55 protein-coding genes (2 of these 55 only partly in view) are annotated in these 55699 nt (G+C 67.2%); 17 read left to right on the plus strand and 38 right to left on the minus strand.

The window, feature by feature from the left end; genetic code table 11:
* The 5 genes from AC1M0F_RS03400 to rpsB all read right to left on the minus strand — a co-directional run.
* A protein-coding gene (locus tag AC1M0F_RS03400) for a phosphatidate cytidylyltransferase (protein ID WP_480236788.1) crosses the window boundary here: on the minus strand, positions 1-795 show its 5' portion. 213 nt of this gene lie to the left of the window's left edge; only the first 795 of its 1008 coding nucleotides appear in the window; its start codon is at positions 793-795; its stop codon lies off the left edge, out of view.
* 36 nt (positions 796-831) lie between these two features.
* On the minus strand, positions 832-1386 hold the full coding sequence (gene frr / locus AC1M0F_RS03405; protein ID WP_480236789.1) for a ribosome recycling factor: 555 nt from the start codon (positions 1384-1386) through the stop codon (positions 832-834).
* A gap of 75 nt (positions 1387-1461) precedes the next feature.
* Positions 1462-2178, minus strand: coding sequence for a UMP kinase (pyrH, locus tag AC1M0F_RS03410; protein ID WP_480236790.1), 717 nt, complete (start codon positions 2176-2178; stop codon positions 1462-1464).
* Between the two features lie 126 nt (positions 2179-2304).
* Positions 2305-3132, minus strand: a complete 828-nt coding sequence (gene tsf, locus AC1M0F_RS03415; protein ID WP_480236791.1) for a translation elongation factor Ts — start codon at positions 3130-3132, stop codon at positions 2305-2307.
* A gap of 24 nt (positions 3133-3156) precedes the next feature.
* Entirely contained in the window at positions 3157-4110 is a 954-nt protein-coding gene (gene rpsB / locus AC1M0F_RS03420) for a 30S ribosomal protein S2 (RefSeq protein WP_480236792.1), read from the minus strand.
* A 303-nt stretch (positions 4111-4413) separates the two neighbouring features.
* Here rpsB and AC1M0F_RS03425 point away from each other — a divergent pair, with 303 nt between their 5' ends.
* A complete protein-coding gene (locus AC1M0F_RS03425) occupies positions 4414-4947 on the plus strand; it encodes a M23 family metallopeptidase (RefSeq protein ID WP_480236793.1) in 534 nt (177 codons plus the stop codon).
* A 42-nt stretch (positions 4948-4989) separates the two neighbouring features.
* On the plus strand, positions 4990-6264 hold the full coding sequence (locus AC1M0F_RS03430; RefSeq protein WP_480236794.1) for a DUF2254 domain-containing protein: 1275 nt from the start codon (positions 4990-4992) through the stop codon (positions 6262-6264).
* A 35-nt stretch (positions 6265-6299) separates the two neighbouring features.
* Here the strand turns inward: AC1M0F_RS03430 and AC1M0F_RS03435 are convergent, their stop codons facing one another.
* Positions 6300-7211: a tyrosine recombinase XerC gene (locus AC1M0F_RS03435; RefSeq protein WP_480236795.1), complete on the minus strand. Its 912-nt coding sequence runs from the start codon at positions 7209-7211 to the stop codon at positions 6300-6302.
* Positions 7212-7320: 109 nt separating this feature from the next.
* Between AC1M0F_RS03435 and AC1M0F_RS03440 the strand changes: the two genes are divergently transcribed.
* A complete protein-coding gene (locus AC1M0F_RS03440) occupies positions 7321-7896 on the plus strand; it encodes a dihydrofolate reductase family protein (protein ID WP_480236796.1) in 576 nt (191 codons plus the stop codon).
* A gap of 6 nt (positions 7897-7902) precedes the next feature.
* On the opposite strand, the gene dprA is transcribed toward AC1M0F_RS03440, so the two are convergent.
* The 4 genes from dprA to AC1M0F_RS03460 form a co-directional block, all read right to left on the minus strand.
* On the minus strand, positions 7903-9144 hold the full coding sequence (gene dprA / locus AC1M0F_RS03445; RefSeq protein WP_480236797.1) for a DNA-processing protein DprA: 1242 nt from the start codon (positions 9142-9144) through the stop codon (positions 7903-7905).
* Position 9145: 1 nt separating this feature from the next.
* Entirely contained in the window at positions 9146-10675 is a 1530-nt protein-coding gene (locus AC1M0F_RS03450; protein ID WP_480236798.1) for a YifB family Mg chelatase-like AAA ATPase, read from the minus strand.
* The gene (locus AC1M0F_RS03455; RefSeq protein WP_480236799.1) at positions 10675-11031 is read right to left on the minus strand and encodes a YraN family protein; all 357 of its coding nucleotides are present in this window, start codon (positions 11029-11031) and stop codon (positions 10675-10677) included. The genes AC1M0F_RS03450 and AC1M0F_RS03455 overlap by 1 nt, the downstream gene beginning before the upstream one ends.
* 99 nt (positions 11032-11130) lie before the next feature.
* Entirely contained in the window at positions 11131-12408 is a 1278-nt protein-coding gene (locus tag AC1M0F_RS03460; protein WP_480236800.1) for a low temperature requirement protein A, read from the minus strand.
* A gap of 159 nt (positions 12409-12567) precedes the next feature.
* Between AC1M0F_RS03460 and AC1M0F_RS03465 the strand changes: the two genes are divergently transcribed.
* Positions 12568-15165, plus strand: a complete 2598-nt coding sequence (locus tag AC1M0F_RS03465) for an ATP-binding protein (RefSeq protein WP_480236801.1) — start codon at positions 12568-12570, stop codon at positions 15163-15165.
* Positions 15166-15188: 23 nt separating this feature from the next.
* Here AC1M0F_RS03465 and AC1M0F_RS03470 read toward each other — a convergent pair whose 3' ends face one another.
* From AC1M0F_RS03470 to nirD, 8 genes are all read right to left on the minus strand, one after another.
* Complete coding sequence (locus AC1M0F_RS03470; RefSeq protein WP_196834316.1) at positions 15189-15512, minus strand: DUF2469 domain-containing protein; 324 nt, start codon at positions 15510-15512, stop codon at positions 15189-15191.
* A 12-nt stretch (positions 15513-15524) separates the two neighbouring features.
* Complete coding sequence (locus AC1M0F_RS03475) at positions 15525-16169, minus strand: ribonuclease HII (RefSeq protein ID WP_480237354.1); 645 nt, start codon at positions 16167-16169, stop codon at positions 15525-15527.
* A complete protein-coding gene (gene lepB / locus AC1M0F_RS03480) occupies positions 16169-16921 on the minus strand; it encodes a signal peptidase I (RefSeq protein WP_480236802.1) in 753 nt (250 codons plus the stop codon). Before lepB ends, AC1M0F_RS03475 begins: the two co-directional genes overlap by 1 nt.
* A gap of 75 nt (positions 16922-16996) precedes the next feature.
* Entirely contained in the window at positions 16997-17344 is a 348-nt protein-coding gene (gene rplS, locus AC1M0F_RS03485) for a 50S ribosomal protein L19 (protein ID WP_480236803.1), read from the minus strand.
* A 174-nt stretch (positions 17345-17518) separates the two neighbouring features.
* Positions 17519-18013 carry a hypothetical protein gene (locus AC1M0F_RS03490; protein WP_480236804.1) on the minus strand — a complete coding sequence of 165 codons (495 nt, stop codon included), beginning with the start codon at positions 18011-18013 and terminating at the stop codon, positions 17519-17521.
* A 16-nt stretch (positions 18014-18029) separates the two neighbouring features.
* Complete coding sequence (gene trmD, locus AC1M0F_RS03495) at positions 18030-18758, minus strand: tRNA (guanosine(37)-N1)-methyltransferase TrmD (protein ID WP_480236805.1); 729 nt, start codon at positions 18756-18758, stop codon at positions 18030-18032.
* Positions 18759-18820: 62 nt separating this feature from the next.
* Entirely contained in the window at positions 18821-19567 is a 747-nt protein-coding gene (locus AC1M0F_RS03500; protein ID WP_480236806.1) for a sirohydrochlorin chelatase, read from the minus strand.
* Positions 19564-19932 (minus strand): nitrite reductase small subunit NirD, encoded by a 369-nt coding sequence (nirD, locus tag AC1M0F_RS03505; protein WP_480236807.1) that lies wholly within the window; start codon positions 19930-19932, stop codon positions 19564-19566. Before nirD ends, AC1M0F_RS03500 begins: the two co-directional genes overlap by 4 nt.
* 242 nt (positions 19933-20174) lie before the next feature.
* Between nirD and nirB the strand changes: the two genes are divergently transcribed.
* Genes nirB through AC1M0F_RS03525 form a run of 4 tightly spaced genes read left to right on the plus strand, consistent with a single transcriptional unit; the run spans position 20175 to position 25822 of the window.
* Complete coding sequence (gene nirB, locus AC1M0F_RS03510) at positions 20175-22784, plus strand: nitrite reductase large subunit NirB (protein WP_480236808.1); 2610 nt, start codon at positions 20175-20177, stop codon at positions 22782-22784.
* On the plus strand, positions 22784-23563 hold the full coding sequence (cobA, locus tag AC1M0F_RS03515; protein WP_480236809.1) for a uroporphyrinogen-III C-methyltransferase: 780 nt from the start codon (positions 22784-22786) through the stop codon (positions 23561-23563). Before nirB ends, cobA begins: the two co-directional genes overlap by 1 nt.
* Positions 23560-24696 carry a uroporphyrinogen-III synthase gene (locus tag AC1M0F_RS03520; protein ID WP_480236810.1) on the plus strand — a complete coding sequence of 379 codons (1137 nt, stop codon included), beginning with the start codon at positions 23560-23562 and terminating at the stop codon, positions 24694-24696. Before cobA ends, AC1M0F_RS03520 begins: the two co-directional genes overlap by 4 nt.
* Before the next feature lie 7 nt (positions 24697-24703).
* Positions 24704-25822: a ThiF family adenylyltransferase gene (locus AC1M0F_RS03525; RefSeq protein ID WP_480236811.1), complete on the plus strand. Its 1119-nt coding sequence runs from the start codon at positions 24704-24706 to the stop codon at positions 25820-25822.
* Here the strand turns inward: AC1M0F_RS03525 and AC1M0F_RS03530 are convergent.
* Positions 25786-26052, minus strand: coding sequence for a MoaD/ThiS family protein (locus AC1M0F_RS03530; RefSeq protein ID WP_480236812.1), 267 nt, complete (start codon positions 26050-26052; stop codon positions 25786-25788). The two genes, AC1M0F_RS03525 and AC1M0F_RS03530, sit on opposite strands and share 37 nt — an antisense overlap.
* Positions 26053-26056: 4 nt before the next feature.
* Positions 26057-27148: a GTP 3',8-cyclase MoaA gene (moaA, locus tag AC1M0F_RS03535; RefSeq protein WP_480236813.1), complete on the minus strand. Its 1092-nt coding sequence runs from the start codon at positions 27146-27148 to the stop codon at positions 26057-26059.
* Between the two features lie 187 nt (positions 27149-27335).
* On the opposite strand from moaA, the gene AC1M0F_RS03540 reads away from it, so the two are divergent.
* From AC1M0F_RS03540 to AC1M0F_RS03555, 4 genes are all read left to right on the plus strand, one after another.
* On the plus strand, positions 27336-27800 hold the full coding sequence (locus AC1M0F_RS03540) for a molybdenum cofactor biosynthesis protein MoaE (protein WP_480236814.1): 465 nt from the start codon (positions 27336-27338) through the stop codon (positions 27798-27800).
* A 200-nt stretch (positions 27801-28000) separates the two neighbouring features.
* Positions 28001-29404 (plus strand): MFS transporter, encoded by a 1404-nt coding sequence (locus tag AC1M0F_RS03545; RefSeq protein ID WP_480236815.1) that lies wholly within the window; start codon positions 28001-28003, stop codon positions 29402-29404.
* A 26-nt stretch (positions 29405-29430) separates the two neighbouring features.
* Positions 29431-31560 carry a molybdopterin oxidoreductase family protein gene (locus tag AC1M0F_RS03550; protein ID WP_480236816.1) on the plus strand — a complete coding sequence of 710 codons (2130 nt, stop codon included), beginning with the start codon at positions 29431-29433 and terminating at the stop codon, positions 31558-31560.
* Positions 31560-33206, plus strand: coding sequence for an FAD-dependent oxidoreductase (locus AC1M0F_RS03555; protein ID WP_480236817.1), 1647 nt, complete (start codon positions 31560-31562; stop codon positions 33204-33206). Before AC1M0F_RS03550 ends, AC1M0F_RS03555 begins: the two co-directional genes overlap by 1 nt.
* A 10-nt stretch (positions 33207-33216) precedes the next feature.
* Here the strand turns inward: AC1M0F_RS03555 and AC1M0F_RS03560 are convergent, their stop codons facing one another.
* The 7 genes from AC1M0F_RS03560 to AC1M0F_RS03590 form a co-directional block, all read right to left on the minus strand.
* Entirely contained in the window at positions 33217-34425 is a 1209-nt protein-coding gene (locus AC1M0F_RS03560) for a molybdopterin molybdotransferase MoeA (protein ID WP_480236818.1), read from the minus strand.
* The gene (locus AC1M0F_RS03565; protein WP_480236819.1) at positions 34422-34676 is read right to left on the minus strand and encodes a DUF6457 domain-containing protein; all 255 of its coding nucleotides are present in this window, start codon (positions 34674-34676) and stop codon (positions 34422-34424) included. Before AC1M0F_RS03565 ends, AC1M0F_RS03560 begins: the two co-directional genes overlap by 4 nt.
* Positions 34673-35320: a molybdenum cofactor guanylyltransferase gene (mobA, locus tag AC1M0F_RS03570; RefSeq protein WP_480236820.1), complete on the minus strand. Its 648-nt coding sequence runs from the start codon at positions 35318-35320 to the stop codon at positions 34673-34675. Before mobA ends, AC1M0F_RS03565 begins: the two co-directional genes overlap by 4 nt.
* 95 nt (positions 35321-35415) lie before the next feature.
* Positions 35416-36135, minus strand: a complete 720-nt coding sequence (gene rimM, locus AC1M0F_RS03575) for a ribosome maturation factor RimM (protein ID WP_480236821.1) — start codon at positions 36133-36135, stop codon at positions 35416-35418.
* Positions 36092-36328 (minus strand): RNA-binding protein, encoded by a 237-nt coding sequence (locus AC1M0F_RS03580; RefSeq protein WP_090709355.1) that lies wholly within the window; start codon positions 36326-36328, stop codon positions 36092-36094. Before AC1M0F_RS03580 ends, rimM begins: the two co-directional genes overlap by 44 nt.
* 3 nt (positions 36329-36331) lie before the next feature.
* Positions 36332-36754, minus strand: a complete 423-nt coding sequence (gene rpsP / locus AC1M0F_RS03585; protein WP_480236822.1) for a 30S ribosomal protein S16 — start codon at positions 36752-36754, stop codon at positions 36332-36334.
* A gap of 176 nt (positions 36755-36930) precedes the next feature.
* Entirely contained in the window at positions 36931-37719 is a 789-nt protein-coding gene (locus AC1M0F_RS03590) for an LLM class F420-dependent oxidoreductase (protein WP_480236823.1), read from the minus strand.
* 73 nt (positions 37720-37792) lie between these two features.
* Between AC1M0F_RS03590 and AC1M0F_RS03595 the strand changes: the two genes are divergently transcribed.
* The gene (locus AC1M0F_RS03595) at positions 37793-38941 is read left to right on the plus strand and encodes a glutamate--cysteine ligase (protein WP_480237355.1); all 1149 of its coding nucleotides are present in this window, start codon (positions 37793-37795) and stop codon (positions 38939-38941) included.
* Here AC1M0F_RS03595 and ffh read toward each other — a convergent pair.
* Positions 38938-40509 carry a signal recognition particle protein gene (ffh, locus tag AC1M0F_RS03600; protein WP_480236824.1) on the minus strand — a complete coding sequence of 524 codons (1572 nt, stop codon included), beginning with the start codon at positions 40507-40509 and terminating at the stop codon, positions 38938-38940. The two genes, AC1M0F_RS03595 and ffh, sit on opposite strands and share 4 nt — an antisense overlap.
* Positions 40510-40612: 103 nt before the next feature.
* On the opposite strand from ffh, the gene lipB reads away from it, so the two are divergent.
* Positions 40613-41266, plus strand: a complete 654-nt coding sequence (lipB, locus tag AC1M0F_RS03605) for a lipoyl(octanoyl) transferase LipB (RefSeq protein WP_480236825.1) — start codon at positions 40613-40615, stop codon at positions 41264-41266.
* Positions 41263-42291, plus strand: coding sequence for a lipoyl synthase (gene lipA / locus AC1M0F_RS03610; protein ID WP_480236826.1), 1029 nt, complete (start codon positions 41263-41265; stop codon positions 42289-42291). The genes lipB and lipA overlap by 4 nt, the downstream gene beginning before the upstream one ends.
* On the opposite strand, the gene AC1M0F_RS03615 is transcribed toward lipA, so the two are convergent.
* The 3 genes from AC1M0F_RS03615 to smc are packed head-to-tail and all read right to left on the minus strand — an operon-like array spanning position 42284 to position 47280.
* Positions 42284-42781, minus strand: coding sequence for a DUF2004 domain-containing protein (locus tag AC1M0F_RS03615; protein ID WP_480236827.1), 498 nt, complete (start codon positions 42779-42781; stop codon positions 42284-42286). The two genes, lipA and AC1M0F_RS03615, sit on opposite strands and share 8 nt — an antisense overlap.
* Positions 42781-43656, minus strand: coding sequence for a signal recognition particle-docking protein FtsY (gene ftsY / locus AC1M0F_RS03620; protein ID WP_480236828.1), 876 nt, complete (start codon positions 43654-43656; stop codon positions 42781-42783). Before ftsY ends, AC1M0F_RS03615 begins: the two co-directional genes overlap by 1 nt.
* A gap of 36 nt (positions 43657-43692) precedes the next feature.
* Positions 43693-47280, minus strand: a complete 3588-nt coding sequence (smc, locus tag AC1M0F_RS03625; protein ID WP_480236829.1) for a chromosome segregation protein SMC — start codon at positions 47278-47280, stop codon at positions 43693-43695.
* A gap of 146 nt (positions 47281-47426) precedes the next feature.
* Here smc and AC1M0F_RS03630 point away from each other — a divergent pair, with 146 nt between their 5' ends.
* Both AC1M0F_RS03630 and AC1M0F_RS03635 read left to right on the plus strand, forming a co-directional pair.
* A complete protein-coding gene (locus AC1M0F_RS03630; protein WP_480236830.1) occupies positions 47427-47843 on the plus strand; it encodes a VOC family protein in 417 nt (138 codons plus the stop codon).
* 86 nt (positions 47844-47929) lie between these two features.
* On the plus strand, positions 47930-49018 hold the full coding sequence (locus AC1M0F_RS03635) for an N-acetyltransferase family protein (protein WP_480236831.1): 1089 nt from the start codon (positions 47930-47932) through the stop codon (positions 49016-49018).
* A gap of 137 nt (positions 49019-49155) precedes the next feature.
* Here the strand turns inward: AC1M0F_RS03635 and mutM are convergent, their stop codons facing one another.
* From mutM to AC1M0F_RS03670, 7 genes are all read right to left on the minus strand, one after another.
* Complete coding sequence (gene mutM / locus AC1M0F_RS03640; protein WP_480236832.1) at positions 49156-50052, minus strand: bifunctional DNA-formamidopyrimidine glycosylase/DNA-(apurinic or apyrimidinic site) lyase; 897 nt, start codon at positions 50050-50052, stop codon at positions 49156-49158.
* Complete coding sequence (rnc, locus tag AC1M0F_RS03645) at positions 50036-50734, minus strand: ribonuclease III (protein ID WP_480236833.1); 699 nt, start codon at positions 50732-50734, stop codon at positions 50036-50038. The genes mutM and rnc overlap by 17 nt, the downstream gene beginning before the upstream one ends.
* Positions 50735-50766: 32 nt before the next feature.
* Positions 50767-50970 (minus strand): 50S ribosomal protein L32, encoded by a 204-nt coding sequence (gene rpmF, locus AC1M0F_RS03650; RefSeq protein ID WP_108391343.1) that lies wholly within the window; start codon positions 50968-50970, stop codon positions 50767-50769.
* Positions 50971-50973: 3 nt separating this feature from the next.
* Positions 50974-51498: a YceD family protein gene (locus tag AC1M0F_RS03655; RefSeq protein ID WP_480237356.1), complete on the minus strand. Its 525-nt coding sequence runs from the start codon at positions 51496-51498 to the stop codon at positions 50974-50976.
* Between the two features lie 95 nt (positions 51499-51593).
* Positions 51594-53903 carry a transglutaminase TgpA family protein gene (locus AC1M0F_RS03660; RefSeq protein ID WP_480236834.1) on the minus strand — a complete coding sequence of 770 codons (2310 nt, stop codon included), beginning with the start codon at positions 53901-53903 and terminating at the stop codon, positions 51594-51596.
* The gene (locus AC1M0F_RS03665; RefSeq protein ID WP_480236835.1) at positions 53890-55155 is read right to left on the minus strand and encodes a DUF58 domain-containing protein; all 1266 of its coding nucleotides are present in this window, start codon (positions 55153-55155) and stop codon (positions 53890-53892) included. Before AC1M0F_RS03665 ends, AC1M0F_RS03660 begins: the two co-directional genes overlap by 14 nt.
* A 74-nt stretch (positions 55156-55229) precedes the next feature.
* On the minus strand, positions 55230-55699 hold the 3' portion of the coding sequence (locus AC1M0F_RS03670) for an AAA family ATPase (RefSeq protein WP_480236836.1). Its footprint extends 568 nt past the window's final position; the window shows 470 of its 1038 coding nt (coding positions 569-1038); the start codon falls outside the window, past its right edge; it ends in the stop codon at positions 55230-55232.

A 55699-nucleotide genomic window follows, 5' to 3' on the forward strand; every position in this document is an offset into this window, starting at 1 on the left:
CCACCAGGTGCTGTGCAGCATGAAGATCGCGAGCAGGACACCGGCGACGACAGCGGTGAGTGCCGCTCCTGCGAAGCCTTCCCAGGTCTTCTTCGGGCTGATCAGCGGCGCCATCGGGTGCTTCCCGAAGTTCAGGCCGCTGACGTATGCGCCGATGTCGACGGCGATGACGATGATGAGGAACGCGAGAACCCACCATTGCCCTTCCGGCTGGCGAAGGAGGATGATCGCGAAGCTGGCGAGCACGGACACGTACACCTGTACGAAGACTGCAGAGCACAGGTCGCGGATGACGTCGAGGGTACGGCGGTGAGCGTGGTGCGCCATCTGCGCGATCAGACGCCACGCCAGAATGAAGACGACGACGCCGACGAGTACGGCCCAGCGGGCAGCGGGGTCGAGGAAGTAGCCGGATCCGACGATGGCGAGGCTGCCGAGAATCGCAGGCCACACGTCGACCGCTCGGCCGGCCTGGCGGAACGCGTGAACGAGCTCGAACACGGTGAACGCGACGATCGCGCCGGTGAAGAGAACGAAGAGTTCCTTCACGACGATCAGGCTGAACAGCATCCCGAGACCGAGGCCGAGGCCGATCACGGTCGCGAGAACGAGGTTCCGTCCGGCACGCGCCTCGATCCGGGCGTTCGCTTCATCGAGCTGGGCGCGCTTGGCACGCACCTGGCGTTCGATGTCATCGCGCCGCGACTTCAGCTGCGCGGAGATGTCATCGCGCCCGCCCCGTCGCAGACGGAAGCGGCGACCGGGTGCACCGGTACCATCGTCGGGGTCAGTCACTGCCGCACCCAGGTCTTCCGTTCACAGGGTTCGGTCCTAGATCTCGAGAAGCTCGGACTCTTTGCGTTTCAGGGCGTCGTCGATGGCGTCGATGTGGCTCTTCGTGAGCTGTTCGAGCTCTTTCTCGCCGCGGGCGACATCGTCATCTCCGACCTCGCTCTTGAGCGCGTCGAGGTCGTCCTTGGCCTTGCGACGGATGTTGCGGACGGACACCTTGGCGTCCTCGCCCTTGTTCCGCACGATCTTGACGTATTCCTTGCGGCGCTCAGCCGTCAGCTCGGGCAGGGTGACCCGAACGATCGTGCCGTCGTTGGTCGGGTTCGCACCGAGGTTGGGAACGTCGCGGATGGCCTGCTCGATGTCCTTGAGCGCGGTCTTGTCGTACGGGCTGACGATGATGGTGCGCGCTTCGTTGTTCTGGAGCGAGGCCAGCTGGTCGAGCGGGGTCGGCGTCCCGTAGTAGTTCACCAGGATCTTCTGGAACATCTGGGGGTTGGCCCGGCCGGTGCGCACGGTGGCGAAGTCTTCCTTGGCCACATCGACTGCTTTGCCCATGCGGGTTCCAGCGTCGGTCAAAACATCCGCGATCACGGCGACTCCTTCTTGTTGCGTGGTGTACCCCACCCATTCTAGATGGGCGGGTGGCGCTGGCCTCTGCTCGAGGCCCTAGTTGCTGACGAGGGTGCCGATGCTCGCGCCGAGGATGGCCTTGGTCACATTGCCCGCCGGTTCCATTCCGAAGACCTGCATCGGCATGGCATTGTCCATGCACAGGCTGAATGCGGTCGAGTCGACGACCTTGAGGCCCGTCTGCAGGGCTTCCTGGTAGGTGATCGTGTCGATCCGGGTCGCGGTGGCGTCGAGTTTCGGGTCGGCCGTGTAGACACCGTCGACGCCGTTCTTGGCGAGGAGGACGATCTCGGCGTCGATTTCGAGGGCACGCTGGGCGGCGACGGTATCGGTGGAGAAGTAAGGCAGGCCTGCGCCGGCACCGAAGATGACCACGCGGCCCTTCTCGAGGTGGCGCTCCGCGCGGCGCGGAATGTACGGCTCAGCGACCTGGGTCATGGAGATGGCCGACTGGACTCGGGTCTCAGCGCCGGCCTGCTCGAGGAAGTCCTGGAGCGCGAGGGCGTTCATCACGGTGCCGAGCATGCCCATGTAGTCGGCACGACCGCGGTCCATTCCACGCTGGGAGAGTTCGGCTCCGCGGAAGAAGTTGCCTCCGCCGACGACGATCGCCACTTCAACGGTTGCGGATGCTTCCGCGATTTCACGCGCGATCTGGCTGACGACATCCGGGTTCACACCGAGTGAACCGGCGCCGAAGGACTCTCCTGACAGTTTGAGCAGAACCCTGCGCTTCTTCGTGGCTGATGACATCCGTTTATCGTCCTTTCGTGGACCCCTGACAAAACTACTGTGTGCCGGCTCGCGGTTCTATGAAACACGTCGCGCACATGAAAAAGGAGTCCGGATCACAATGTGATCCGGACTCCCGAGGCGAACCTACGCGCCGACCTTGAAGCGGGCGAAGCCCGTCACGTCGAGCTTGGCATCGGCCAGAACCTTCTTGACCTGGACCTTGCTGTCGCGTGCGTAGTCCTGTTCGAGCAGGGCGACCTGCTTGAAGAACCCGGTCAGGCGACCTTCGACGATCTTGGGCAGTGCAGCCTCAGGCTTGCCCTCGTTCTTCGAGATCTCGGTGACGATCTCGCGCTCCTTGTCGACGATCTCGGCCGGTACGTCCTCACGGGTGAGGTACTGCGGGTCGAACATCGCGATGTGCTGCGCGACGGCGCGAGCCGTCTCAGCGTCATCTCCCGAGTAGCTGACGACGACGCCGATCTGCGGGGGCAGGTCCTTCGACGTCTTGTGCAGGTACGTGGCGAACTTCTCGCCGGAGACGAGAGCGACGCGGCGGAGCTCGACCTTCTCGCCGAGGATCGCTGCTTCATCGTCGATGAGCTGGGCGACGGTCTTGTCGCCTGCTGGAGCGGCAAGCGCTTCCTCGATCGATGCGGCGCCCGAAGCTGCGACAGCGTCGAGAACCTTCTCAGCGAGGGCGACGAACTTGTCGTTCTTCGCGACGAAGTCGGTCTCGCAGGCGAGCTCGATCAGCGTGGTGGTCGCACCGTTGTCCTTGGCAGCGACGAGGCCTTCGCTCGTGGAGCGGTCGGCACGCTTCGCGTTGCCTTTCGCACCCTTGAGACGCAGGATCTCTGTGGCCTTCTCCAGGTCGCCATCGGCTTCGACGAGGGCGTTCTTGGTGTCGACCATTCCGGTGCCAAGCTGCTCGCGAAGAGCCTTGACGTCAGCAAGATTGAAATTTGCCATGGTTTGTTGCACTCCTCGTTCGGGTTAGTTGTTGTCGGCGGCCGGCTGCTTCTCAGCGTCGGTCGCTTCAGCTTCGAGGCGCTCTTCGGTCTTCTCGTCGCTCTCGACGGCGACGACCTCGACGGGTGCGTCTTCTGCGATGGCGGCGTTCTTCTCGGCAACCTCAGCGTCGGCGTCGTTCTGCTCGACCGGTGCTTCGGTGGCTTCGGTGCCGGCTTCGGCGCCGAGGAGCTCTGCTTCCCAGGCCGCGAGCGGCTCGACGGGGGCTGAACCCTCTTCAGGCTTCTGGTGGCGCTGGATCAGGCCTTCGGCAGCAGCGTCCGCGATGATGCGGGTGAGCAGGCCGACGGAACGGATCGCGTCGTCGTTACCCGGGATCGGGTAGGTGACCTCGTCCGGGTCGCAGTTGGTGTCGAGGATGCCGATGACGGGGATGCCGAGCTTCTTGGCCTCGTCGATCGCGAGGTGTTCCTTCTTGGTGTCGACAACCCACAGCGCCGACGGCGTCTTGGTGAGGTTGCGGATTCCGCCGAGCGACTTGTGAAGCTTGTCGAGCTCGCGCTTCTTGATGAGGAGTTCTTTCTTGGTGAAGCCGGACTTCGAGGTGTCCTCGAAGTCGAGCTCCTCGAGCTCCTTCATGCGCGCGAGGCGCTTCGACACCGTCTGGAAGTTGGTGAGGAGGCCACCGAGCCAGCGCTGGTTGACGTAGGGCTGGCCGACGCGGGTCGCCTGTTCGGCGATCGCTTCCTGTGCCTGCTTCTTCGTTCCGACGAAGAGGATGGTTCCACCGTGGGCCACGGTCTCCTTGACGAAGTCGTATGCCTTGTCGATGAAGCCCAGCGACTGCTGGAGGTCGATGATGTAGATGCCGGAACGCTCGGTGAAGATGAAGCGCTTCATCTTCGGGTTCCAACGGCGGGTCTGGTGCCCGAAGTGCACGCCGCTGTCGAGCAGCTGGCGGATGGTTACGACGGCCATGAGCCGTTCTCCTGTTCTGACGCGCCCATACCGGGCAGGCGTCGATCGGTTGATTCGAAGCGGCCGACTGGCCACTTGTCCTGGTGCCCGGCGCACGTCCGCCGATCTCCGGAGAGAAAGGACCGAGTGGATGTGTTGGCCGAATGGGCACGCGTAGTCACCCCGACATGCGGGATGCTTCCCCAATCATAACAGGAAGCCGCCGGTGTCCGGGTCCTTCACTCCCCCTGCCGGTCGGCGCGATTCTCCACCGTTCGAGGACGATCACGCTTCGGTGTGGACCGGTGCGGGAGGCTTGCCCGGATGAGAACCCTGTCACGCAACCGGAGGCATCCGATCGTCCTGATCCTGGCGGTCGCAGGTGTGCTCGCGCTGGTCGTGTTCGGGCCGGCACCCGCTGCCGCCGCAGGGCCGTCCGGGTCGACCGGGGTGTGGGAATGGCCGGCTGCTCCACCGCGTCAGCTGCTGAGGCCGTTCGAGGCTCCTCCGACACCGTACGCTGCTGGGCACCGGGGTGTCGACGTGGCAGCATCGACCGGATCGACGGTGTTCGCAGCCGCTGACGGCGTGGTTTCGTTCGCCGGTGTCGTGGTTGACAGGCCCGTTCTGTCGATACGGCATGCCGGTGGGTTCCTCTCCAGCATCGAACCGGTGGCGGCCGGCGTGGCGGCCGGAGACGCGGTCGGGGCAGGCCAGGCCATCGGGGTCGTGGCATCCGGCGGCCACTGCGATGCCCGTTGCGTGCACTTCGGCGTGCGGCTGCACGGAGAGTACGTGAACCCGCTCGGGCTTCTCGCGACGATCGAACGGGCCGTCCTCCTCCCGTTGGGCCGGTAACTGACTCTGGGACGTTTCCCCGCGCAGCGGTACCGTGAGGGGGTGAAGGTGTCCCGGTTCCTGACAAGCGTTCGTCAGAGCCTCTGGCTCGTGCCTGTGGCCTGCGTGGCATTCGGCATCATCCTCTCGTTGAGCACGATCGCTGTCGACCGATATTTCGACTACCAACTCGTTCCCGAATCGGTCGTGGGCGGCCCGGATGCTGCGATGGAGATCCTCTCGGTGGTCGCAGGGTCGATGATCAGCCTCGCCGCCCTCGTGCTGACCATCACCATGGTCGTGGTTCAACTTGCGATGGGACAGTTCTCGCCGCGGATCGTGCAGCGCATCCTGCAGGACAAACCCAGCCAGTTCGCGATCGGGCTGTTCGTCGCCACTTTCGTGCACGCGATGCTGGCGCTCCGTGAAGTCGACCCCGGTGGTGGCGGCCAGGAAGGCACTGTCCCGGGCGTGGCCGTGTTGACCGCATTCGTGCTGGTCGTTGTGAGCATTGCCGTCCTGGTCATCTACGTGCAGCACCTCGGCCAGACCCTTCGCGTTTCGGCGCTCATCGAACTCGTCGGCGATGACACGCGCAAGCTGCTGGACCGTGTCTATCCCGACAAAGGGGACGACGCGGCATCCATCGACAGCACGAACCCTGTGATCGTGTCCGCCAAATCGGGCGTCGTCACGACGATCGGTTATGCACACATCGTCGAAGTGGCGAGGCTGGCAGGATGCGTCGTGGAGCTGGTTCCGGAACTCGGCGAGTTCGTGCCGGCATCGGCTCCCCTGTTCATCGTGCGCGGCGACGCATCGACCCTCGACGACAAACGTTTGATAGAGGGAATCGTGCTCAAGTTCGAGCCGACACTCGATCAGAACGTCGCGTACGGCGTGCGAATGCTGGTGGACATCGCCGAACGCTCGCTGTCGGACTCGCCGTTCCAGGACCCGTCGACCGCAGTACAGGCCATCGACCGCCTGCACGACATTCTGCGACAACTCGCACGTCGCCCGTTCCCCGACGGTCGGTACAGTGACGAAGACGGTGAGCTGCGGCTGGTGGTGCGGGTGCTGGACTGGGACGGGTACGTTCACCTCGCTTTTGATGAGATCCGCATGGCCGGAGCCGGCTCTCCTCAGGTGGCGACGCAACTGCGAAGAGCATTGCTCGATCTGAGGCGGGTTGCGCTGCCCGAACGCAGAGCGGTCATCGACGAGCAACTCGACCTCCTCACGACGGCCACAACGGCGGCCATGGATGACGAGCGCGACGCCAGGAGGACGTTCCTGGATGATGACAGGCCCGCAGGGCGCCCCGACGATAAGTGATCCAGCCGGCTGCCTGGACGGACGCCACTTCGCGATCAGGCCCGCGGGTGAGCCGTGCGGTAGCTCTCCTTCAGCCGCTCCATCGAGACGTGCGTGTAGATCTGTGTGGTGCCGAGTGAGGCGTGGCCGAGCAGTTCCTGCACAGCACGGAGGTCTGCTCCTCCGTCGAGAAGGTGGGTCGCAGCGGTGTGACGGAGCGTGTGCGGGCCGGATGCCGTGCCTCCGGGGAGGCCGGCGAGGAGACGGCTGACGAGGTTGTAGACGCTGCGAGGGTTGAGCCGGCCTCCGCGGGCGCCGAGGAACACCGCTGGGGGTGGTGTTGTGCTGCGTGCGAGAAGTGCCGGGCGGGCTCTTCTGAGGTAGTCGACGATCGCTGAATGCGCGGGGACGCCGAACGGGACGACGCGTTCTTTCGATCCCTTTCCGAGCACCCGGACGGTGAGCCGGTCGAGGTCGATGTCGTCGACATCGAGGCCGCACAGCTCTGAAACACGGAGACCGCTGGCGTAGAGGAGTTCGATGAGTGCCGCGTCTCTCAGTGCGACCGGATCGCCGGTGCCGGCCTGTTCACTGAGCCGGTCGAGGAGAACGTCCATCTGGGGGCGCTGGACGACGTGCGGGAGCGAGCGTCCGGTCTTCGGTGACCGGAGCCTGGCTGCGGTGTCGACAGGGACCTCCCCGTTGCGTGCGAGCCAGGCCGACCAGCCACGCACAGAGGCGGACCGCCTGGCCAGGGTGGCGGACCCGAGGCCCGCTTGCGATGACTGCCAGAGCCAGTCCCGCAGCAGCTCGAGGTCGACATCCGTCACCTCGTCGATGCCGCGTCCTGCCGCGAACGTCGTGAACGCGGCGAGGTCGGACTCGTACGCCCGGCTCGTCGCCTCCGAGTACTGGCGCTCGACGGAGACATAGTCCACGTAGCGCGCGACAGCCTGGGGGATCTTCACCCGTCCAGAATCCCCCATCGACGGCTTGTTCGCCCGCAGACTCACCCGCTTGCGGCCCAGCGCGATTTCGCGGAAGGCTGGGACGCCTACCGTCAGAGAGGACCCACCGATGTCGATCACCGTTTTTGAGAGCATCACGCTGGACGGAGTCATGCAGGCCCCAGGCCGCCCGGATGAGGACCAGAGGGGCGGGTTCGTCCACGGTGGATGGGCTGCCGGGTTCCAGGACGAGGTGTCGATGCAGTTCGCGGGCGAGGGCATGTCCGGCGACGGGGCGCTCCTGTTCGGACACAGGACCTACAAGGACCTTCTGGGGTTCTGGACCACAACGGCAGACGCGAACCCGTTCACCGACGTGCTCACCCGCACACGCAAGCACGTCGCATCCCGGTCCGCAGACACGGTGCTCGATTACCCGGAGTCTGCTCTCCTCGCCGGTGAGGCCGTCGACACCGTCCGGGTGCTGCGCGAAGAATCCGACCTGACGATCCTTGGAAGTGGTGAGCTCGTCCGGGCGCTGCACGCAGCGGGCCTCGTCGACAGGTACATCCTGCTGATCCACCCGATCGTGCTCGGCTCAGGGACCACACTCTTCGCCGACGGTGATCGCTCGGATCTCCGCCTCGAGCGGTCGGTCACGACGACCACGGGCGTGATCATCGCGCAGTACGTCACCTCTCGATAGACGACATCAGCCTGGCTGCGGCAGGTAGACCCAGCCGCCGCCCTTCCCGGCGACGAGATCATCGAGTTCGAGGAGCCCGAGCACCGACTGGACGGTGTCCACAGGCAACCCCGACCGGACGGCGATGTCTGGGGCGGTCCGCGGCGCCCTCACACTGAGGGCGTCGAGCACCCTGATTTCCTCCGAACTGCGCTCAGCAGGTGTCGAGTCTGGCCCTGATGGCACGACGCCTGCCAGTTCGGCCATCTCGTCGACGGTCGTGACGCAGACGGCGCCGTACTCCCGGATCAGACGATGGCATCCGGCCGAGGCAGCGCTCGTGATCGGACCGGGAACGGCCCCCAGCGGCCGGCCGATGGCCGCCGCGTGGCCCGCGGTGTTGAGTGAACCGGAACGCCAGCCGGCCTCGAGCACGATCGTCGCGTCGCTGACAGCCGCGATGAGCCTGTTGCGCTGGAGGAACCTCCACTTGGACGGCGCTCCCCCGCACGGCACCTCGGAAGCCACGGCCCCGGTTTCCATGATCCGGTCGATCAGCGCCGAATGCCCGCTCGGATACGGGCGGTCGACACCACCGGCCAGGAACGCGACCGTCGTTCCCTGCGACGCCAGCGCGGCTCGGTGGGCCATCCCGTCGATACCGTACGCAGCACCGGACACGATCGTGAAATCACGGCCGACCAGACCGCTGGCAGCTTCCATTGCCACATGCTCCCCGTACCCGGTCGCCGCGCGGGCGCCGACGAGCGCGACGGACCGGGTGGTGCGATAGAGCGCATCGGTCCGCCCACGCAACCAGAGCGCCAGCGGGGCGTGCGCGCCGAGGTCGTCGAGGCGGGCTGGCCAGGCCGGATGATCGGGGGTGACGAGGACGGCCCGGCACGTGGCTGCCAGGGTCAGCTGCCGCAGGGTCGCCCGTGAGTCCAGTCGAGGCAGCCAGCGTGCCGTCGCCCGCTCGAGCTGGGTGCCAAGAGCCTCCCGGTCGCCGGCGAAGTCGAGACCCGAGGTCATCCGATCCACGCTCCAGTGATCGACGAGCATGGTGAGCGCGGCGGATGCGCCGACGGCCGACACGAGGAATCCCGCGACGCTGTCGCCCGGTTCGGCGATCCCGCTCCACGCGGCGCGGGCGAAGCGCTCCGTCGGGTCGGTGGCCGAGTCGGTGCCCGCCGGGTCGACCCGAGCGATGCTACTTCTCACCTCGGTGGCGTCGAGTCCGAACAGTGTGCCTCCTGGTCGGTGTGTCATCTCAGATCCCTTTCCTCAGGAACAGCGCCCGGCCGATCTGCGTGGCATCCGGCCGGTCCGTTCCATCGAGGTCGCACAGCGTCCATGCGACGCGGAGCACGCGGTCGTAGCCGCGCATGGTGATGGCGCCGCGCTCAAGGGCACGGTCGATCGGCGCCGTGACCGATCGCGCCGGCTTCCTGTCGCCGCTGCGCAGCCACGGCCCAGGGACCTGCCCGTTCGTCGTCCACGGCGTCCCGGCCAGGCGCGCTGCGGCCCGCCGGCGTGCCTCGGCCACGACCCGTCGCGCTGCGTCACTCGTCAGCCGTTCGTCGTCCGCGGACACCGCCAGTTCGGCGGAGGTGATCCTCCGCACCCTCAACTGGATGTCGATGCGGTCCATCAGCGGCCCCGACACCCGGCCGAGGTAGCGCCGGATCGCGCTGGGAGGGCAGACGCAGGTGTTCTCTTTCGCACCGTACTGACCGCACGGGCACGGATTCGCAGCGAGCACGAGCTGGAACCTGCCAGGGAAGTGGGCGACCGCGTTCGCTCGATGGATGCTGATCGTGCCCGACTCGAGCGGCTGCCGCAGTGCGTCGAGTACATTCGCCTGGAACTCAGGCGCCTCATCGAGAAAGAGCACGCCGTGAGCCGAACGCGCCGCGGCGCCCGGCCGGATGACTTTGCTGCCCCCTCCGAGGATCGCCGCGGCCGTCGCCGTGTGGTGCGGGTTCTCGAACGGCGGGCGGAAGGCCAGGCCCCTGCCGACGCTCTGCCCTCCCAGGGAACGGATCGAGGTCACGTCGAGCGCCTCGGGCACGGTGAGATCGGGCAGGATCCCCGGCAATCGCGCGGCAAGCATCGTCTTCCCTGCACCGGGCGGACCGAGCATCATCAGGTGGTGTCCGCCCGCTGCGGCGACGAGCATCGCCTGGACGGCATCCTCCTGGCCGACGACGTCGGAGAGGTCGGGTTCCTGCTCTCCGGCGTCGGCTGGTTCCGGTTGCAGGATGGGGTCGACGGGGATCGGGTCGAGTTCGGCGCCGTGCCAGATCGCCGCCTCCCTGAGGGATGCGACACCCACGACACGGATGTCGGGGACCAGTCGTGCTTCGTCCTCGTTCCCGCGCGGAACCATCACTGTCGTCCTGCCCGCGCGCATGGCGGCGAGAACCGCTGGCAGGATCCCGGGGGTCGGCCGGAGCCGTCCGTCGAGGCCCAGCTCGCCGATGTGGACAACCCGGTCGATCGATTCGTTGGAGACCACCGCGTCTGCAGCCAGGCAGGACAGGGCGATGGCGAGGTCGAAACCTGAGCCGTTCTTCGGAAGGCTCGCCGGCGACAGGTTGACGGTGATCCGCTGGCCGGACAACCGGCATCCGGAGTTCGTCGCCGCCTGCCGCACGCGGCCCTCCGCTTCGCCGAGCGACTTGTCAGCGAGGCCGATGATCACGAACCGGGGCAGCTGCGATGAGATGTCCGCCTCCACCTCGATGAGCGAACCTTCGAGGCCGAGGAGGGCAACAGACCAGGTTCGGCCGACCGGCATCAGAACACGCCCAGGAGGTGCTCGATCTGGGGCCGCTGCCCGCGCGGTGCGACCACGGCGATGGCGTCCACACGGATGCGGGTCGCCGACGGGGAGCGCTCGGCGCACCACGCGCCGGCCAGGCCACGGAGGCGCGCGAGTTTCGACGCCGTGATCGCCTCGAACGGATGCCCGAACGCGAGACTCGATCGTGTCTTCACTTCGACGAAGACGATCGTGTCGCCCCTCTCGGCGATGATGTCGATCTCGCCCTGCCTGCAGCGCCAGTTGCGTTCGATCAGGCGGTAGCCGGCATCCTCGAGGAAATGAGCGGCGAGGTCCTCTCCCCTGCGCCCGAGCTCGTCCTTACGTGCCATGATCGCCTCCACCACCCGATGGTGTCGGACGAGTTGCGACAGGGACGCGGGCTCACCAGATCTGTGGATCCGCGCGACGGCGGCGCGAACTGTGGAGGGCTACTCCTCGTCCTGCTCCCCCAGCGCCCGCGCCAGCACGGCAGCCTCGTGCTGATGCCCGAGCACCTCGTATCCGATGACGATCACCGCCGGCGCAGCGGTCACCACGAGCAGGCACACGCCGAGCGATACCCCGCCAGCCGCCAGGACGACGGAGAGCATGAGAACGAGGACCGTTCCGACGAAAAGCCCGACATGGAACCGGTCGAACTCCCCGACCAGGAAGCTGTACAGCGCGAACAGCGACGCGCAGAAGATGAGCACGGGGACAGCAACGGCGAGCACCGCCCCGACGACGCCGATGTGCGCGACGTCTTCCACGACGTACGCGGCGACGTGCAGCCCCGCCCCCGTAGCCGCGATGGCGGAATACACCACCATGTGTCCGTACCCCCAGACCCAGCTTCGCCCGCGGTAGCGCGCCAGCAACGGGCCGGACGGGAGCACGAAATAGTTCCACCACATCCCGAACGTGATGCCGACCCCCGCAACGACGACGAGCACCGCCTCGACGCTCCAGCCCTGCTCGTCGACCACCGCGGCGACCGAGGCGACCGTTCCCAGAATCACTTCGCCGAGCGCAATGATCGTCAGCAGTCCGTATCGCTCGGCGATGTGGTGCGGGTGCCACCCGAGGCCGCCATACCGGTACTCCGCTACGATCGGCCCCCCGACCTCGATCAGGTAGAGCACAGGCGCCACGACCAGAACGAGGGCGATCGATGTGTCCAGGACGGCCATGGCGATCCAGCCGATCTGGGCCACAGTGATGAACGCGGCATAGGTGAACGCCACATTGCGCCTGGCCGGGTCCTGTTTCGCTGCGCGCAACCACTGGGCCACCATGGCGATGCGCATGATCACGTAGCCGGAGACGACGATCCCGTTGTCCAGGTGCTCACCCTCGTCGATGGATTCGAAGACGGCGGGCAGCCCGAGCGCGAGCACAATGACGCCGATCATCTGCACCATTGTGGTGATCCGGTAGAACCAGTCGTCGGTGTCGTAGGCGGAGGCGAACCAGGAGAAGTTGATCCAGGCCCAGCAGATCGCGAACATCGCGAATGCGAACGCACCCAGTCCGGATGCCACGTGTCCCTCGGCGAGCAGGTGGGCGAGTTGCGAGCTCGCGGTGCCGATCGCGACGACGAAGGTGAGGTCGAAGAGGAGCTCTAGCGGGGTCGCCGTGCGGTGCGATTCCTTGGGGTCCCTCCCGGTCATCGGGATGAGACGATGGCTCAGCCCTCGCTGCTTCTGCGGGTCGGTGATCTCGGCCATGTGCACAATAGTGACACGCGTGAGGACCGGAATCGAGGCAGGAATCGGTCGCGTCCGCGGAGGCGGGAACTCGCGCGAAGCTCCGCGCAACTCCCGAAAAGTGAGTGTCACTCAGATGAGGCCTAGACCGCGCGGGTCAGATTCGGCAGAATCGTGCTCATGACGCACACCACGGGTGCCATCCGAACGCCCGACCATCGGTTGCGAGTCTTCGTCAGTTCCACCCTGAAGGAGCTCGCCATCGAACGGAAGTACGCGCGCCTGGCGGTCGAACGCCTCCACCTCGCTCCCGTCATGTTCGAGCTCGGTGCCCGGCCACATCCGCCCCGTGAGCTGTACCGCGCCTACCTCGAACAGAGCGACGTCTTCGTGGGCATCTACGCCGAACGATACGGCTGGGTGGCACCTGGCGAAGCGGTCTCCGGCCTCGAGGACGAATACAACCTCGCCCCTGACTTCCCGAAGCTGATCTACATCCGCGAGCCCGCCCCCGACCGGGAGCCCCGCCTCGTCGACCTGCTCTCCCGCGTCCGCGACGACGATCGGGCATCATTCAAGACCTTCGCGACGCCGCAGGAGCTCAGGAAGCTGATCGAAGCCGACCTCGCGACGCTCCTCGCCGAACGGTTCGACCAGAGCAGGCCGACCCCGACCACCGAGACGAACCCGATCGTGCTCGGTGACCGGGCGGCAAGTCTGCCAGCAGCGCTGACCGAGCTCATCGGTCGTGAGGCGGAGATCGACAGTGTCGACGATCTGCTGCGCCGCCCCTCCGTCCGCCTGGTCACCCTCATCGGGTCCGGAGGCATCGGAAAGACCCGACTCGCCCTCGAGGTCGCCAACCGGGCGAAGGCGATCCCCGACGTCGAGGTCACGTTCGTCGACCTCTCGTCGGTGCAGGATGCCGCGCTCGTGCCGAACGCGATCGCCGAGGCGCTTGGGGTGCTCGACACGGGTGACGAACCCGTGGTCGAGAAGCTGAAGACGGCGCTTCGAGAACGCCGCATGCTCATCGTCATGGACAACTTCGAGCAGGTGCTCGACTCCGCACCGCTACTCATCGCGCTGCTCTCCGTCGCGCCACACGTGAAATTCCTCGTCACGAGCAGGTCCCTCCTCCGCGTGTCAGGGGAACACGCTGTCGAGGTCGGCCCGCTCGAGCTGCCGGACACGGCGCGATCTCTGAGCCCCCGAAACGCGATGATGTCGGCATCCGTGGCGCTTTTCGTCGAGCGTGCCAGAGCGGTCAAACCGGACTTCGAGGCGACCGCGGACAACGTGGACGCCATCGCCGCCATCTGCGTCGCCCTCGACGGCGTCCCGCTCGCCCTCGAACTTGCCGCCGCCCGGATCCGGATGCTTCCCCCCGCGGCGATCCTGTCCCGTCTCGACCGGCGCCTGTCGCTGCTCTCCGGCGGCGCGAGGGACCTGCCGTTGCGGCAGCAGGCGCTGCGCAGCACCATCGAGTGGAGCACCCAGCTGCTCGGCGCGGACGAGAAGCGCCTGCTGGCCCGGCTCGGCGTGTTCGCCGGCGGTTTCTCGCTGGATGCCGTCGAGTTCGTAGCCGGCGAGGTGTCGGAACCAGGGGCGGACACGATGACCGCGCTCGGAGTACTCGTCGACAACAGCCTGGTGCAGGAACTGGACCGCGGCGACCTCCCCTACTACTCGATGCTCGCCACCGTCAGGGAGTATGCGCTCGAACAGCTGGAGGCCTCAGGCGAACTCGACGCAGCACGGGCCGCTCACGCACGGTACTTCATCCGGCTCGCGTCAGAACTCGAGGACGACCTCGAAGGCACCAGGCAGCGCGACGTGATCGCGCTGCTCAACGACGACAGGGACAACCTCCGGGCCGCGGCTCGCTACCTGCTGGATTCGAAGGACATGGTCACGGTCGCCCAGTTCACCTGGTGCCTCCTCATCTACTGGTGGGTCGGTGGCCTCCTCGGCGAAGTTCGGGCCTGGATGGAGGAGGTACTCGCCGGCGATGAGCCGCTCCCCGAGCGCACGAGGGCGATCGCACTGTATTTCACCCGCTCGATCCTGCTCTGGCACGAGGCCAACGACCGCGTCGTTCCAGGCCTCGCCGAGAGCGTCGACCTGTTCCGTCACATCGACGACCGAGTCGGGGAGGGATTCGCCTTGATCTTCCTGGCTCTCGCGGTCGTCGCCGATCGGAAGCCGGACACCGCCCGCGCAGAACAGTCGCTGGAGCGGAGCGTCCAGCTGCTTCGGAATGCGGGCTACCGCTGGGGCGAATCGATGGCCCTCGTCACCCTCGGCCGTCTCGCGTTGATGCAGGACGCCGTTCCCGAGGCGATCGGGCACTTCCAGCAGAGCCTCACCCTGACCAGGAGGGGCCACGACGATCTCGGCACGACCGTCGCGCTTCAGCACCTCGGCTGGGCGCAGTTCGTGAACGGAAAGAACGTCGACTCACGCATGCTCTTCGAGGAGAGCCTCGAGACGGCCGCACACATCGGGCATGCCGAGGGGGTCGTCTACGGGCTCGAAGGACTGACCGCCATCGCGGCGGCCGGGCGGGAGCTGAAACGCGCCGGGCGGCTGCTCCACGCGGCGGACGAGCTCCGGAAGCAGACCGGACTCTACGGAGCGAACCGGTTTTCGTTCCACGAACGGTACCTGGCCCCGCTCCTCGCCGGCGAGGACGCGGAAGCCCTGGAGAAGGTCCGTTCGGAGGGCGAAGCGTTGTCGATCGACGAAGCCGTCGTCTACGCCCTGCACGCGGACTGACCGTCACACCGGGCAAACGGAGATCACTCGTCGAGCGCGAGTTCCTTCGGCAGTTCGAAGTCCCGGGTCGAGAGCTCCTCGATGTTGACGTCCTTGAACGTCAGCACGCGCACGCTCTTCACGAAACGGTCGGAACGGTAGACGTCCCAGACCCACACGTCGTTCATGGTGATCTCGAAGTAGAAGTCGTGCTCGGTGTCCCTGCGGACGAGGTCGACATCGTTGGCGAGGTAGAACCGGCGCTCGGTCTCGATCACAAATTTGAACTGCGACACGACGTCGCGATACTCCCGATACAGGGCAAGCTCGACCTCGCGGTCGTAGTCCTCGAACTCGTCTTCTTCCATGGTGCATCCATCCTACGCGTAGGCGACGAGCCAGCTCTTCCGGTGGAGCGACGTGACGCCGAGCGACCGGATGGCGTTCAGGTGGGTCTCGCTGCTGTAGCCCTTGTTGCCGCTCCAGCCGTAGCCGGGAGACACGCTGTCAGACGCGATCATCATGGTGTCGCGGTGCACCTTCGCGATGACGGATGCCGCCGCGACAGACACGCAATCCCTGTCGGCCTTGATGCGGGTGCGCACGTCGAGTGGACTGGCGAGCACGGGGTTGAGGTAGTCGGAGTTGCCGTCGAGCAGGATGACACTCGCCGCGATGTCTGCGCCCTGGTCGAAAAGCTGGCGCAGGGCGCGCTTCGCGGCGAGGCCGAGGCAGTGGATGATGCCGAGCTCGTCCACCTCCACTGCGTCGGCGAGGCCGACCGCGGAGAACAGCACCCAGTCGCGCAGGAGCGGGTCGAGTGCGACTCGGCGTTTCTCGCTGAGCATCTTCGAATCGCGAAGCCCGTCCGGGTGGGGTCCGCAATCCGCTGCGACCACGGCCATCCCGACGGCGACCGGTCCGGCGAGTGCCCCACGACCGACCTCGTCACAGCCGATGATGTATCTGGCCCCTCCGGCGAACAGTTCGCGCTCGACCTCGTCCGACGGGTCTGAGACCGCCATCATTTCGCGGAGACCTCGTCGGGCACGCCCGAGAAGACCTCCGGATAGTTGGAGAGCCAGTCCCAGTGCGCGGTCGGCCAGCTGATGACGAAGGCGCGCCCGACGACGTTGTCGACGGGGACGAAGCCGTTGCCCGGCTGTTCCTGGTTGTAGCGGGAGTCGCGCGAGTTGTAGCGGTTGTCGCCCATCACCCAGAGCGAGTTCTTCGGCACGACGACGTCGAAGGCGACCTCGGAGACATCCGTCTTTCCGGCGGGCATCGTGATGTACGGCTCGGTCAGGGGCACATCGTTCACGCTCATCTGACCGAGCGCGTTGCAGCAGACGACGTGATCGCCCGGCAGGCCGACCACCCTCTTGATGAGGTGGTCGTCGCTGTCCGAGGCGGACAGTCCGACGAGGGAGAGCACCCAGTCAGCCGCGGCGGTGAGGGGCGGCAGGTCGGGGTCGGGGGTCGGGGGCAGCCATCCGCCCGGATCACGGAAGACGACGACGTCGCCGCGTTCGAGACCGACGAGGTCTGGGACGAGTTCGTTGACGAGGATCCGGTCGTCGATGCGGAGCGTCTGCTCCATCGATGCTGACGGGATGTAGAACGACCGCACCAGAAACGTCTTCACGAGGAAGGAGACAAGGAGTGCGACGATGAAGATGACGAGCACATCGCGCAGAAAAAGGAGCGTTCCCTTCTTGCGGGAACGCCGACGTGGCCCGGCGGACAAATCGTCTGCCGGCAGGATTGTTTCAGTCATTTAACCGCCCGAGCTCCCCACCAGTTTATCGGTGGGGAGCTCGGGTTCGGTTCACTCGGAACGGATCTGCGGGACTTAGTTGTCGCGCTTTTCCTTGATCTTCGCCTTCTTGCCGCGGAGTTCGCGGAGGAAGTACAGCTTGGCGCGACGCACGTCACCGCGGGTGACGACCTCGATCTGGTCGATCACCGGGGAGTGCACCGGGAACTTACGCTCCACGCCGACACCGAAGCTGACCTTGCGGACGGCGAACGTCTCACGGACGCCCTCGCCCTGACGGCCGATGACGATGCCCTGGAAGACCTGGATACGAGAACGGCTGCCCTCAACGATGTTGACGTGCACCTTGACGGTGTCGCCCGCACGGAATGCAGGAATGTCGGACTTGAGGGATGCTGCATCGACGCTGTCGAGGATGTGCATGATATTTCGCTCTCTGTAACCGCCACAGGTCGACTACGAATTCAGGGATGATGGGGGGTGTGTCCGGCGCCTCGATTTCCGAGGCAGTGGCGCTGGCTCCCCTGTGGCAGAGTCTGGCCGCGGCACAATCGTCTATTCTGCCATGAACGGGCTCTCCCGCGCAAAAGCGCGAGGTCAGTCCTGAGGGTCGATCGGCTTCTCCCGGATAACGATGAGCTCGTCGCCGTCACGGATGCCGGACGGACTCACGCTCGACGGCCGCGCGGCCGCCTGCTCGAACTCGGCGATCGTCTCGCGTGCGCGGTCCCTGGCGTCGGTGAAGAACTCCCACAGCACCAGCCAGAACGCGGCGAGTCCGACGATCACTCCGAGCACCGCGAAGGCGTTGGATGCCGGTCCGAAGAGGCCGAATCCGATCACCGAGACGTGCCAGAGGGTGAGGATGCCGACGTCAGCCCAGGAGACGGCCCTCTCGCGGCGCACCGTCGGCCTGGCCCAGATGAGACCGGCGACGACCATCATCGCGATGAACAGGATCGGCATCGAGATGAGCAACCCGAGGAACGCCCAGCCGCCACCGCCGAAGATGCCCCAGCCGACAAGGGGCCAGATCGGCAGCACGACGGCCGCAATGACCATCCAGGTGCGGAAAGCGCGACGAATAATCATGGCACCAGCCTAGAACCTATGCGCTGGGAGAATCCCGGTGATTTTCATCCCCCGCGAGCAGGTCAGGCCGCACACGTCTGGTCCGCTCGAGCTGCTGTTCCTTGCGCCAGGCCGCGATGGCGCCGTGGTTCCCGCTCAGGAGGATCGGTGGCACGTCGAGGCCGCGCCATGACGCCGGCTTGGTGTAGCTGGGAGCCTCCAGGAGCCCGTCCTCGTGCGATTCCTCGACGAGCGAGTGGGGGTTGCCGACGACGCCGGGGATGAGCCGGCCGATGGCCTCGACCATGGCCATCACGGCCACCTCTCCCCCGTTGAGAACGTAGTCTCCGAGGCTGACGAGTCGCACCCTGGCCCTGGTCGCCGTGTCGTCGAAGACACGCTGGTCGATGCCCTCGTACCGGCCGCAGCCGAACACGAGGTGCGGTTCGGCAGCGAGTTCCCGCGCCATCGCCTGGGTGAAGACCTCTCCGGCCGGCGACGGGAAGATGACGAGAGGTCCGGCATCCGGTTCGTCGTCCACATCGAGGATGCCGTCGAGGACCTGCCCCCACGGCTCCGGCTTCATCACCATGCCGGCTCCCCCTCCGTACGGGGTGTCGTCGACCGTGCGGTGCCTGTCGGTCGTCGCGTCGCGCAGGTTGTGCACGCCGAGGTCGATGATCCCCGCCTGGCGGGCTTTGCCGAGCAGCGAGATATCGAGCACGTCGAAGAACTCGGGAAAGATCGTGACGATATCAATGCGCATGCTGAAATCCTAGGCGGACACACGCGCCAGGATCGCCCCGGCCGGACGGAGCTAAACCCTGCTCAGGAGACGTCGGCCCCTGCGAGCATGGCGAGGTAGCGGTCGCGCACGATCTCGATGAGCTCGACAGGCGCCTCGCCTCCGTCGGTGAGGAGCGGCGGCGTTGCAAGGTCGGCACTCGTGGCGTTCGCGAGGTCGGCGAAGTAGCCGGGCGCCAGGAGGTAGGTGGAGACGAGCACCCTGGCGTCAGGACGCGCGGAACGCGCTTCGCCGACGGCGGTCTCGATCGGCGGGTGCGCCGCCGAGATGAACCCGAGGCTCACCGGGCGGTCGAGCACACGGCTGAGCCTCTCGGCGGTCTCGCGGCAGTCGGCGACGGCCCTGGCATCGGTGGACCCGGCGGCACAGAGCACCACGGAATCCGAATCGGTGAGTCCGGACTCGTCGAGCCGACGGGCGAGAAGGCTGACCAGCCGATCGTCGGGGCCGAGGGCGCGGGAGATCGCTGTCACCCGGCCGGAGGCCTCAGCTTCGTTCACGAGGTCGACGTGCACGTGGAAACCTGCGGAGAGAAGCAGCGGAACGATCACCGCTGGCTGGTCCGTGTCGAGCCTGTCGAGGGTCGCGGGTACGTCCGGCTGCTGGACGTCGACGAATCCGCCTTCGACCTTCGAGCCGGGCAGGCTCGCCGAGACCGCATCGACCAGGCCTTCCACAGCGGCCTGGCCCGCCGGGGAACTCGTCCCGTGCGAAATCGCGACGAGAGCCGCGGTGGTCCTGGTGCGCGGGAACCCGGCGAGCAGCGTCACGCTGACAACTCCACTTCGATCATTCCCCCGACGATGCGGGTGCGGTACGTCTGGAGAACGAGTTCCGGATTGCTGAAGCACTCGCCGGTCGCGAGGTCGTAGACCTCCTTGTGGAGGGGTGATGCGACGGTGGGCCTGTCGCCCTTCGAGCCGACGATCCCCCTGGCCATGACGTTCGCATCCGTGTGCGGGTCTCGATGTGACACGGCATACACCTCATCTTTCGACAGCAGGAACAAGGCGATCTGCTGGGCCCTGAGCAGGGCCACCTCACCCCACGAAGGCTCGAGATCCTCGACGGCGCAGACGCTCTCCCACTCGGCCACCGGTGCCCGGCGAACGTCCGTGTCGATTGCTATGGTCATGCGAACCACCCTGCCCATCGTGTCCCGGCTCAGCGCGGTGCGAGCCTTTCCGGTCACCAGCGACGCTATGCGCACCCTGTTTCACCGAGGGCAATGGGATGTTTCGGTCGTGTGAATCCGTCCTCTCACTCCACTCCACCCGCTGTGCGGCGCCCGACAAGACGTGGACATATCCGGGAAATTGGGCGGTAACGGCGTGAGGTTACGCTCGCCGGACACCAGTTACTTGGAGGTACCTGACGATGACTGAATCCACTACGGGTCCGGCCCGGTCCGACGGCGTTCGCGAAATCGTCGTGATCGGAGGAGGCCCCGCCGCCCACCGATTCGCCGACGCCGTGCACTCCCGTGACGATGCACGCACCCTCCACGTCTCGGTGATCTGCGAGGAGCCGTACCTCCCGTACGACCGCGTCGCACTCAGCAAGCGCCTGGAACACGACGCAGATCTGACCCTGCAGCCCGCGAACGTCTGGGACAACGACCACGTGACACTGCTCCTCGACGAACGAGCGGACGCCGTCGACCCCGACGCGAAGACCGTCACGACGTCCAGCGGGCGCACGCTCCGGTACGACGACCTCGTCTTCGCCACCGGCTCATCGGCTCCCGTCCCTGAGATCACCGGGCACGAACATGCCAAGGTGTACCGCACAATCGACGACGTCGACTACCTCTCCGCCGAGGTCGACCGGCTCGCCGTCGAGCTGGGCCGCCCCGCGCGCGTCCTCGTCGCCGGTGGCGGGCTGCTCGGCCTCGAAGCCGCAGGCGGCCTGTCCAGACGAGGTGCTGACGCCAGTGTCGTCCACTCCGGCTCCTGGCTGATGTCCGCCCAGCTCGACGAAGGCGCCGGCCGCGCCCTCGGACGCATCATCTCGGCGCAGGGCATCGGCCTGCACCTCGGGACCCGGCCGCGCAGCATCCTCGACTCCGACAACGGCACGGTGGTCGGCGTGAAGTTCGCCAGCGGCCAGCAGATCGCCGCGGACCTCGTCGTCTTCGCCATCGGCATCCGCCCGCGTGACGAACTCGCCCAGGCCGCCGGGATAGACCTCGGCGAGCGCGGCGGGATCGTCATCGGGACGGACTGCAGGACCTCGCACGAGAACGTCTGGGCGATCGGCGAGGTTGCGAACTTCGAAGGGCGTTGCACCGGGCTCGTTGCCCCGGCCAACGCCATGGCCGAAGTCGTCGCCGACCGCCTCCTCGGCGGGTCGGCAGAATTCACCACCGTCGACGACGCCACGAAGCTGAAGCTGTCCGGTGTGGACGTCGCCAGTTTCGGTGACGCCCTCGCCACGACGGAGCACTGCCTCGAGATCGTCTACGCCGACCCCGCCCGCGGCCTCTACCAGAAGCTCGTGATGACCGACGATGCGAAAACGCTGCTCGGCGGCATCTTCGTCGGCGACGCCTCACCGTACGCGGCGCTGCGCCCCATGCTCGGGTCCGAGCTCTCGAGCGAACCGGCCGCGTACCTTTCCGCATCCGGCATGGAAGCGCCTGCGGGTGACGAGCTGCCTGACGACGCCCTCGTCTGTGCCTGCAACAACGTCAGCGCCGGCACGGTGCGCGACGCCATCAACGGCGTCCACACCGACGCATGCACCGACCTCGGCGAGCTGAAGATCTGCACACGGGCGGGTACCCAGTGCGGATCGTGCGTCCCCCTCGTGAAGAAGATCCTCGAGACCGAGCTGACCCGGTCGGGTATCGCCGTCTCACGTGCCCTGTGCGAGCATTTCGAGCTCTCCCGCCAGGAACTGTTCGAAACCGTCCGCGTCTACGAACTGACCTCGTTCGACGAGATCATCGAACGGTTCGGGCGCGGCAGGGGCTGCGACGTCTGCAAGCCGGCCGTCGCATCCATCCTCGCCAGCCAGCACGACGGCCACATCCTCGATTCCGGCCGTGGCACCCTCCAGGACACCAACGACCGCGCCATGGCCAACATGCAGAAGGACGGCACGTACTCGGTGGTCCCCCGCATCCCCGGCGGCGAGATCACCCCGCAGAAACTCGCCGTCATCGCGCAAGTGGCCACGGACTTCGGCCTGTACACGAAGATCACCGGCGGCCAGCGCATCGACCTCTTCGGAGCGCGCCTCGACCAGCTGCCGCAGATCTGGAAGATCCTCGTCGACGCAGGCATGGAGTCAGGACAGGCCTACGGAAAGTCCCTGAGGAACGTCAAGAGCTGTGTCGGCTCCACCTGGTGCCGCTTCGGCGTCCAGGACTCCGTGAGCATGGCCGTCGCCCTCGAGCTGAGATACCGCGGCCTGCGCTCGCCGCACAAGTTCAAGATCGGCGTGTCCGGCTGTGCCCGTGAATGCGCCGAGGCGAGGGGCAAGGACGTCGGCGTCATCGCCACAGACAAGGGGTGGAACCTGTATGTCGGCGGCAACGGCGGCTTCCAGCCCACCCACGCACAGCTCCTCGTGGGCGACATCGATGACGAGACCCTGATCCGGTACATCGACCGCTACCTGATGTACTACATCCGCACCGCTGACCGGCTGCAGCGCACGGCCAGGTGGATGGAGGACCTCGACGGCGGTATCGACCACGTCCGTGAGGTCGTCGTCGAAGACTCACTCGGCCTCGGCGCCGAGCTGGAAGAGTCGATGGCGAAGCACGTCGACAACTATGAGGACGAGTGGGCGGCCACTCTCGCCGACCCCGAGCGCCTCAAGAAGTTCCGCTCATTCGTGAACGAGCCGGCAACGGCCGACCCGAGCGTCGCACGGGTTTCCGAGCGGGGACAGATGCGCCCGGCGACGAGCGAGGAGATCGAGAGAGGCGACGCCGTCTACCTTGCAGGGCCTACCATTCCTGTAAGGGAAGGGGCGTAATGACGGATGCCGGAACAGTCACGCTTGTCGGTGGAGGACCCGGGGACGAAGCGCTGCTGACAGCCGCTGCCGTCGCCGCGCTCAGCCGCGCAGACGTCGTCCTGTACGACCGGCTCGCTCCGCACTCTCACCTGACCGAGCTCGCCCCGAAGGCGACTCTCATCGACGTGGGCAAGCGCCCTGGGCACCACCCGATCGGGCAGGAGGGCATCGAGGCGGAAGTCGTCCGGCACGCCCTCACCGGCGCGAACGTGGTCCGGCTCAAGGGCGGCGACCCGTATGTGTTCGGACGCGGAAGCGAAGAGGTTCTCGCCTGCCACCGCGTCGGCATTCCGGTGAAGGTCATCCCCGGAGTGACCAGCGCCGTCGCCGTTCCCGCCTCAGTCGGCATCCCGCTGACCCACCGTGGTGTGAGCCACATGTTCACCGTTGTGTCAGGTCACGCCCCGCTCACCGACAGCGAACACCGCCACCTGGCCGGTCTCGGCGGCACGATCGTCGTGCTGATGGGGGTCGGCACGTTACCGACGCTCAGCCAGGGGCTGCTGCGTGAAGGTCTCCCCTCAGACACCCCCGTGGCGATCATCGAACGCGGATTCAGCGTCGACCGGCGTACGACGATCACCGACCTCGGTTCTGTCGTCCACGTGGCGGCCCAGGTCGAGGTCCGCTCGCCCGCCGTCCTCGTGATCGGACGGGTCGTCGACCTCGCCTTCGAGGGCGATCTCGACGCCGGCGCGCTGATGGACCGTGCCGGCCGGATGGCGGCGTTCGGATGAGCGACAGCACCACAGGCAGCACCGTTCCCGGATTCCGCGCCGACCAGCTCGAAGGATTCCGCATCGGGGTGACCAGCGACCGCCGGTCACAGGACCTGATCGATTCGTTCGAGCGCCGCGGGGCGCAGGTAGTCCACGCCCCCACCCTGCGCATCGCGCACGCTGCACACGACGAACCGCTGATCGCAGACACCCGCGCGATCATCGCCGCCCAGCCCGATGTGCTTCTCGCGACGACCTCCTACGGCATCCGCCGCTGGTTCGAGATCGCAGACACAGCAGGCCTCGGCCACGACCTCGTCGACGCCCTGTCTGAGACCTCAATCCTCGTCCGCGGCCCTAAGGCGCGCGGGGCGATCCGGGCCACAGGGCTGAACGATGTCGGGATGAGCGAGGAGGAGACCACGGCGTCCCTCGTCACGAAGGTTCTCGCGGATTTCCCACCCGGGCTCCGCATCGCCGTCCAGCTGCACGGCTACACCGACGAGGGGCAGCTCGACCGGTTGCGTGCCGTCCACTCCGAAGTGCTCACCGTCGCCCCGTACCGCTGGGCCGACCCCGATCAGACCGACGACAGGGTGAAGAAGCTCATCGATGCGGTCATCGGCGGAGCCATCGACGTCGTCACATTCACGAGTGCCCCGGCCGTCGACGCCCTGTTCAACGCCGCTGAGGCGCTCGGCCAGGACTCTGACCTGCTCGATGCGTTCCTCGGCGACGTCTTCACCGCTGCCGTCGGACCCGTCACGGCCGCGCCGCTCATCGCCTACGGGATCAGCCCGATCATGCCGGAGCGATACCGGATGGGCGCGCTGATCCGGCTGGTCTGCGAACACCTCGAACAGTACGGGGTGATCCGGCTGGAGACACGCCTCGGACCCGTCGCCCTGCGCGGATGCCTCGTCGACCTCCCGACCGGACGGGTCCAGCTGGCTCCGTCGGCTCTTGTGCTCTTCCGGCGGCTGATGAAGGCAGGCGGCGGAGTGGTCTCGCGCGCCGAACTGGCCGCCGCCCTTCCTGGGACCGTCGACGAGCACGCTCTCGAGGTCTCGATGAGCCGGCTGCGGCAGTCGCTCGGGGTTCCAGGCCTCGTCAACACCGTGGTGAAGCGCGGATACCGGATCGACGTCTGAGACCGACATGACCCAGCCCCCTTTCTCGCGGACTACGCGACCGGAAACGACCGAGAGGTACCGCCGCCAGACGGTGCTTCAGGAGGTCGGAGCGGCAGGGCAGGAACGCATCTCCGCCGCACGGGTCCTCGTCGTCGGTGCAGGCGGGCTCGGCTCACCACTCCTGATCTCGCTCGCCGCCGCTGGGATCGGCACGATCGGGCTGGTCGACGACGACGTCGTCGCCGAGTCGAACCTCGCCAGGCAGACCGTCCACCGGTCGGACAGTGTCGGTGAGGCGAAGACGTCCTCTGCGGCGCGCACCCTCGCGACGGTGAACCCGGACGTGACCGTGATCCAGCATCCGGTGCGCCTGACCCGGGAGAACGCACTCGCCGTGACGACGGGGTACGACCTGATCGTCGACGGAACGGATACGTTCGAAACGCATTACCTCACTGCCGATGCGGCCGAGCATCACTCGGTCCCGTTCGTGTGGGGCTCCGTTCTCCGGTTCGATGGGATGGTCTCGGTGTTCGATCCGGGCTCAGGGCCGGACTCCCCCGGGTTCCGCGACCTCTTTCCCGATGAGGCGGCATCGAACACCGCCGAGTCCTGCGAGCTGGTAGGTGTGCTCGGCTCGAGCTGCGCGATCGTCGCCGGGGTGATGGCCGCCGAGGTGATGAAGCTCGTGGTCGGCTTCGGTGAACCCTTGCTCGGGCGGGTGCTCGTCATCGATGCCCTCACCGCCGGGTTCCGCGAAATCCCCCTGCGGGCGGGTGGTTCCCGACTGCAGCGGTCGACGAGCCCGCCGACCGCGACGCACGAAACCGTGACCGCTGCCGAGTTCGACGCGCTTCGTGCTGACGGAAGCCGTCTGACGGTGATCGACGTGCGCGAAGCGGATGAACACCGTGCGTCAGCGATTCCGGGATCGCTGAACATCCCGCAGGATGACCTCGCGGATGCTCGCGGCCGGCTCGACCCGGACGTTCCGCTCGTCGTGTACTGCGAGATCGGCGTGCGCTCCGCGGTCGCCACCGCGTTCCTCACCCGGCAGGGGTACCAGGCGAGGAGCCTCGACGGAGGCATCCGTTCCTGGCTGAGGCGTCAGCCGCCCGCGAACGGCGGCAACACGTCGAGCTGATCGCCGTCGGCGAGTTGCCTGTCCCGATCCCGCGTGGTGACTCCGTTGACGATGAATGAGCAGCGTCCGAGGACGGTGCCCAGCGTCGTCTCGCCTGTCGTCGCCGAACGCTCGACGTCCGCGAGAACCGCGTCGATCGTGACGGGCTGTGAGTACTCCAGCCGGTCCGTCGTCCTGCCGACGCCTGCGGCCGCGGCTGCGAAGTAGCGCACATCGATTCCGATGGTCATCCGCTCAGCCTCCGATGGCGCTCATCGTGCGTTCCGGCTGCACGAAACCGGGGGTGTTGACCTCGTGCCCTGCCGCCTTTCGCCACATCTCGCCCTGCCAGAGCCGAGCGAGCGTGTCATCGTCTGCTCCGCTTCGCAGCGGGCCGAGAAGGTCGGTCTCATCGTTCGCGAACAGGCAGTTGCGGACTCCGCCTTCAGCTGTCAGCCGGGTCCGCCTGCAATCGCCGCAGAACGGTTCGGTCACCGATGCGATGATGCCGACGCGACCGAGAAGCCTGTCGGTCCCCGGCCTGCGGACCTGCCAGAGCTCGGCCGGCGCACCGTCCCGCGGGACGACATCCGGTGTGAGGGCGAATTCGGAGGACAGCATCCGCCGGATCTCCGCTGCCGTCACCATTCCCTCGCGGGTCCAGCTGTGGTCCGCGTCGAGGGGCATCTGCTCGATGAACCTGAGCTGGTGGCCGTGGCGCAGCGACCAGTCCAGGAGTTCGACGGCCTGGTCGTCGTTCACCCCGCGCACAAGGACGGTGTTGATCTTGATCGAGCCGAACCCGGCCGTCCCTGCTGCGGCGATTCCGTCGAGAACCCTCTGGAGGAACGGACGCCGGGTGATGAGGGCGAAGACGTCAGGGTGCAGGGAGTCGAGTGAGATGTTCAACCGGTCCAGGCCTGCGGCGTGGAGTTTCTCCGCTCGGGAGGCCAGGCCGATCGCATTCGTGGTGAGGGAGATCTCCGGCCGGTCTGGCAGGCCAGCACAGGCCGCGACGATGTCGACCAGGTCGGCGCGCAACAACGGCTCCCCGCCGGTGAACCGCACCTGGCGCACTCCGAGAGTGCCGACGGCTATGCCGACGAGCCGCCTGATCTCGTCAGCGGTCATCAGCGCGTCGACCGGCTGGCTGGGGAGCCCCTCAGCCGGCATGCAGTAGGTGCAGCGCAGATTGCACTTGTCGGTGAGGGAGATCCTGAGGTCGGTGGCTGTGCGACCGAAGGTGTCGATGAGGGCGTCCGATCGCGGCCGTTCGACCGGCAACCGGAACGATTCCGGCTCGATGGCGCTGGGGCGATGGCGCGGGATGCCCAGGGCAACACTCATGCGGTAACCCTACGAAATTCTTGGCCGAGCCGCATTGCTGGCATGTTTCGTGAGCGTAAACTCGGCTCAAAACCGCGGTTCTCGAGCTGCTGTGAGGGTTATCGTTGCCTTGCACCGACGAAACGGAACACGCGAATGCCCTCCTGCCTTGCCTCCTGCAGTCCCCGGTTCTCAGGCGGTGGCGACCATGTCTCCGACGAGTGACGGCGGCGTTCAGGACGAGCGCTCCGACGCGGTGAAGGTCGCGATCGTGACCGCGGACCCGATCGATCTCGACGGGCTTCGTGCCGCAGTGACGGATGCCACGATGGGCGCTGTCGTCACGTTCGAGGGCGTCGTGCGCAACCATGACGACGATCGGGGCGTCACCTGGCTGAGCTACTCGGGGCATCCGCTCGCCGGGGACGCGCTGCGCGCCGCGGCGGAGTCGGTCTGCCGTGATTTCCCCGACGTCGTCGTCGCGGTCGCCCACCGGGTCGGGCGACTCGACATCGGCGGGCTGGCCCTCGGCTGCGCTGTGGCGAGCGCCCACAGGGCCGAGGCGTTCCTGGCATGCGCTGCCCTCATCGACCGGGTGAAGGAGTCCGTTCCGATCTGGAAGGAACAGGCGTTCGACGACGGCGGCACCGAATGGGTGCAGGCGATCGGTTGATGCTGGCCCCTGCTCCGACGGGCCGTCGCGCCTCATGTAACGAACATGTGACACGTGCCCCACGGAGTACCCGCACCGGTGTGAGCGGCAGGGAATGCAGCGTTAACGCCCCACTCGAAGAACGGAAACACGGACTCTCTAGCGTCGGAACCAGACATACTCCGCACCGCCTTTGCTCCCCCGACGTTCTTGGAGTCCTCATGACCGCACCGCTCACCGCCCCGCCCGCCACCGCAGCGCCGTCCACGGTCGAACTGGTCCACCGGCCAGGCCGCTGGATCGACAACTGGGACCCGGAAGACACCGGATTCTGGAACCGGCAGGGCCGCTCGATCGCCCGCCGCAACCTTAGCTGGTCGATCTTCGCCGAGTTCCTCGGCTTCGTCATCTGGCAGCTCTGGAGCATCGTCGTCGTCATGCTCCCCGCCGCCGGGTTCACCTTCACGACGACCGAGACGTTCTGGCTCATCTCCATGCCGAGCCTCGTCGGGGCGACGCTGAGGTTCCCCTACTCGTTCATGGTGCCGAAGGTGGGCGGCCGCAACTGGACGATCATCTCGGCCGGGCTGCTCCTCATCCCCTCCATCGCCCTCGCGTTCGCCGTGCAGAACCCGGAGATCCCGTTCCCGGTCATGCTCGGCATCGCAGCCCTCGCCGGCCTCGGCGGCGGCAACTTCGCCAGCTCCATGTCGAACATCACCTTCTTCTACCCGCAGAGGGAGAAGGGCTGGGCACTCGGCCTCAACGCCGCAGGAGGCAACCTCGGTGCATCCGTCGCGCAGTTCGTCGTGCCGATCGCCGTCACCATCGGAGCGGGAGCGAGCCTCAACCTCTCCCTCGCCGGCTGGATCTGGGTGCCGTTCATCCTCCTCGCCATGTTCGGCGCCTACCGCTACATGGACAACCTGTCGAGCGCCAAGGCCGACTTCGCCGGCTCAGCGGCGGCTCTCCGCGAGCCGCACCTGTGGATCCTCGCGGTCCTCTACATCGGCACCTTCGGTTCGTTCATCGGTTTCGCCTCGGTCTTCCCGAAGCTCATCGCCGACCAGTTCCCCGAGTTCTCCACCTTCGCTGTCGGGGCAGCATCGATCTCCCTGGCGTTCCTCGGTGCGCTGACCGGTTCGCTCGCCCGACCGTACGGCGGCAAGCTCGCCGACCGCTTCGGCGGTGCCGTGATTACGATGGTCGCTTTCAGTGTCATGGCCGTCGGCGCTCTCGCCGTGCTGTGGACCCTTCCGCTGGGCAACTTCTGGCTGTTCCTCGGTTGCTTCCTCGTGCTGTTCATGGCGTCAGGTGTCGGGAACGGATCCACCTACCGGATGATCCCGAGCGTCTTCGCCGCACGGGCAGGTTCGACCAACGCCCACTCGGCCGGGTCGGATGTCACCACTCAGCGCAAGGCTGCTGCCGCTCTCGGCCTCATCTCGGCGATCGGCGCATACGGCGGGTTCGCGATCCCGCAGATCCTCAACCTGTCGCAGTCCACGACGGGAGGCTATGAAGCCGCGTTCTTCGGATTCGTCGCCGCATACGCCGTGCTCGTCGCCGTCACCTACCTCGTGTACTACCGCAAGAACGCCTCCCTGGCCGGCCAGCGACTCTGAACCGCCCACGAACGAAAGCACCACACATGAGCACCATCGGAACATCAGCTGGGACAGCAACCCACTGCCCGTACTGCGCGCTGCAGTGCGCCATGACGCTCACCCCGCAAGACACGACACCGGAAGGCGGCCCCGCCCGCCTTCCGGTCGTCGTGTCCGGTCGCGACTTTCCCACCAACCGTGGCGGGCTGTGCAAGAAGGGCTGGACGTCAGCCGAGCTGCTCGCGTCCGGCGGGCGCCTCACGTCTCCACTCCTGAAGGATGCGACCGGTGGTTTCCGGGAGGCCGGCTGGGAGGAGACACTCGACCTCATCGCCACGCGGCTGATCGGCATCCGTGAGGCTCACGGGGCGGATGCCATCGGCGTCTTCGGCGGTGGCGGGCTCACGAACGAGAAGGCCTACCAACTCGGCAAGTTCGCGCGGATCGCCCTCGGCACGAGCCGGATCGACTACAACGGCCGTTTCTGCATGTCCTCCGCCGCTGCGGCGGGGAACAGGGCCTTCGGCCTCGACCGCGGGCTCCCGTTCCCTCTCGAGGACCTCGACGGGGCGTCCACGATCCTCATGCTCGGTTCGAACGTCGGCGAGACGATGCCCCCGTTCATCGGCCACCTCACAGGAGCTCAGGCGGCCGGAGGCCTCATCGTCGTCGATCCGCGGCGCTCATCCACAGCGAAGCTCACCGACGACGGCAAGGGCATCCATCTCCAGCCCGCGCCGGCAACCGACCTCATCCTGCTGCTCGGCCTCATCCACATCGTGATCGCGGAGAAGCTCGTCGACGAGGCGTACGTGGCTGGGCGCACGACCGGGTTCGCCGAACTCCGCCGCAGCGTGAGCGCCTGGTGGCCCGAGCGGGTCCAGGCATCCACAGGAATTCCCGTCGCACAGTTGCGTGAGGTCGCGCGCCGCCTCGCATCCGGCGGCAGCAGCTACATCCTCACCGGTCGCGGCATCGAACAGCACGTCGACGGAACAGACACCACGACAGCCGCCATCAACCTCAGTCTCATCCTCGGCCTTCCCGGGCGACCGGGATCCGGCTACGGCACGCTGACCGGGCAGGGTAACGGCCAGGGGGGCCGGGAGCACGGCCAGAAATGCGACCAGCTCCCCGGCTACCGCAAGATCACCGATCCGGCCGGCCGGCGCCACGTCGCCGCCGTCTGGGGCGTCGACGAATCCCTGATCCCCGGCCCCGGGCTCCCCGCCGTCGAACTCCTCAAAACGCTCGGCCGCCCCGACGGTATCCGTGCGCTCCTCGTCCACGGGTCGAACGTCGTCGTCTCAGCGCCCAACGTCAGTTCGGTGCGCGACGGTCTCGCCCGGCTCGACCTCCTCATCGTCTGCGACTTCTTCCTCTCCGAGACCGCCGCTCTCGCCGACGTCGTCCTCCCCGTCACCCAGTGGGCGGAGGAAGAAGGAACCATGACCTCCCTCGAAGGCCGCGTCATCCGCCGCAGGAAGGCGCTGGACGCACCGGCAGGAGCACGAACGGAACTGTGGATCATGCACGAACTCGCTCGCCGCCTGGACTCCCCGTCGACCTTCAGCACTGACCCGCGTGAGGTCTTCGACGAGCTCGCCAGCGCGTCCGCAGGCGGCATCGCCGACTACTCCGGCCTCAGCTACGAACTCCTCGACACCGAGGCCCCCGCATTCTGGCCCTACCCCGTCGGATCGACAGGAACCCCCCGCCTGTTCGCCGAGTCGTTCGCGCACCCCGACGGCCTGGCCCGCATCGTCGCCGTCGCTCCGCACGCGAAAGCCGAACGGCTCTACACCGACGGGCAACTCACCCTCATCACCGGCCGGCTGCTCGAGCATTACCAGTCTGGCGCCCAGACCCGCCGCGTCGATGAACTGAACGACGCCCAACCCGAGGTGTTCGTGCAGATCCACCCGGCGACGGCCGCACGGCTGGGCATCGTCGACGGAGGGATGGTCGACGTGGCCAACGATCGTGGGCAGCTCCGCTGCCGGGCGAGACTGAGCACAGACATCCGTCACGACACGGTGTTCGTCCCCTTCCACTACGCGGGAGCGGATTCGGCGAACCTGTTGACGCAGGATGCCACCGATCCGGTGTCCGGGATGCCCGATTTCAAGACGGCGGCCGTCACGGTGAGTGCCGTTGCAGGGGCGGTCGTCTGATGCGCGCCGCTGAGCGGGTCGTCCTCGTCGGGTTCGGGTCCGTCGGCGCCCGGTTCGCCGAGGAACTCCTCCCCTCCGTGAGCGACGGTCGGATCGCGTTGACGGTGATCGGCCGCGAGGACTCCGAGCCGTACAACCGCGTACTCGTCGCCGAGTACGCGGTCGGCCACGCCGAACTCGACGCGATGATCCTGCCGGGCACTGCGGAGCTCAGCGCCGCAGGCGCCACCGTGCACACGGGCGTCACGGTGCTGTCGGTCGACCGGGAACTGCGTCTGGTCGGGCTGAGTTCGGGCGATCAGGTCCCGTACGACCGTCTCGTCCTTGCCACGGGCGCCCGCGCCAACGTCCCGACGCTCGAGGGTGTCGACAAACACCGCCGGGACCGTATGTCCCTCGAGAAGTACACGGATACCCTTGTCGGCGCCGACGACGAGCTGCCGGACGGCATCACAGTGCTCCGCGACCTCGCCGACGCCGACAGGGTCAGGAATGCGGTCGACGGCAGGAAGCGGATCATCGTGCTCGGCGCAGGCGTGCTGGGCCTCGAAGTCGCCCTCGCCGCTGCGAAGGAGGGCGCAGAGGTGTGCGTCGTGCACCACGGCGGGTTCCCGATGCCGCGCAACCTCGACCGTGGAGCCGGCAGCGTGCTCACCGCTGCCCTCCGCCGGCTGGGCGTGAGCGTCGTCGCCCACAGCAGGGCCGAGGCCGTGAGCTTCCACAGCGACGACGGCGCAGGCACGCACACCTTCGACGCCCTCATCACCGCAGACGGCAAGAAGATCCCCGGCGATCTGCTGATCCTCTCCTGCGGAGTGAGCGCCCGCACCGATCTCGCCGTGCTCGCCGGCCTGCGGGTCGCCGCCGGCATCCTCGTCGGCGAGAACCTCCGGTCCTGGTCGGACGACCGCGTCTACGCCATCGGCGACTGCGCCCAGATCACCGAGCCGACAGACGAACTCCGGGTGCAGCGGGACGTACCCGGCGCCCCCTCTGGCCTGATCGGCCCCGGCTGGCGGCAGGCCGAATGGCTCGCCGGCCACCTCGCCGCAGAGGCCGCAGGCGATCGCGCTCCGACTGAACCGCCCGTCGAACGACCGGCCCTCGTGATGCTGAAGGCCGACGGCGTCGACGGCGTCGACGTCGTCGCTGTCGGCGATGTGTCGGTCGAGCCGTGGGACGACGACCATGACCCCGCCAGCGGCCCTGTGCACCCCGTCGCTCCGCGGCGGGTGGCGCAGTGGGCCGACCCGGAGCATGGCCGCTACCTCAAGATGGTGACCCGCGACGGCATCCTCACCGGATTCGTCAGTGTGGGTATGCCGAGGACGGCCGCGGAACTGACGATGCTGTTCGAACGCGGAAGCGAACTGCCCGCTGACCGCTCCGTGCTGATGCGCTTCGATGGCCCCGACTACTCCGCAGAATCGACCGCTGACGCGTTCGCACCGACCGCGACGGTCTGCTGGTGCAACGGCGTCACCGTCGAGAAGATCGAGGAGTCGGCACACCAGGGCAACACGACAGTGGCGTGCATCGGGAAATCCACCCGTGCTGGAACCGGCTGCGGCGGGTGCAAGGGCCGCATCGGTGAGCTGCTCACGCGTTTCGCCGAGTCGGAGGGGAAGCAGGAGCTGGCAGTCTGACCGGCTGCCCTCACCAGGGCAGGTCGAGCAGCCTTACGCTGAAGCCGGGTGACGCGTCTGACGGTTCGACGACGAGCAACCCGTCCGCGTCTGCCAGTCCCCTCAGCATCGCTGGGCCTCGCCATCGGCTCACGACGGGGATGCCGCGTTCCCGGCTGAACGGGACGAGAACGGTGAGTCCGCGGCCGACGGCGGTCGTCACGTCATGGGGCAGAGTCGGCGTGTCGATCTCGGGGATGGTCTCGTCGTCCATCCCGAGCATCCCCCGGATCAGCGGGATGCCGAAGCTGACGAAGCAGACGAGGGCGGCGAGCGGGTTCCCCGGCAACGCGAGCACCGGGGTGCCTGCGCTCGTTCGCCCCAGGAGCACAGGATGGCCGGGGCGTACGTCCACACCGTCGAACACGATCGCCCCTGAGCCGAGGAGCACGGGCCGCACCCGGTCGGTGTCACCACGTGAACTACCCCCAGTGGTCACGACGAGGTCGCCCTCCGCCCTCTCGATGGCGGCCTCGGTGCCGACGGCGGTGTCACTGACCGCGTGGACATCGACGATGGTCGCGCCCGCCCCGCGCACGAGACCGGGGAGCACAGGGCCGAGCGCATCGCGCACCGAACCGGGCGACGGGATTCCCGACGTCAGGAGTTCGTCTCCGGTGATCAGGATGGTGACCCGAGGGCGTTCCGTCACCAGGACAGAATCGTGCCCGCAGGCTGCGGCCAGGGCGATGCGGGCGGGCGTGAACACCGCACCGGCACGGACAAGGGTCGTGCCAGCGTCGAGTTCCTCCCCACGCAGCCGGACATGCGCGTCCGCGGTCGGGTGGTCGGGGCCGATTCGCGTGCTGCGCTCCAACCACAGCGTGCCGTCCCTGTCGGGCTCGACCCGGCCGTGTTCGCTCCGCAGCACGCCGAACGTTCCTGCGGGAATCGGTGCGCCAGTGGTGATCGGACGCGCCGAGGACGACGCGAGCGGGATGTCGTCGGGAACGCTGCCCATTCCGACCCGTTCGCCCACGCGCCAGGGCGGGTCGCCGGCGACGGCCCATCCGTCCATGGCGCTGACGGATGCCGTCGGCAGCCCGACGAGCGCGAGGAGCGGCGCAGCGGCGATCCGGCCGAGGGCGTCGTCCAGCGGGACACGCGACCGTTCCAGGGGTGTGTCGCGCCCCGTCTGCCACGCCAGATCCCGCGCCGTCGCCCAGGACGTACCGCTCACGGCGTCTGGTCGCCTGCGGCCAGAGCGCTCGCTGTCCGGCTGAGTGCTTCGATGTCGCGTGCCGACCCTCCGGTCTTCCCTGCCGCGTAGCCGACCAGAAACGTGGTCAGCGGGGCAGCGGGGCGAGCGACACCGTGCGCGGCGTCGCGTGCGAGGTCGAGGATGAGTGCGATGTCGGGGTCGAAGTCGGGGATCCCGAGTGCTACGGTCAGCCGGCGCGCCCACCCTTCCAGGTCTGATGGATCGGTCATGAGATGTCGCTTCCAGTGAGGACGGGAATGAGGATGCCGTGACGGGCGGCATCCTCGGCGGTGTCGATGTCGGCGCAGAGCCCGCCGTCGATCTGCACGTCGGTGAGTTCGATGGCGTCGATCAGCCGACGCAGCGGCAGTCCGTCGAGACCACCGGCGTACCTGGCCACCTCCCGGCGCAGTGCTCCGTTGGGGTACACACCGAGCAGGAACTGGCGACGCCCGGTGTCGTCGACCGCGATGACGCCTCCCCCCGCGCGGAGAAAGCCCCGCAGGAGCTCGGGGACCGCCTCTGTGGCGCGTGGAAGGTCTGCCGCGAGGACGAGGGTGAAGGGGGCTGCGTCCGTCCCGAGCGCGGCCAGTCCGGCGGCTAGGGCGGCGGAGGGACCCGCGAATGCGGGCTGTTCCCTCGTCACCACGAGCTCCGGCCAGGCGTCGACGGCGAGGGCAGGGGTCGACTCCCCCACCCAGACCACGCGGCGGGCAGCCCGCACGGCGGTCAGGATGTGTCGTCGGAGGGGTGCGCCCCTGAAGACGAGAGAGGACTTGTCCGTTCCTCCGAGACGGGAACCTCGGCCTCCGGCGAGGATGACGACGTCGAGGTCGGCGAGCAGGGTGGGTGCCACGTCTGCGTGTTCCGACATGTCGTGCCTCGATCCGGCGCCGTCAGATGTCCGGGCGCTGTACCCAGCCTAGATCGGGCGTGTTTCCGACGTGTGACGGCACCGGAGGAGAGTCGTCAGCGGGACGAGTCGTCCTCGGTCGTCGATGCGTCGTCGTCGGTTTCGAGGACGCCCGGTGCGTCGGTGGTGTCGCCGTCGGCCGCGGTTTCCCCGGCGGCGGGCTCGTCGTCGTCTGCGTCGTCCTCGGGGAGCTCTTCGAAGAGCCCGGCGGGAGGAGTGACGGTGACGATGCCGGTCTCGATGTCGACGGCGGGCACGAGTGCCTTGACGAACGGCACCATGACGTCACCGGTCGCCGTGGTGACGATGAGGAGGTCCTGGGCCGGGAAGTGGTCGACGCGGGCGACGGTGCCGACCTTCTGGCCGTCACGGTGAACGGCGAGGCCGACGAGCTGGTGGTCGTACCAGGCGTCCTCTTCAGGGGATGCCTCGGCCGAGTCCTGCTCGATCCAGAGGATCGCCTTCACGAGCGTCTCAGCCTCTGAGCGGTCGGTGACACCCTCGAAGAATCCGACCGGGTGGCCGTTGTACCAGCGCAGCTCGGTCAGAGTGAGCGATTTGCCGTGCCAGGCGGACCCGGTGGGAACCTGGAGGGTGAAGACGGCCCCGGGGACGAACCGGCGTCCGGGGTCATCGGTGAAGAGTTCGAGCTTGATGGCTCCCTTGAGCCCGTGGGCCTTCGTGAGCCGTCCGACCCTGAGCTGGGTCTTCGGCGTCTGGGCAGCGCTCACGTCAGGAATCGGTGTCGACGACGTCGACGCGAACGCGGCGACCATCGGCGAGAGCGGAAACGAGTGTGCGAAGCGCCTTGGCCGTCCGGCCTGAGCGGCCGATCACACGGCCGAGGTCCTCGGGGTTCACGCGAACCTCGAGGACCTCACCGCGTGGTGAGCTCTGCGCTACGACGGTCACGTCGTCCGGATTGTCAACAATCCCCTTGACGAGGTGTTCGAGAGCAGGTGCGAGCAATTGTTACGCCTTGTCTTCTTCAACGGCCGGAGCGGCCTCAGTCTCGGCGGGAGCTTCTTCCTTGACCGCGGGCTTTTCGGCCTTCGGCTTGAGAACGGGCTTCTTCTTCTCGTCGGCGACGAACGGAACCTTGGGCTCCTTCACCTTGACGGTCGAGACGGCATCCTTGTCACCCTTGAACTTGCCCCAGTCGCCCGTGAGCTTGAGGATGGCTTCGACCTGAGGGGTCGGCTGGGCGCCGACGGACAGCCAGTACTGTGCACGCTCGGACTTGACCTCGATGAACGAGGGCTCCTCGGTGGGGTGGTACTGGCCGATTTCCTCGATGACGCGGCCGTCACGCTTGGTGCGTGAGTCGGCGACGACGATGCGGTAGTACGGTGCGCGGATCTTGCCCAGGCGCTTCAAACGAATCTTGACAGACACAATTCTCCTGAAAGTTATTTGTTGTGTGATTGTGCTCGTCACCGGCTGCGTGGGGGCACACTCGGTCCGAAAGCTCTTATTGCTGCAGCGCCTGATTAGAGGGTCGGGCGAGTGCAGACTCGACTAACCATTCTGTCAGATATTCAGCGACTGTGTTACCAGCGCGCGTGGGAGGTTCAGGATGTGACGCTGTCACGCCAGGCGAGCCAGCGTTTGACGTTGGCGATGTCGTGGTGAGGGCCGGTGATCCCCAGGGTGAACATCGTCGTGCCGAGGGCATGCAGCTCGTCTGCCGTGGCCTCGTTCCTGCCCCTCAACTCGGTGGAGATCTCGATGGAGCTCGTGTCGCGGCCGACGGCGTCACCGTGCCCGCGGAGGATCTCCAGTTTCTCGGTCAGGACCTCCGGAGTGCTGAAGCTGTGCCAGATGTCGGCGTGCTCGGCGACGATGCGCAGGGTCTTCTTCACACCGCCTCCGCCGATCATGATCGGGATCTGACGCGTGGGCGGCGGGTTGAGCTTCGACCAGCGGTCGGTGATGACCGGGAGCGCCTCGCCGAGTGCGGCGATCCGGCTGCCGGGCGTGCCGAACTCGTAGCCGTACTCGTCATAGTCGCGTTCGAACCAGCCGGCACCTGTGCCGAAGATGAAGCGGCCACCGGAGATGTGGTCGAGCGTGCGGGCCATGTCTGCCTGGAGGTTGGCGTTGCGGTAGCTGTTGCAGTTCACCAGGGTGCCGAACTCGACCCTGCTGGTCTGCTCAGCCCATGCTCCGAGCATCGTCCAGGCCTCGAAGTGCAGCCCGTCCGGTTCGCCGCTCAGCGGGAAGAAGTGATCCCAGTTGAAGATGATGTCGACGCCCAGGTCTTCGAGCTCGGTCACCGTGTCGCGGATCGCGGCATAGGGGGCGTGCTGAGGAGCGATCTGGACACCGATGCGGACGGGGCGGTTCTGCGCTGAGGACATTGCTCAAGCCTAGGCCCGGCATGGAAGGATGAAGCGTGCCGGACGACCACCCGGCAGAATCGGACGGGTGAACATGGGAATCGACTTCGCCAGGTCGGAACGATCGACGGTGGGCATCGAGTGGGAGCTCGCCCTCGTGGATCGTGACAGCGGCGAACTCGTGTCGGCAGCGGACGAGGTACTCCTCGCCCTGCACCAGCCGGACGGCTCCCCGCACCCGTATATCACCGGTGAACTGCTGCTCAACACCGTTGAACTGGTCAGCGCGGTGCACACGACCGTCGGCGCCGCGGTCGCCGACCTCGACGGACAGCTGCAGGAACTGCGGCAGGTCACCCTCGGCCGCGGGATCGACATCATCGGGAGCGGCTCGCACCCGTTCGGACAGTGGTACGACCAGCCCGTCGCCAACAAGGAGCGCTACCACAAGCTCATCGAGCGCACGAAGTGGTGGGGCAGGAACATGATGATCTGGGGTGTGCACGTGCACGTCGGCATCGAGGATCGCGACAAGGTGATGCCGATCCTCAACGCCATGCTCAGCTACATCCCCCACCTGCAGGCGATCTCGGCGTCCAGTCCGTACTGGAGCGGGATCGACACCGGCTACGCCTCGAACCGTGCCCTGATGTTCCAGCAGCTCCCCACCGCCGGGCTCCCCTACCAGCTCGCCGACTGGGCGGCATTCGAGAACTACGTGGCCGACATGACCACCCCGGGGATCATCGACGATTACACCGAGGTGCGCTGGGACATCCGTCCGTCACCGCACTGGGGCACCCTCGAGGTGCGGTTCTGCGACGGCGCATCGACGCACCGCGAACTCGCCGCTGTGGCCGCCCTGATCCACTCCCTCGTCGAGCACCTGTCCACGCGACTCGACCGTGGCGAGACCCTGTCGGTGCTCCAGCCCTGGTATGTGCGAGAGAACAAGTGGCGGGCCGCACGCTACGGCCTCGACGCGGAGATCATTCTCGACAACGAGGGCAACGAACGCCCCGTCACCGACGACATCCGTGACCTCATCGGGACACTCGCGCCGGTCGCCGACCGGCTGGGCTGCGGCGCGGAACTCGCGTCGATCGAGAGGATCCTCGACGACGGCGCAAGCTACGCGAGGCAGCTGCGGGTCGCCGAGGCGAACGACGGCGACCTCACGAGCGTCGTGAAGGCGCTTGCCCAGGAGCTGCGCGAGGGTTCGGTGCCGCGACCGGGTCTCTAGCGGCCGAGGAACTTCTGCAGGCTGGCGAGCTCTTCTTCGCTCGGCCCTGCGGCGCCCGCTGCACCGCCGGCACCGCCGAGACCGAACCCGGTCCCGCCCGTCGGAGCAGCCGCAGGCTTCACGCCCGAAGCCAGTGCCGCGTTCTCAGAGGCGCGCTTGGCCGGGTTGCCCGACTTCGAGCCCTTCTTCTTCGGCTGCTGCTTGCGGGAACCGCCGCCGCCACCACCGGGGATCGGGCCCATGCCCGGGATCTGGGGCACGCCGCCCTTGGCGACGGTCTTCATCATCTTCGCGGCCTGCTCGAACCGGTTCACAAGCGCGTTGACCTCGGTCACGGTCGAACCGGAACCCCGGGCGATCCGCAGGCGACGGGACCCGTTGAGAAGCTTCGAGTTGCGGCGCTCAGCGAGGGTCATCGACTGGATGATCGCTTCGGTCCGCACGATCTCCCGCTCATCGAAGGCGTCGAGCTGCTGCTTCATCTGGCCCATGCCGGGAAGCATGCCCATCATCTTCTTGATCGACCCCATGTTGCGCAGCTGCTGCATCTGCTTGAGGAAGTCTTCGAGGGTGAAAGTGTCGGTCGAGAACTTCTCGGCCATGGCGCGGGCTTCGTCCTCGTCGAACGCTTCCTGCGCCTGCTCGATCAGGGTGAGGATGTCACCGAGGTCGAGGATGCGGCTGGCCATCCTGTCGGGGTGGAACGGCTCGAAATCGTCGAGACCCTCACCGGTGGAGGCGAAGATGATCGGGCGGCCGGTGACGGATGCCACGGACAGCGCGGCACCGCCCTTGGCGTCGCCGTCGAGCTTCGAGAGGACGACACCGGTGAAGTCGACACCGTCCTGGAACGCCTTGGCCGTTGCGACGGCATCCTGTCCGATCATCGCGTCGATGACGAACAGCACCTCATCGGGGCTGATGGCGTTACGGATGTTCGATGCCTGCTTCATCAGCTCGGCATCGACACCGAGACGGCCGGCCGTGTCGACGATGACCGTGTCGTACTGCTTCGTGCGCGCGTAGGCGATGGAGTCCCGCGCGACCCTGACCGGGTCACCGACACCGTTGCCCGGCTCGGGTGCGTAGACCGCGACCCCGGCCTGCTCCGCCACGACGCTCAGCTGGGTGACGGCGTTCGGGCGCTGGAGGTCGGCGGCGACGAGGAGCGGCGTGTGACCGTCCTTCGCCAGCCACTTGGCCAGCTTTCCGGCGAGGGTCGTCTTACCTGCACCCTGAAGGCCGGCGAGCATGATGACCGTCGGCGGGTTCTTCGCGAACTCCAGCCGGCGCTGCTGACCGCCGAGGATGGCGACGAGTTCGTCGTTGACGATCTGCACAACCTGCTGGGCGGGGTTGAGAGCCTTGTTGACCTCGTCGCCGAGGGCGCGCTCGCGCACCTTGCCGGTGAAGTCCTTGACGACGTCGAGCGAGACGTCGGCCTCGAGGAGGGCGCGCCGGATCTCGCGCACGGTGCCGTCGACGTCTGACGCCGAGAGCGAGCCCTTCTTACGGAGGTTCTTGAAGGTCTCGGAGAGCCGGTCTGAGAGGTTTCCAAAAGTAGCCATTTGACATCCAGTTTACCGAGCCAGACGGCTCTGTCGCGCCGCAACGGGCCGACACCGTCCAACGTATTATTGGACTGCGTCCATTTACTACTAGGCTGACCGCATGACCGACGTTCTCGTCGCCGGAATGGCGCCCTCGTATCTGAAGTACATCGACGGGTGGGAGATGCAGCGTCGCATCCACCGGGAGGTCGTCGACGGTTTGTCCCCCGACACGCTGATCCTGTGCGAACACGCCGGCGTGTACACGGCAGGAAAACGTACGTCGGCAACCGAACGCCCCACAGACGGCACCCCCGTCGTGGATGTCGACAGGGGTGGCAAGATCACCTGGCACGGTCCAGGACAGCTGACGGGGTATCCGATCGTGCGGCTGCAGGAGCCGGTCGACGTGATCGAGCACGTCCGCCGCCTCGAGCAGCTGATGATCGACGTGATCGCCGGCGTCGGTGTGCGTGGTGAGCGGATCGAGGGGCGCTCTGGCGTCTGGGTCGATGGCGCGAACGGGTACAACAAGGTCGGTGCTGTGGGTGTCCGTGTCGCTGACGGCGTCACGATGCACGGGTTCGCCCTCAACTGCAGCAACTCGCTCGAACCGTTCAGCCACATCGTGCCGTGCGGCATCACGGACGCAGGGGTCACCACGCTCAGCGTCGAGTCCGGTCAGACGATCACCCCGTCGGAGATCCTGGACAGGCTCGTGTCAGTGTTCCTCGCGGACGTCGACGCCGCCGACGACGACGAAAGCGCTGCATGAGCGCGTGCGGCAGCCCGGCGCAGGCCCCACAACTCCCCGGGAACGGGCGCAAGCTGCTTCGCCTCGAGGTGCGGAACGCGGCCACCCCGATCGAGAAGAAGCCGGACTGGATCAAGACGAAGGCGAGGATGGGCCCCGAATACCGACGACTGCAGGGTCTCGTCCGCGACGAAGGCCTGCACACCGTGTGCCAGGAAGCGGCGTGCCCCAACATCTACGAGTGCTGGGAAGACAGGGAGGCGACCTTCCTCATCGGCGGCTCGCAGTGCACCAGGCGGTGCGATTTCTGCCAGATCGACACCGGCAAACCTGCCGAGTACGACACAGACGAGCCGCGCCGGGTCGCCGAATCGGTGTCTGCGATGCAGCTGCGCTACGCCACTGTGACCGGTGTGGCGCGCGATGACCTGCCGGACGAGGGAGCCTGGCTGCACGCCGAGACCGTTCGCAGGATCCACACCGACAACCCGGGAACAGGCGTCGAAATCCTCGCCACCGACTTCTCCGGCAACCCGGACCTGCTCGGCGAGGTGTTCTCCTCCAGGCCGGAGGTGTTCGCCCATAACGTCGAGACGGTCCCGCGCATCTTCAAGCGGATCCGCCCCGCATTCCGCTACGACCGGTCGCTGGGTGTCCTGACCCAGGCCCGTGCCGCCGGGCTGATCACCAAGTCCAACCTCATCCTCGGCATGGGCGAGGAGGAGGACGAAGTCGCTGAGGCCTTGCGTGACCTCCACGATGCAGGCACAGACATCATCACGATCACCCAGTACCTGCGTCCGACTCCCAGGCACCTGCCCGTCGCCCGCTGGGTGCGACCGGAGGAGTTCCTGGCGTTCAAGCAGATGGCGGAGGAGATCGGATTCCTCGGGGTGCTCGCAGGCCCACTGGTGAGATCCTCCTACCGCGCCGGCCGCCTCTGGGCGCAGTCGATGCATCGCAAGGGCCTGCCGATCCCTGCCGGTCTCGAGCACCTTGCGAACCCGGAACTGGGATTCGCGCAGGCCGTCGGGGAATTCAGCTGAGCAGTTCGATCCCGACGGATTCGCCGCGCGGCGAGAGGAAGACGATGAGTGCGAGATCCGAGTTGTCCGGGTCGAACGCGAACTCGAACGAGGCGAACGGCGCGCTCTCTCCGCCCTGGTGGGGCGAGACGGCCACGCGGATGAGCTGGAGCGACCGGATGATGTCGACGTCGTTGTCACCTGAGTGGTCGACGAGCATCTCGACGAGGTCTTCTCCGACCTCCTCGACCGTCTGTTCGATGAACTGGGTCACGTCAGACGTACGGTCGTCGACGTCGGACAGCATGGCCTCACGCGCGCGAAGGTCGAGGCCCTCGAGCGAGCTGATGATACCTGCGGCCGTGTCGAGTGCGTCTGCGGAGATCTTCTCGCCGGCGGGGGCGCTCAGAGACACATCGACGGCCTGGTCGCCGACTTCGACGGTCTCCGACCAGTAAAGGCCGCCGGAGGCATCCGTCTCGATCGCCCCGAAGAAGTCGTGCTCGATCATCAGCCCACCAGTTTCTGTGCGAAGACGTGCGGGGTGAAACCGGTGAGGTCGTTGATCCCCTCACCCTGGCCCACCAGTTTGATCGGGATGCCTGTGCGTTCCTGCACGGCGAGGACGAAGCCTCCGCGGGCTGAGCCGTCGAGTTTGGTGAGCACGAGCCCGGTGACCCCGGCGTGTTCGATGAACGCCTCAGCCTGAGCGAGCCCGTTCTGCCCCGTCGTGGCGTCGAGGACGAGGAGCACCTCTGAGATCGGCGCCTGTTTCTCGACGACGCGACGGATCTTCGACAGCTCGTCCATCAGCCCGCTCTTCGTCTGCAGCCGGCCTGCCGTGTCGATGAGGACGATCTCGATGCCGTTTCTCTTCGCGTAGTCGACGGTCTGGAAGGCGACGGATGCCGGGTCCTGGCCCTGCTGCTGCGGGCGGATGATCTGCGCTCCCCCACGCTCGGCCCACGTCGCGAGCTGCTCGACGGCGGCGGCGCGGAACGTGTCTGCAGCTCCGACGACGACGCTGCGTCCGTAGGTGCCGAGGAATTTGGAGAACTTGCCGATGGTGGTGGTCTTGCCGACGCCGTTGACGCCGACGACGAGGACGACGGCGGGGCGCTCGGAGAGTTTCAGCGTCGTGTCGTATTTCGACAGCCGCTCCTCAATCGACTCGCGGAGCATCCGCTGGAGGTCCCTGGGGTCCGTCGTGCGGTAGCGGTCGACCTTCGCTCGGAGGTCGTCGATCGTCGATTCGGTGAGGTCAGGCCCGAAGTCCGCCGTCAGCAGCGCGTGTTCGAGGTCGTCCCAGGTGGTGTCGTCGATGGTCTGCTTCTGAAACATGCCCTTGAGGGCGCCGGAGAGTGACCAGGGCGTGCGTTCTGCCATATGCCCAGACTATCGAGACTTCGCGGGGTGCAGCGTTCAGCCGGCTTTCTCCTCCGGCGCTGCGACCCGCTGGCCGACGACGGCGGAGACGCCATCCTGGCGCATCGAGACGCCGTACAGGGCGTCGGCGATCTCCATGGTGCGCTTCTGGTGGGTGATGACGATGAGCTGGCTGGTGCGCCTGAGGTCTTGAAAGATCGTGAGGAGTCGACCGAGGTTGGCATCGTCGAGGGCCGCCTCGACCTCGTCCATGATGTAGAACGGGCTCGGCCTGGCTTTGAAGATCGCGATGAGCAGGGCGACCGCGGCCAGCGACCGTTCACCGCCGGAGAGCAGCGACAGGCGCTCGATCTTCTTGCCTGCCGGCTTGACCGCGACCTCGATGCCCGTGGTGAGCAGGTCGTCGGGGTTGGTCAGCGAGATGCTGCCTGTGCCTCCGGGGAACAGCACGGGGAACACTTCGGCGAATGCGGCCTTCGTGTCGTCGAAGGCGTCGCCGAAGATGACCTGCATCTTCTCGTCGAGCTCGTCGATGATCGCGAGGAGGTCCTTGCGCGTGTTGGTGAGGTCGGTGAGCTGCTCCGTGAGGAACGCGTGCCGCTGCTCGAGGGCGGCGAACTCCTCGAGGGCGAGGGGGTTCACACGACCGAGCTGGGCGAACTTCCGTTCCGCCTTCTCGAGGCGTCGTTGCTGCACGGCACGGTCGAACGGGATGCCGGCGGGTGCTGCGTCCTGCTCGTCGCCCTCAGGAGCATCCGCCCCAGCCCTCGACGGCGCCTCTGACTGCGGCTCGGTGCCGTCGGGCGGGACGGGGACGTCCGGGCCGTACTCGGCGACGAGGACGTCTTCGACCAGTCCGAGTTCGGAGCCGGCACGTTCGAGCAGGCTCGAAAGATGGAGCTTCTTCTCGTAGATCTGGAGTTCGAGTCCGTGGACGTTCTCGGTGATCGCCTGCAGCCGTTCGCGGAGGGCCGATTCGTCCCTGCGCAGGGCGACGAGTTCCTCGTTCTGGCTGGCGCGTTCCTGTTCGGCGCGTTCGAGGACGAGTTTCGCCTCTGCCACCGAGCGGTCGACCGAGGCGAGGACGGCGGGGAGGGCGTCTGCGACGCCAGTGGCTGCTTCGACCTGCCTGGCGCGGATCACGGCGCGTCTGGCCGCAGCCTCGGCCGCGAGCCGGTCGGCTTCCATCTGCGTGACGAGGTTGCGAGTACGTTCCTCCTCGGCGCGGACCCGTTCCCTCGCGGTCTCGAGTTGCAGGCGGGATTCGAGTTCGCGTTCGCGGGCAGCCTCGAGCTCGACGAGGAGCGATTCCCTGGCGCTGAGGTCGAGGATCGGCCTGGGCCTGGACTTGGCGGTGTCAAGGTCGGCTTTGGCCTTCGCCGCGGCGTTCTCGGCTTCGGTGACGGCGTCACCCGAGAGAGCGAACGCGGCGCTGAGCCGGTCGAACTCCGCTGCAGACGCCTCCACCTGGACGCGGGCCCGGTTGAGCCTTTCGGCCTGGGCTGCCACCTGCGAGTCGAACTCGCGAAGGGCACCGAGGGCGTGCTTCGACTGTTCCTTCGCCGAGCTGAGGAGTCCGCGGTGCTCGGCCAGGTCGAAGCGGACCGTGTCGAGGAGTGATGTCACCTCTGCCAGGCGCTCGGCAGCAGCGTCGCGTTCGGCGAGGAGCTCGATGCGCCCCTGCTTGCCGCCTGACCCGCCGCGCAGGACGAAGTCGGTCAGCACGTCTCCCGCCCGCGTGATGAGGGTGACAGGTCCGCCGAGTTTCGCCGCGGCGAGGGCGGGTGCAGCTGCCCGTGCCGCCTCGACGTCGTCGGCGATGGCGAGGAAATTCAGGATGCCGAGGATGCCGTCCGGCGCTGTGACCACGGAGGCAGCGGGGATGACGCCCGGCAACGATGGCCAGTCGACCGGCGTGCCTGCGGCATCGGCGATCACGACCTCGACGCGCCCGAGCTCGTTGGCGCGCGCGTGTTCGATGGCGCGCTCGGCGGCGGTGCGGTCGTCGGCGAGGACGGCGTCCGCGAGGGTGCCGAGCGCTGCGGCCACGGCGCTCTCGAATCCGGGCTGCACCGAAACCGAGTCCGCGACGACACCGCGGATGCCAGACAGGCCGGCCGCGACGAGGTCGGTGGACCCGTCCTTGATGTCGAGGGCCCTCGACAGGGCGCTCGTCTGCGCGGCGAGGGCGTCCCGCTCACGCTCGTGGCCGTGCAGCAGGTCGCGGAGACGCTCGATCTCCGCCTCGGCCTCGAACACGGCGGCCTGAGCGAGTTCGTAGGCTTCGTCGAGCCCGCTCTCCCCCGCGTCGACGTCGCCCGCGGACTCCTCGACCTCGTCGAGCTGCCGTTCGGCGGCCCGTCGCCGATCTGTTGCGGCGTCGAGGGCGTTCTCCTGTCGCAGCCGCTCACCGCGGACGGCAGCGAGCCGGGACGCGGCCGTGTCTGCCTGCCCTGACAGTTTCGTGATCTCGAGGTCATGGCGCGACACCAGCGCGCTCTGGGCGGCGATCTCACTGTCGACGGCGTCGAGCCGGCTGCGCGCCGATCGGGTGCCGGCCTGCGCGCTTGTCCACGCGGCCTCGGCGGTGCCGATCGTCTCCCTGAGCCGCGCGACTTCCGCCCTGGCATCGTCGACCATCGACCGGGTGACGCTGGGGCCGGCATCCTGGGCGTCGCCCTGCGAGCCGAGGAGCGCGAGCCTCTGGTTGGCGAGGGTGAACAGGTTGCGAAGGCGTTCCTGCGCGCTCTCGAGGGCGAAGCTGGTGCGCCTGGCGCCGTCGACGGCGTCTCCGACCTGCGCCTGTTCGATCCGCGCGATCCGGAGCTGTTTCTGCTCCAGCTGCTCCTGCAGCACGATGCGCTCGGTGTGACGTTCGCTCTCGGTGCGACCGTGGTCGTCGAGCGCGCGGCGGAGCGTGACGACGTCGTCAGCGAGGATCCTCGCCCGGGCGTCGCGGACGATGGCGGCGATGGTCTGAGCCTCACGGGCGATCTCGGCCTGGTGCCCGAGCGGCTTCAGCTGCCGGCGGATCTCCCCGGCCAGGTCGCTCAGCCGGGTCAGGTTGGTCTGCATGGCGTCGAGCTTGCGGAGGGTCTTCTCCTTGCGGCGACGGTGTTTGAGGATGCCTGCGGCCTCCTCGATGAACCCGCGGCGTTCTTCGGGGCTGGCGCGGAGAACCGCGTCGAGCTGCCCCTGACCGACGATGACGTGCATTTCACGGCCGAGACCGGAGTCGCTGAGCAGTTCCTGCACATCGAGCAGCCGGCAGTTCTCGCCGTTGATCGCGTAGTCGCTTCCGCCGTTGCGGAACAGGGTCCGCGAGATGGTGACCTCGGTGTACTCGATCGGCAGGGCGCCGTCGGAGTTGTCGATGGTGAGGATGACCTGTGCCCGGCCGAGAGGACCTCGAGTGGACGTGCCGGCGAAGATGACGTCTTCCATCTTGCCGCCGCGGAGCGTCTTGGCGCCCTGCTCCCCCATCACCCAGGCGAGGGCGTCGACAACGTTGGACTTGCCGGAGCCGTTCGGGCCGACGACACACGTCACGCCGGGCTCGAATGCGAATGTGGTCGGTTGCGCGAACGATTTGAAGCCCTTCAGCGTGAGGCTCTTCAAATACACCGCGGATTCCTTCCGTGTCGCGCCGGCCGCGCGAATCTCTGGACTACCGTACCGAAGGATGCCCGCTGCGGCGTTCAGCGACCCGCTATCGCCCCGGGAACCGGCATCCCGCGCTGATTGTCGGATGTCTTCGGTACGGTCGAGGCATGGAACAGAGCTCCAGACCGCCGGTCGTCCTTGAAGGTGTGACGCTGCTGGCCGACGATGTAGCCGCGATGGCTACGTTCTACCAACAAGGCCTCGGATTCGATGTCGCGGTGCGAGAGACGGACTATGTCGCTCTCGCCACCGCAGGCATCCGTCTGGCGATCTTCCGGCGATCAGGGATGGGTGCGCACACCCGGGACCACGTGTCGTTCCGCGAGCCGCGCGGCGGCCAGGCGGTGGAGCTCAACTTCGAGTGCGCGACCCCCGACGACGTGCGTGCCCGGTTCACCGAGCTGGTCGCACTCGGCGCCACGGCGATCGCGGAACCCACCGAACAGGACTGGGGTCACCTCACGGGATTCTTCGCAGACCCCGAGGGCAACATCCACTCGCTCTTTGCAACGATTTCTCGCTGACCTTCCTCTGGCAGCGGGCGGCGGGCTTCGCTAAGCTGGTCGGCTGTTCGAATCCGGGCGGCAGACACGACACCGCTGGAGCTGCCATGAATGCCGACACCGTCATCGACGGCCTGATCATCGACGAACTGCCGATCCCGGAGAGTCTGGACGCGCCGGGCGGCGCGGATTTCGCCGAGATGGTTGCCGTCCGTAACGCCGTCGAGCAGGAGATCCTCGGAACCGACGACATCTCGCCGACCGCGAAGGAGCTGCTGGCGTTCTTCCGGGACCCGTTCGCTCCGAAACGCCTCTTCCTCGCTCGCGTGGGCGGGCGCATCATCGGGCGTGCTGTGTACGAATGGCAGCCAGAGGAGGGCGCAACGGCCGCGTTCCTCGAGGTGGAGGTGGCGCGGGAGGCCAGGCGGAAGGGAGTCGGGACCGCCCTGCTCCGCGCTGTCGAGTCCGCGGCATCCGGTGACGGCCTGAAGGTGTACCAGTCGTGGAGCCTGCACCTCCCTCCGGTGAGCGACGACCTGCTCCGGCCGCCGACCGGTTTCGGTGCGATCGACACGGACTCCCCTGCTGTCCGATTCGCCCTGACGAACGGGTACCGGATCGAGCAGGTCGGGCGGATGTCCCGCATCGACCTGCCCGTAGACCCTGCGCTGCTCGCGGCCAAACGTGCGGAGACCGCCGCGTTCGCAGCAGACTACGACGTCGTGCAGTGGGTCGGCCGGTGCCCTGAGGAATGGCTCGGAGACATGGCCAGGCTGCACCAGCGCATGTCGACGGATGCCCCGGCAGCCGGGATCGAGTTCGCCGAGGAGCAGTGGGACGAGAGGCGGGTGCGCAACCTCGACGACATGAACGAGGCAGGCGGCCGGCTGAATCTCACCTCGGCGGCGGTGCACGTTCCGACGAACCAGCTCGTCGGCTACACCGACATCGCCCTGCCGGAAGAGAAGGGGCGCCCCGCGACGCAGGAGGACACCCTCGTGCTCAAGGACCACCGTGGCCACCGGCTGGGCATGCTCGTGAAGATCGCGAACCTTGAGCTGCTTGGCCGGGTGTCGCCGTCGACCCCGCGGATCACGACCTTCAACGCCGAGGAGAACCGCCCGATGCTCGATGTGAACGAGGCGGTGGGATTCCGGCCGACCGCGTACGAGGCGGCCTGGAAGAAGACCGTCTGACGCGTGCCGCGCGCGGGGCCAGCGCTCGACTCGGCGCAGACGAGGCACCTACTCACCCGTTCCGGACGCAGTCACCCCGCGCACCACGTGAGTGCGTCCGGAACGGGTGAGTGCGTCGACTGCGAGGACTACGCGGGTCAGCGGCGGCGCTGGCAGCGCGGGCAGAAGTGCGAGGAGCGGTTCATGAACTTCTCACGCCGGATCGGTGTCCCGCAGCGCGCGCACGGCTCCCCCTGACGCCCATAGGCGTTGAGGCTGTGGGCGAAGTACCCGGATGCTCCGTTGACGTTCACATACTGCGCGTCGAAGCTCGTCCCGCCCTCCGCAAGCGCCTTCGCCAGCACGGCCCGGACCTCGGCCAGCAGGAGGTCGGACCGCGTCCGTGAGAGGGACGACGCCTGCTGGTCGTAGTGGATCCGCGCCGCCCAGAGGGCTTCGTCCGCGTAGATGTTACCGATCCCCGACACGAGGGTCTGATCGAGCAGTGCACGCTTCACCCCTGTCGCCTTGCGAGCGAGCAGCCGCAGGAATCGATCGGTGTCGAAAGCGGGATCCATCGGATCGCGGGCGATGTGCGCGACCTGGCTGGGCACGAGGGCCGGTCCGATCGCGGCACCGGAGAACCCGCCGGGGAATCCGTCAGCGGTCGGGAGCATGAGGTCGACGGCCATCCCGCCGAAGATGCGCTGGTCGACGAAGTTGACGACGAGCTCGCCGTGGTCAGGCGACTCGATGCCGATCCGGATGCGCGTCAGCCGGTCGTCCATTCCCGGTTCGCGCAGCAGCATCTGCCCGCTCATCCCGAGGTGGGTGACGAGCGCCTGGCCGTTCTCGAGCGGGAACCAGAGGAACTTCCCCCTGCGGACAGCAGCGGTGATGGTCTGCCCCATCAGGACGTCGGCGAAGATCCCGGATGCCGTGGCGTGGCGTTTGAGGGATCGCTGGTCGAGAACCTCGACGCCGCTGATTCGTGCGCCGGTGACGGCGGGTTCGAGGCCGGCACGGACGACCTCGACCTCAGGAAGCTCTGGCACTCAGCTCGGTCCACGCTGTGAGCGCTGCGGCCATCTCGGCGTGTTTCTTGCTCGAGCCCTGACCGACAGCGGTGACGAGGTCGCCCACTGTGACGGTGGCGATGAAGATCCGGTCGTGGTCAGGGCCTGAGCTCTCCATCGAGTACACCGGGGCTGGGGCGTGATGCGCTGCCGCCGCTTCCTGCAGGCTCGTCTTCGGGTCCATCGCCGCACCGAACCTGGCCGGGTCTGCGAGCAGGGGCTCCACGAGACGGAGGACGAGAGCGCTGGCGACGTCCAGGCCCTGGTCGAGGTAGACGGCGCCGATGAGTGCCTCCATCGTGTCGGCGAGGATCGACGCCTTCTCACGTCCACCCGTGAGTTCCTCACCCCGGCCGAGCCGGAGGTATGGTCCGAGGCCGATGGTGTGGGCGATCTCCGCCAGGGCGACCGTCGACACGACGCTCGCCCGCATCTTGGCGAGCGACCCTTCGGGGAGGTCGGGGTTCTCTCGGTACAGCTTCTGCGTGACCGACAGCCCGAGCACGGAGTCGCCGAGGAACTCGAGCCGCTCGTTGTGCGGGATGCCGCCGTTCTCGTATGCAAAGGAGCGGTGCGTGAGCGCATGCTCAAGCACCGCTGGATCAAGCGACACACCGAGGGTCGCCAGAAGCGGCCCTCGGTCTGTCAAGCTCTCTGCCATCCGGAATCGATGGAGTTCAGCGTGATCGCAGACTAGACGTCGGCGACCTTGCGGCCCTTGTACTCCATGAAGAGTGCGGTGCCGGCCGAGTCTTCGACAACCTTGGCGCGGTGCGGCAGGCTGTAGGTGACCTTGCCGTTTTCGACGGTCTTCACCAGGGTGGGCGCTTCGGCCTTCCACTGCGCACGGCGTGCACGGGTAGAGGCTCGTGACATTTTCCGCTTCGGAACAGCCATGACTTATCTCTCTTCTTTGCTTACAGCATCCGAGTTGTCGGAGCCTGGGTCTGGGGAGAACCCGGCGAGCGCAGACCAGCGAGGATCGACGATCTCTTGGGGTTTTCGGTCCGGGTTTTCTGCCAGCCGCTCGCCGGTCTCGGGGTCGAGTCCGGGGCAATCTGGCTGGCATACCGGCTGAAACGGCAGTGACAAAACCACTGCATCTCTGATCAGAGGTTCAAGATCCACGTGGTCATCGTGAACTTCGTAGTCAGAGGCTTCATCACCAGAGTACGCGAAAAGTTCCTGAAACTCGACTTCGACGCTCTGCTCCATGTCGATCAGGCATCTCCCGCACACGCCGGAGGCGACGGTGTCGATCTGCGCGGTGACGAGGACACCCTCGTGGACCGACTCCAGCCGGACGTGCTCGTGGATCGGCGTGCCCTCCTGGACCGCGACGAGTCCCTCGCCGAACTGTTCGGGTGCGTTGACGACGAGGTCGTGCTCACGCATCTCTCCGGGGTGCCGTACGAGGTCGCGCATATTGATCGCGAACGGCAGTTTCTTGTATTTACTCACACCCACGATTCTATCGTCGGGATGCGCCCTCACCTGCGTGCGCGCTGAATCCGACGGGGTCAGGCGGGCACTGGGCGCTTGCTCTCCCTCACCGGAGACAGCACGGATGCTGGCGCGCACGTCGCGCGCACCCGGTCGCCGATCCCCGCGCTGCGTCTGAGCGCGGCGCTGATGAGTTCGGTCGTGTCCGCGAAGCCGCGCCCGATGATGGCGGCGTCCGGGCGGTTCGGGTCGGCGAACCGCACGTGTTCGACGGCGTCGAGTAGCTCCGCGAGGGCGTCCCGCTCCCGCGTGGTCGTTGCCGCGCGTTCGGCGAGCACCCCAGCGAACGCCCGCTGCGTGTCGACTTCGCTCACCGGGATGCCGTGGTCCTGGGCCGCGTCCGAGATCTCGCGCCAGGCGACGAGCGGGCTCGCGCGACCTGATCGCAGGGCGCGGAGTCTGCTCCGCCGTCTCGCTGCGCGCAGGAGCGCAGGAGCACTCAGGATCAGCAGGAGGACGACCGCCGCGCCGGCCAGCACACCGGGAGACGGCGGCTCCGACGTTCCCCCGCCGGTCGACGATGTCGTGGTCTCGGGGGCGGCAGGGGCCTGTTCCTCCTGCTCACGCTGGCTCACGCCGAGGTCGCCGGGGTCCCTGCCATCCGCGCCGCTCGTCGCGGCCCTGGCGTATGCGGGGACGACGCCGCGGCCTGGAGTCGGCTCGAACGGCACCCAGCCGACTCCCGAGAAGTACAGCTCAGGCCAGGCGTGCAGGTCGTCAGTGCCCACCGTGTAGGTCGACCGGGTGTCCGCGCCAACGACCCGGTCACCGGGCAGGTAGCCGAGCGAGATCCGGGCGGGAATGCCCGCCATCCTGGCCATGATCGCCATGGCGGAGGAGAAGTGCACGCAGTAACCGCTCTTCTTCTCCAGGAACTCCGCAATCACCGCGAATCCGTCGCCGTCGTATCCATCGTCGACCGGCGCCTCCACCGAATAGAGGAACGGCGTGTTCCTGAGGTACTGCTGGATGGCGAACGCCCTGTCGTAGGCGTTGGTGCTCTCGGCGGTGACCTCGAGAAGGGTCTCGGTGATGATCGGTGGAATCTCCTCGGGCAATTCGAGGAACGTGTCGACGCGCTCGGGGAACGACGGCCGGGCTGCGATCAACTGCTCCCTGGTCGGCTGGATCAGCACGCTCTCGGCGATGTAGCTCTGCCCGCTCGCACTGGACAGCCTGCTCGACAGGGTGAGCCCGTCGGTGTCCCACATCCAGCGCCCGTCAACACCCACCACCCTGACGCTCGGGAACGGAACGGGGAGCCACGGCGCCACCATGCCGTCGACCTGGATGGTAGTGGTGGTCGGATCGGTCGCGATCTCATCGGACAACCCGGGAACGGAGAGCAGGGTGTCCGCTTCGTTCACCCGCCGATTGCGATCCGACCCCGCGCTCCAGGTGGTCCCGTTGAACTCGTCGAGGGTGAGCAGTCGGAAGTACAGCGACTGATCCGTCGTCGTCGAGTAGGAGAACTGCTGTGCGCCTCCCGGACGGCGAAGATCCTTGCCGAGATCGACAAGCGGGCTCACGCCGCGACCGAACACCGATCCGCCGCTGGACGCCAGCAGGCTCTCCCCGTTGAACCCCGGGGCGGCCGCGGCGAACACGAGCGAGCCGATCACGGCGATCGCGCCGATACCGAGCATCCCGCCTGGTCGCTGGTCGGAGACGCGCCGCACCCGGGTATCCGCCCACAACACCAGCAGGTACGAGGCTCCGCAGACCGCGAGGGCGAGGAGGTTGATGTCGCCCTGGACGAAGCCGGGGACGAGGGCGATGGCGACGGCAGGGATACCGACGAATGCCGGCATCCGTGCTGCGACACCCACGGCGTCGAGCAGCAATGCGAAAGCACCCGCTCCGACCGCGAGCACGAAACGGATGCCGAGGTCCGCCTCGGCCGGAGTGCCCTGCCTGGCGATCGACCGCATCCCGTCCCTGCCGAGTTCACCGAAGACGTCGACGGTGTCGAACGTCGGGATGACGAGAGCGAAGGAGTCCTCAGGCGCGAAGAAGAGCACGAGAAGAGCGAGCCAGACGACGGTCGCGATGAGGGTGGCGACCCACGTCCTGGCGCCGATCGACCGGGCTGCTGCTGCCGAGCACAGCACGACGGCACCGAGCATGGCGGCGCTCAGCCACCATGCTGCGCCGTCGAGGAGCGGGCTGAGCGTCGATACGGTGACCACGTAGAAAAGGATGAGCGCTGAGGTGAGACCCCAGAGCCGATGTGCCTGTTCCCTCCGCGCCATGAGGTCCACCTGCGCTCGGGTCCTGCGGGGAGCGCTGGGCCGCGTGGCCGGGCGCTGCGGGCTAACGACGACCATGGCTCACCGCCCTCTCCGCCGCCGCCGAGTCACCGAATGCCACGCGGGTCCACGCCGCCTCGACTGTGGTGCGCTCGTCGAACAACGCGGCGCGCCAGCCGGCATCCGCCATGGTCCTGACCTCGTCGAATCGTGGTTTTCCCGTGGTATCTGCGCGGGTGAGGAAGACGACGGCGGGGTCCGCGTTCACCTTCGTCGACACGAGGCGCCGGGCGCCGAGCGGCGACAGCCGGCCGACGACCGCGAAGACGGGCATGACCTTGCCGGTGCGGCGGATGACCGGGCGCAGCCCGACGCTGAGGTCGTAGAGGTCGGAGACAGCGAAACGTTCCGTCTCGGCGAGGGTCTCGAGGAGCCCTCCGGCCTCGCCAGGGGCGAAGCGGGAGATGCGGTACGGGATCGTGCCGTCGGTGAACGGAACGGCATCCGTCGCGGTCTCCACGAGGGAGACGACGTAGCCGGAGTCCAGGAGATGGATGCCGAGGGATGCCGTCAGTTCGACCATGCGTTCGAAGTGCGCGTCTGAGACGGCCCCTGCGACCTCGTTCTTGGCCGGAATGGCCGTGTCGAGGAGGAGAACGGCCTCCGGGTCGCCTTCCTGTTCCTCCTGGCGCACCATGAGCTCACCGCGCCTGGCGGTCTGGCGCCAGTGCACGCGACGGAGCGGGTCCCCTGGCCGGTACTCCCTGGCGATGAGTTCGTCGGCCCGCTGTGTGGCGAAGTGATTGAGTTCGTGCTGCACGCCATCGCCGCTCGAGGACCGCAGGCCGGCGTCGGCAAGGACTGTGACGCGGGGCGTGACCGTGAAAACGCTCGGGTCGGCGATCCGCCGCTCTGTGGTGACGAGGCCGAACGGGTCACCGTGTGTCACGCGGAACGGGCCGATCTCGAACCGCCCGCGGTGCGACGACCGCAGTTCGTATTCGAGGACCGCGCGATAGCCGCGGACCGTCCCTGGCAGGCGCCTCGGCAGTTCGCCACTCGGTGTGCGGGCGAACACCGGAGGAGCCTCATCGCGCCAGGAGGCGATCGCTGCGACGTCCTCGTCGCGGGTCTGGACCGTTGTTCTGACGATCGCAGGCTCCCCCACCGAAACCGAGCCGGGCGTGAACGTCCGCGTGGCGGTGAGTCGCGGCCGGTGGGTGCGCACGTAGACGGCGGACCCGGCGAACAGGAGGATGAGGAACAGGAAGAGGAAGAGGCCTTCCTTCCTGTCGACGAGCGTGGCTGCCACCAGCACGCCAGTGGCCACGGCGATCACACCCCAGCCCCGAGCCGTCGGTCTGACGGCTCGGAATCTGCCGGGCTGCGGCGCGCGCACGGTGGCTACCTCGGGTTCGGTGTGGTGGGCGGGACGACCGCCTGATCGATGATGCCGCGGATGAGGTCCGCGATGAGTTCGTCACCGTGCTGGTGGTGACCGAGGGCCCGGCTGGTCGGCATGAGCCGATGACCGAGGACGGGAAGTGCGAGTTCGTCGATGTCGTCGGGGAGCACGAAGTCCCGTCCGGCGACGAGAGCGAGGCCCTTCGCAGCACGGACCAGTTGCAGGGTCGCACGGGGACTCGCCCCGAGGCGGAGGTCGGGGTGGCTGCGTGTGGCGCGGACGATGCCCACCGCGTACTCCTTGACGCTCGGTGAGACGTAGACGTTGCGCACGGAGACCATCATGCGCTGCAACGACGCAGCCGAGACGACCGGCTCGAGGGTCGACAGAGGGTTCGATGTGTCGCGGGTCGTGAGCATGCTCAGCTCGGATCCCTCGTCCGGGTATCCCATAGAGATCCGCGCCATGA

Source organism: Mycetocola sp. Y719, assembly GCF_056713205.1.

What these genes read in the sequence shown, in the direction of transcription:
- pyrH (WP_480236790.1), bottom strand. Translation starts at nt 2,178, where the DNA reads ATGTCATCAGCCACGAAGAAGCGCAGGGTTCTGCTCAAACTGTCAGGA.
- tsf (WP_480236791.1), bottom strand. Translation starts at nt 3,132, where the DNA reads ATGGCAAATTTCAATCTTGCTGACGTCAAGGCTCTTCGCGAGCAGCTT.
- rpsB (WP_480236792.1), bottom strand. Translation starts at nt 4,110, where the DNA reads ATGGCCGTCGTAACCATCCGCCAGCTGCTCGACAGCGGCGTGCACTTC.
- AC1M0F_RS03425 (WP_480236793.1), top strand. Translation starts at nt 4,414, where the DNA reads ATGAGAACCCTGTCACGCAACCGGAGGCATCCGATCGTCCTGATCCTG.
- AC1M0F_RS03440 (WP_480236796.1), top strand. Translation starts at nt 7,321, where the DNA reads ATGTCGATCACCGTTTTTGAGAGCATCACGCTGGACGGAGTCATGCAG.
- dprA (WP_480236797.1), bottom strand. Translation starts at nt 9,144, where the DNA reads ATGACACACCGACCAGGAGGCACACTGTTCGGACTCGACGCCACCGAG.
- AC1M0F_RS03450 (WP_480236798.1), bottom strand. Translation starts at nt 10,675, where the DNA reads ATGCCGGTCGGCCGAACCTGGTCTGTTGCCCTCCTCGGCCTCGAAGGT.
- AC1M0F_RS03455 (WP_480236799.1), bottom strand. Translation starts at nt 11,031, where the DNA reads ATGGCACGTAAGGACGAGCTCGGGCGCAGGGGAGAGGACCTCGCCGCT.
- AC1M0F_RS03460 (WP_480236800.1), bottom strand. Translation starts at nt 12,408, where the DNA reads ATGGCCGAGATCACCGACCCGCAGAAGCAGCGAGGGCTGAGCCATCGT.
- AC1M0F_RS03465 (WP_480236801.1), top strand. Translation starts at nt 12,568, where the DNA reads ATGACGCACACCACGGGTGCCATCCGAACGCCCGACCATCGGTTGCGA.
- AC1M0F_RS03470 (WP_196834316.1), bottom strand. Translation starts at nt 15,512, where the DNA reads ATGGAAGAAGACGAGTTCGAGGACTACGACCGCGAGGTCGAGCTTGCC.
- AC1M0F_RS03475 (WP_480237354.1), bottom strand. Translation starts at nt 16,169, where the DNA reads ATGGCGGTCTCAGACCCGTCGGACGAGGTCGAGCGCGAACTGTTCGCC.
- lepB (WP_480236802.1), bottom strand. Translation starts at nt 16,921, where the DNA reads ATGACTGAAACAATCCTGCCGGCAGACGATTTGTCCGCCGGGCCACGT.
- rplS (WP_480236803.1), bottom strand. Translation starts at nt 17,344, where the DNA reads ATGCACATCCTCGACAGCGTCGATGCAGCATCCCTCAAGTCCGACATT.
- AC1M0F_RS03490 (WP_480236804.1), bottom strand. Translation starts at nt 18,013, where the DNA reads ATGATTATTCGTCGCGCTTTCCGCACCTGGATGGTCATTGCGGCCGTC.
- trmD (WP_480236805.1), bottom strand. Translation starts at nt 18,758, where the DNA reads ATGCGCATTGATATCGTCACGATCTTTCCCGAGTTCTTCGACGTGCTC.
- nirD (WP_480236807.1), bottom strand. Translation starts at nt 19,932, where the DNA reads ATGACCATAGCAATCGACACGGACGTTCGCCGGGCACCGGTGGCCGAG.
- nirB (WP_480236808.1), top strand. Translation starts at nt 20,175, where the DNA reads ATGACTGAATCCACTACGGGTCCGGCCCGGTCCGACGGCGTTCGCGAA.
- cobA (WP_480236809.1), top strand. Translation starts at nt 22,784, where the DNA reads ATGACGGATGCCGGAACAGTCACGCTTGTCGGTGGAGGACCCGGGGAC.
- AC1M0F_RS03520 (WP_480236810.1), top strand. Translation starts at nt 23,560, where the DNA reads ATGAGCGACAGCACCACAGGCAGCACCGTTCCCGGATTCCGCGCCGAC.
- AC1M0F_RS03525 (WP_480236811.1), top strand. Translation starts at nt 24,704, where the DNA reads ATGACCCAGCCCCCTTTCTCGCGGACTACGCGACCGGAAACGACCGAG.
- AC1M0F_RS03530 (WP_480236812.1), bottom strand. Translation starts at nt 26,052, where the DNA reads ATGACCATCGGAATCGATGTGCGCTACTTCGCAGCCGCGGCCGCAGGC.
- moaA (WP_480236813.1), bottom strand. Translation starts at nt 27,148, where the DNA reads ATGAGTGTTGCCCTGGGCATCCCGCGCCATCGCCCCAGCGCCATCGAG.
- AC1M0F_RS03540 (WP_480236814.1), top strand. Translation starts at nt 27,336, where the DNA reads ATGTCTCCGACGAGTGACGGCGGCGTTCAGGACGAGCGCTCCGACGCG.
- AC1M0F_RS03545 (WP_480236815.1), top strand. Translation starts at nt 28,001, where the DNA reads ATGACCGCACCGCTCACCGCCCCGCCCGCCACCGCAGCGCCGTCCACG.
- AC1M0F_RS03550 (WP_480236816.1), top strand. Translation starts at nt 29,431, where the DNA reads ATGAGCACCATCGGAACATCAGCTGGGACAGCAACCCACTGCCCGTAC.
- AC1M0F_RS03555 (WP_480236817.1), top strand. Translation starts at nt 31,560, where the DNA reads ATGCGCGCCGCTGAGCGGGTCGTCCTCGTCGGGTTCGGGTCCGTCGGC.
- AC1M0F_RS03565 (WP_480236819.1), bottom strand. Translation starts at nt 34,676, where the DNA reads ATGACCGATCCATCAGACCTGGAAGGGTGGGCGCGCCGGCTGACCGTA.
- mobA (WP_480236820.1), bottom strand. Translation starts at nt 35,320, where the DNA reads ATGTCGGAACACGCAGACGTGGCACCCACCCTGCTCGCCGACCTCGAC.
- rimM (WP_480236821.1), bottom strand. Translation starts at nt 36,135, where the DNA reads ATGGTCGCCGCGTTCGCGTCGACGTCGTCGACACCGATTCCTGACGTG.
- AC1M0F_RS03590 (WP_480236823.1), bottom strand. Translation starts at nt 37,719, where the DNA reads ATGTCCTCAGCGCAGAACCGCCCCGTCCGCATCGGTGTCCAGATCGCT.
- AC1M0F_RS03595 (WP_480237355.1), top strand. Translation starts at nt 37,793, where the DNA reads ATGGGAATCGACTTCGCCAGGTCGGAACGATCGACGGTGGGCATCGAG.
- ffh (WP_480236824.1), bottom strand. Translation starts at nt 40,509, where the DNA reads ATGGCTACTTTTGGAAACCTCTCAGACCGGCTCTCCGAGACCTTCAAG.
- lipB (WP_480236825.1), top strand. Translation starts at nt 40,613, where the DNA reads ATGACCGACGTTCTCGTCGCCGGAATGGCGCCCTCGTATCTGAAGTAC.
- lipA (WP_480236826.1), top strand. Translation starts at nt 41,263, where the DNA reads ATGAGCGCGTGCGGCAGCCCGGCGCAGGCCCCACAACTCCCCGGGAAC.
- AC1M0F_RS03615 (WP_480236827.1), bottom strand. Translation starts at nt 42,781, where the DNA reads ATGATCGAGCACGACTTCTTCGGGGCGATCGAGACGGATGCCTCCGGC.
- ftsY (WP_480236828.1), bottom strand. Translation starts at nt 43,656, where the DNA reads ATGGCAGAACGCACGCCCTGGTCACTCTCCGGCGCCCTCAAGGGCATG.
- AC1M0F_RS03630 (WP_480236830.1), top strand. Translation starts at nt 47,427, where the DNA reads ATGGAACAGAGCTCCAGACCGCCGGTCGTCCTTGAAGGTGTGACGCTG.
- AC1M0F_RS03635 (WP_480236831.1), top strand. Translation starts at nt 47,930, where the DNA reads ATGAATGCCGACACCGTCATCGACGGCCTGATCATCGACGAACTGCCG.
- rnc (WP_480236833.1), bottom strand. Translation starts at nt 50,734, where the DNA reads ATGGCAGAGAGCTTGACAGACCGAGGGCCGCTTCTGGCGACCCTCGGT.
- rpmF (WP_108391343.1), bottom strand. Translation starts at nt 50,970, where the DNA reads ATGGCTGTTCCGAAGCGGAAAATGTCACGAGCCTCTACCCGTGCACGC.
- AC1M0F_RS03655 (WP_480237356.1), bottom strand. Translation starts at nt 51,498, where the DNA reads ATGCGCGACCTCGTACGGCACCCCGGAGAGATGCGTGAGCACGACCTC.
- AC1M0F_RS03660 (WP_480236834.1), bottom strand. Translation starts at nt 53,903, where the DNA reads ATGGTCGTCGTTAGCCCGCAGCGCCCGGCCACGCGGCCCAGCGCTCCC.